The 56,912-nt window shown below is 73.4% G+C and carries 51 protein-coding genes (2 of these 51 running past the window's edge); 32 read left to right on the top strand and 19 right to left on the bottom strand.

All coding sequences use genetic code 11. The features are described 5' to 3' along the window. The 7 genes from HQQ78_RS12830 to HQQ78_RS12800 all read left to right on the top strand — a co-directional run. Nucleotides 1-2,623 carry the 3' portion of a DUF5107 domain-containing protein gene (locus HQQ78_RS12830; protein ID WP_173153765.1) on the top strand. It extends 821 nt beyond the left edge of the window, so only the last 2,623 of its 3,444 coding nucleotides appear in the window; the start codon falls outside the window, past its left edge; the stop codon is at nt 2,621-2,623. Nucleotides 2,624-2,639: 16 nt separating this feature from the next. After that, complete coding sequence (locus tag HQQ78_RS12825) at nt 2,640-3,647, top strand: substrate-binding domain-containing protein (protein WP_173153762.1); 1,008 nt, start codon at nt 2,640-2,642, stop codon at nt 3,645-3,647. A gap of 77 nt (nt 3,648-3,724) precedes the next feature. Beyond that, nucleotides 3,725-5,269, top strand: coding sequence for a sugar ABC transporter ATP-binding protein (locus tag HQQ78_RS12820; protein ID WP_216844338.1), 1,545 nt, complete (start codon nt 3,725-3,727; stop codon nt 5,267-5,269). 14 nt (nt 5,270-5,283) lie between these two features. Beyond that, nucleotides 5,284-6,333, top strand: coding sequence for an ABC transporter permease (locus HQQ78_RS12815; RefSeq protein ID WP_173153759.1), 1,050 nt, complete (start codon nt 5,284-5,286; stop codon nt 6,331-6,333). Between the two features lie 3 nt (nt 6,334-6,336). Then, nucleotides 6,337-7,518, top strand: a complete 1,182-nt coding sequence (locus HQQ78_RS12810; protein WP_216844337.1) for a zinc-binding dehydrogenase — start codon at nt 6,337-6,339, stop codon at nt 7,516-7,518. Then, nucleotides 7,515-8,483, top strand: a complete 969-nt coding sequence (locus HQQ78_RS12805) for a hypothetical protein (RefSeq protein ID WP_173153756.1) — start codon at nt 7,515-7,517, stop codon at nt 8,481-8,483. Before HQQ78_RS12810 ends, HQQ78_RS12805 begins: the two co-directional genes overlap by 4 nt. A 288-nt stretch (nt 8,484-8,771) precedes the next feature. Continuing rightward, entirely contained in the window at nt 8,772-9,695 is a 924-nt protein-coding gene (locus HQQ78_RS12800) for an EamA family transporter (protein ID WP_173153753.1), read from the top strand. 35 nt (nt 9,696-9,730) lie between these two features. Here HQQ78_RS12800 and HQQ78_RS12795 read toward each other — a convergent pair whose 3' ends face one another. Beyond that, a complete protein-coding gene (locus HQQ78_RS12795) occupies nt 9,731-10,069 on the bottom strand; it encodes a hypothetical protein (protein WP_173153750.1) in 339 nt (112 codons plus the stop codon). Between the two features lie 226 nt (nt 10,070-10,295). On the opposite strand from HQQ78_RS12795, the gene HQQ78_RS12790 reads away from it, so the two are divergent. From HQQ78_RS12790 to HQQ78_RS12765, 6 genes are all read left to right on the top strand, one after another. Continuing rightward, nucleotides 10,296-11,222: a phosphate/phosphite/phosphonate ABC transporter substrate-binding protein gene (locus tag HQQ78_RS12790; protein ID WP_173153747.1), complete on the top strand. Its 927-nt coding sequence runs from the start codon at nt 10,296-10,298 to the stop codon at nt 11,220-11,222. A gap of 109 nt (nt 11,223-11,331) precedes the next feature. Beyond that, nucleotides 11,332-12,156 carry a phosphonate ABC transporter ATP-binding protein gene (phnC, locus tag HQQ78_RS12785; protein WP_173153745.1) on the top strand — a complete coding sequence of 275 codons (825 nt, stop codon included), beginning with the start codon at nt 11,332-11,334 and terminating at the stop codon, nt 12,154-12,156. Beyond that, nucleotides 12,153-13,883: a phosphonate ABC transporter, permease protein PhnE gene (gene phnE / locus HQQ78_RS12780; protein ID WP_173153742.1), complete on the top strand. Its 1,731-nt coding sequence runs from the start codon at nt 12,153-12,155 to the stop codon at nt 13,881-13,883. Before phnC ends, phnE begins: the two co-directional genes overlap by 4 nt. After that, nucleotides 13,880-15,184, top strand: coding sequence for a TIGR03364 family FAD-dependent oxidoreductase (locus HQQ78_RS12775; RefSeq protein WP_173153739.1), 1,305 nt, complete (start codon nt 13,880-13,882; stop codon nt 15,182-15,184). Before phnE ends, HQQ78_RS12775 begins: the two co-directional genes overlap by 4 nt. After that, nucleotides 15,181-15,948 (top strand): phosphonatase-like hydrolase, encoded by a 768-nt coding sequence (locus tag HQQ78_RS12770; RefSeq protein WP_173153736.1) that lies wholly within the window; start codon nt 15,181-15,183, stop codon nt 15,946-15,948. The genes HQQ78_RS12775 and HQQ78_RS12770 overlap by 4 nt, the downstream gene beginning before the upstream one ends. After that, nucleotides 15,945-17,144: an alcohol dehydrogenase catalytic domain-containing protein gene (locus HQQ78_RS12765; protein ID WP_371740446.1), complete on the top strand. Its 1,200-nt coding sequence runs from the start codon at nt 15,945-15,947 to the stop codon at nt 17,142-17,144. The genes HQQ78_RS12770 and HQQ78_RS12765 overlap by 4 nt, the downstream gene beginning before the upstream one ends. A gap of 108 nt (nt 17,145-17,252) precedes the next feature. On the opposite strand, the gene HQQ78_RS16205 is transcribed toward HQQ78_RS12765, so the two are convergent. After that, complete coding sequence (locus HQQ78_RS16205) at nt 17,253-18,002, bottom strand: GntR family transcriptional regulator (RefSeq protein WP_173153733.1); 750 nt, start codon at nt 18,000-18,002, stop codon at nt 17,253-17,255. A gap of 191 nt (nt 18,003-18,193) precedes the next feature. On the opposite strand from HQQ78_RS16205, the gene HQQ78_RS12755 reads away from it, so the two are divergent. The 3 genes from HQQ78_RS12755 to HQQ78_RS12745 are packed head-to-tail and all read left to right on the top strand — an operon-like array spanning nt 18,194 to nt 20,315. After that, on the top strand, nt 18,194-19,123 hold the full coding sequence (locus HQQ78_RS12755; RefSeq protein ID WP_173153730.1) for a helix-turn-helix transcriptional regulator: 930 nt from the start codon (nt 18,194-18,196) through the stop codon (nt 19,121-19,123). Further along, nucleotides 19,120-19,350 carry a hypothetical protein gene (locus tag HQQ78_RS12750; protein ID WP_123571394.1) on the top strand — a complete coding sequence of 77 codons (231 nt, stop codon included), beginning with the start codon at nt 19,120-19,122 and terminating at the stop codon, nt 19,348-19,350. Before HQQ78_RS12755 ends, HQQ78_RS12750 begins: the two co-directional genes overlap by 4 nt. After that, nucleotides 19,347-20,315, top strand: coding sequence for an aldo/keto reductase (locus HQQ78_RS12745; protein ID WP_123571393.1), 969 nt, complete (start codon nt 19,347-19,349; stop codon nt 20,313-20,315). The genes HQQ78_RS12750 and HQQ78_RS12745 overlap by 4 nt, the downstream gene beginning before the upstream one ends. 10 nt (nt 20,316-20,325) lie before the next feature. Here the strand turns inward: HQQ78_RS12745 and HQQ78_RS12740 are convergent, their stop codons facing one another. The 4 genes from HQQ78_RS12740 to HQQ78_RS12725 are packed head-to-tail and all read right to left on the bottom strand — an operon-like array spanning nt 20,326 to nt 23,778. Continuing rightward, entirely contained in the window at nt 20,326-21,519 is a 1,194-nt protein-coding gene (locus tag HQQ78_RS12740; RefSeq protein WP_173153727.1) for an ABC transporter permease, read from the bottom strand. Further along, nucleotides 21,516-22,211, bottom strand: a complete 696-nt coding sequence (locus HQQ78_RS12735; RefSeq protein WP_056043927.1) for an ABC transporter ATP-binding protein — start codon at nt 22,209-22,211, stop codon at nt 21,516-21,518. The genes HQQ78_RS12740 and HQQ78_RS12735 overlap by 4 nt, the downstream gene beginning before the upstream one ends. Beyond that, nucleotides 22,208-23,272: a peptidoglycan-binding domain-containing protein gene (locus HQQ78_RS16450; protein ID WP_173153724.1), complete on the bottom strand. Its 1,065-nt coding sequence runs from the start codon at nt 23,270-23,272 to the stop codon at nt 22,208-22,210. Before HQQ78_RS16450 ends, HQQ78_RS12735 begins: the two co-directional genes overlap by 4 nt. Beyond that, entirely contained in the window at nt 23,269-23,778 is a 510-nt protein-coding gene (locus tag HQQ78_RS12725) for a hypothetical protein (protein ID WP_173153721.1), read from the bottom strand. Before HQQ78_RS12725 ends, HQQ78_RS16450 begins: the two co-directional genes overlap by 4 nt. A 199-nt stretch (nt 23,779-23,977) precedes the next feature. Between HQQ78_RS12725 and HQQ78_RS12720 the strand changes: the two genes are divergently transcribed. From HQQ78_RS12720 to HQQ78_RS12710, 3 genes are all read left to right on the top strand, one after another. Next, nucleotides 23,978-24,673, top strand: a complete 696-nt coding sequence (locus HQQ78_RS12720) for a response regulator transcription factor (RefSeq protein ID WP_173153718.1) — start codon at nt 23,978-23,980, stop codon at nt 24,671-24,673. Then, a complete protein-coding gene (locus HQQ78_RS12715) occupies nt 24,670-25,929 on the top strand; it encodes a HAMP domain-containing sensor histidine kinase (RefSeq protein ID WP_173153715.1) in 1,260 nt (419 codons plus the stop codon). Before HQQ78_RS12720 ends, HQQ78_RS12715 begins: the two co-directional genes overlap by 4 nt. Before the next feature lie 167 nt (nt 25,930-26,096). Next, complete coding sequence (locus tag HQQ78_RS12710; protein WP_173153712.1) at nt 26,097-26,990, top strand: helix-turn-helix transcriptional regulator; 894 nt, start codon at nt 26,097-26,099, stop codon at nt 26,988-26,990. Nucleotides 26,991-27,058: 68 nt separating this feature from the next. Here HQQ78_RS12710 and HQQ78_RS12705 read toward each other — a convergent pair whose 3' ends face one another. The 3 genes from HQQ78_RS12705 to HQQ78_RS12695 form a co-directional block, all read right to left on the bottom strand. Next, complete coding sequence (locus HQQ78_RS12705) at nt 27,059-27,562, bottom strand: hypothetical protein (protein ID WP_056043909.1); 504 nt, start codon at nt 27,560-27,562, stop codon at nt 27,059-27,061. A 328-nt stretch (nt 27,563-27,890) separates the two neighbouring features. Further along, on the bottom strand, nt 27,891-28,481 hold the full coding sequence (locus HQQ78_RS12700) for a TetR/AcrR family transcriptional regulator (RefSeq protein WP_173153709.1): 591 nt from the start codon (nt 28,479-28,481) through the stop codon (nt 27,891-27,893). A 40-nt stretch (nt 28,482-28,521) separates the two neighbouring features. Further along, entirely contained in the window at nt 28,522-29,547 is a 1,026-nt protein-coding gene (locus HQQ78_RS12695; protein ID WP_173153707.1) for an SDR family NAD(P)-dependent oxidoreductase, read from the bottom strand. 174 nt (nt 29,548-29,721) lie between these two features. Here HQQ78_RS12695 and HQQ78_RS12690 point away from each other — a divergent pair, with 174 nt between their 5' ends. The 8 genes from HQQ78_RS12690 to nhaA all read left to right on the top strand — a co-directional run bounded on the left by HQQ78_RS12690 (nt 29,722) and on the right by nhaA (nt 38,249). Next, nucleotides 29,722-30,597 carry an SDR family NAD(P)-dependent oxidoreductase gene (locus tag HQQ78_RS12690; protein ID WP_173153703.1) on the top strand — a complete coding sequence of 292 codons (876 nt, stop codon included), beginning with the start codon at nt 29,722-29,724 and terminating at the stop codon, nt 30,595-30,597. Between the two features lie 180 nt (nt 30,598-30,777). Beyond that, complete coding sequence (locus tag HQQ78_RS12685; RefSeq protein WP_123571383.1) at nt 30,778-31,233, top strand: chemotaxis protein CheY; 456 nt, start codon at nt 30,778-30,780, stop codon at nt 31,231-31,233. Next, on the top strand, nt 31,230-31,532 hold the full coding sequence (locus HQQ78_RS12680) for a transcriptional regulator (protein WP_173153700.1): 303 nt from the start codon (nt 31,230-31,232) through the stop codon (nt 31,530-31,532). The genes HQQ78_RS12685 and HQQ78_RS12680 overlap by 4 nt, the downstream gene beginning before the upstream one ends. 178 nt (nt 31,533-31,710) lie before the next feature. Further along, entirely contained in the window at nt 31,711-32,445 is a 735-nt protein-coding gene (locus HQQ78_RS12675) for a TetR/AcrR family transcriptional regulator (RefSeq protein ID WP_173153697.1), read from the top strand. Between the two features lie 111 nt (nt 32,446-32,556). After that, nucleotides 32,557-35,196, top strand: coding sequence for an MMPL family transporter (locus HQQ78_RS12670; protein ID WP_173153694.1), 2,640 nt, complete (start codon nt 32,557-32,559; stop codon nt 35,194-35,196). Nucleotides 35,197-35,765: 569 nt separating this feature from the next. Next, the gene (locus HQQ78_RS12665; RefSeq protein WP_173153692.1) at nt 35,766-36,278 is read left to right on the top strand and encodes an FBP domain-containing protein; all 513 of its coding nucleotides are present in this window, start codon (nt 35,766-35,768) and stop codon (nt 36,276-36,278) included. A 359-nt stretch (nt 36,279-36,637) separates the two neighbouring features. Continuing rightward, nucleotides 36,638-36,811, top strand: coding sequence for a hypothetical protein (locus tag HQQ78_RS12660; RefSeq protein ID WP_157485188.1), 174 nt, complete (start codon nt 36,638-36,640; stop codon nt 36,809-36,811). A 73-nt stretch (nt 36,812-36,884) separates the two neighbouring features. Next, nucleotides 36,885-38,249, top strand: a complete 1,365-nt coding sequence (gene nhaA / locus HQQ78_RS12655) for a Na+/H+ antiporter NhaA (RefSeq protein WP_173153690.1) — start codon at nt 36,885-36,887, stop codon at nt 38,247-38,249. A 65-nt stretch (nt 38,250-38,314) separates the two neighbouring features. Here the strand turns inward: nhaA and HQQ78_RS15620 are convergent, their stop codons facing one another. Both HQQ78_RS15620 and HQQ78_RS12645 read right to left on the bottom strand, forming a co-directional pair. Beyond that, nucleotides 38,315-39,568 (bottom strand): hypothetical protein, encoded by a 1,254-nt coding sequence (locus HQQ78_RS15620; RefSeq protein WP_216844447.1) that lies wholly within the window; start codon nt 39,566-39,568, stop codon nt 38,315-38,317. Beyond that, nucleotides 39,558-40,100, bottom strand: coding sequence for an RNA polymerase sigma factor (locus HQQ78_RS12645; RefSeq protein ID WP_082460151.1), 543 nt, complete (start codon nt 40,098-40,100; stop codon nt 39,558-39,560). The genes HQQ78_RS15620 and HQQ78_RS12645 overlap by 11 nt, the downstream gene beginning before the upstream one ends. 126 nt (nt 40,101-40,226) lie before the next feature. Between HQQ78_RS12645 and HQQ78_RS12640 the strand changes: the two genes are divergently transcribed. After that, nucleotides 40,227-40,634, top strand: coding sequence for a low molecular weight phosphatase family protein (locus tag HQQ78_RS12640; protein ID WP_173153688.1), 408 nt, complete (start codon nt 40,227-40,229; stop codon nt 40,632-40,634). Nucleotides 40,635-40,769: 135 nt separating this feature from the next. On the opposite strand, the gene HQQ78_RS12635 is transcribed toward HQQ78_RS12640, so the two are convergent. From HQQ78_RS12635 to HQQ78_RS12610, 6 genes are all read right to left on the bottom strand, one after another. After that, nucleotides 40,770-41,735, bottom strand: a complete 966-nt coding sequence (locus HQQ78_RS12635) for a carbohydrate ABC transporter permease (RefSeq protein WP_082460077.1) — start codon at nt 41,733-41,735, stop codon at nt 40,770-40,772. Beyond that, nucleotides 41,732-42,691, bottom strand: a complete 960-nt coding sequence (locus HQQ78_RS12630) for a carbohydrate ABC transporter permease (RefSeq protein WP_056043881.1) — start codon at nt 42,689-42,691, stop codon at nt 41,732-41,734. The genes HQQ78_RS12635 and HQQ78_RS12630 overlap by 4 nt, the downstream gene beginning before the upstream one ends. Nucleotides 42,692-42,749: 58 nt before the next feature. Then, complete coding sequence (locus HQQ78_RS12625; protein WP_056043877.1) at nt 42,750-44,105, bottom strand: ABC transporter substrate-binding protein; 1,356 nt, start codon at nt 44,103-44,105, stop codon at nt 42,750-42,752. 154 nt (nt 44,106-44,259) lie between these two features. Continuing rightward, nucleotides 44,260-46,458: a beta-galactosidase gene (locus HQQ78_RS12620; RefSeq protein ID WP_173153686.1), complete on the bottom strand. Its 2,199-nt coding sequence runs from the start codon at nt 46,456-46,458 to the stop codon at nt 44,260-44,262. A gap of 248 nt (nt 46,459-46,706) precedes the next feature. Beyond that, entirely contained in the window at nt 46,707-47,705 is a 999-nt protein-coding gene (locus HQQ78_RS12615; RefSeq protein WP_173153684.1) for a LacI family DNA-binding transcriptional regulator, read from the bottom strand. A 122-nt stretch (nt 47,706-47,827) separates the two neighbouring features. Next, entirely contained in the window at nt 47,828-48,307 is a 480-nt protein-coding gene (locus tag HQQ78_RS12610; protein ID WP_056043870.1) for an SRPBCC family protein, read from the bottom strand. Nucleotides 48,308-48,437: 130 nt separating this feature from the next. Here HQQ78_RS12610 and HQQ78_RS12605 point away from each other — a divergent pair, with 130 nt between their 5' ends. From HQQ78_RS12605 to HQQ78_RS12590, 4 genes are all read left to right on the top strand, one after another. Further along, complete coding sequence (locus HQQ78_RS12605) at nt 48,438-49,367, top strand: aldo/keto reductase (protein ID WP_173153682.1); 930 nt, start codon at nt 48,438-48,440, stop codon at nt 49,365-49,367. A 563-nt stretch (nt 49,368-49,930) separates the two neighbouring features. Continuing rightward, nucleotides 49,931-50,383: an S-ribosylhomocysteine lyase gene (locus HQQ78_RS12600; protein ID WP_173154905.1), complete on the top strand. Its 453-nt coding sequence runs from the start codon at nt 49,931-49,933 to the stop codon at nt 50,381-50,383. Next, on the top strand, nt 50,380-51,219 hold the full coding sequence (locus HQQ78_RS12595) for a 5'-methylthioadenosine/S-adenosylhomocysteine nucleosidase (protein WP_173153679.1): 840 nt from the start codon (nt 50,380-50,382) through the stop codon (nt 51,217-51,219). The genes HQQ78_RS12600 and HQQ78_RS12595 overlap by 4 nt, the downstream gene beginning before the upstream one ends. A gap of 406 nt (nt 51,220-51,625) precedes the next feature. Then, complete coding sequence (locus HQQ78_RS12590; RefSeq protein ID WP_173153676.1) at nt 51,626-53,080, top strand: nucleobase:cation symporter-2 family protein; 1,455 nt, start codon at nt 51,626-51,628, stop codon at nt 53,078-53,080. Nucleotides 53,081-53,349: 269 nt separating this feature from the next. Here the strand turns inward: HQQ78_RS12590 and HQQ78_RS12585 are convergent, their stop codons facing one another. Next, on the bottom strand, nt 53,350-56,121 hold the full coding sequence (locus HQQ78_RS12585) for a molybdopterin-dependent oxidoreductase (RefSeq protein ID WP_173153673.1): 2,772 nt from the start codon (nt 56,119-56,121) through the stop codon (nt 53,350-53,352). Then, nucleotides 56,118-56,912, bottom strand: partial view of an FAD binding domain-containing protein gene (locus HQQ78_RS12580; RefSeq protein WP_123571372.1) — the 3' portion only. It continues 138 nt past the right edge of the window; only the last 795 of its 933 coding nucleotides appear in the window; the start codon falls outside the window, past its right edge — the gene reads right to left on this strand; the stop codon is at nt 56,118-56,120. Before HQQ78_RS12580 ends, HQQ78_RS12585 begins: the two co-directional genes overlap by 4 nt.

The raw sequence follows: 56,912 nt of genomic DNA, 5'->3' as shown, positions 1-56,912 counted from the left end.
CGTGCCGACCTCGTACATGGTGACCCACACCGACGACGACTTCTTCGGCGGCTACGACCACGGGCGCCGCGCGGGCTTCGTGCACTGGGCCGACCGGGCCATCTCGCCCGGCAAGAAGCAGTGGACCTGGGGCGACGCCCCCTTCGGCCACGCCTGGGACGCGAACCTCACCGACGGCGACGGCCCCTACGTCGAACTGATGGCCGGCGTGTACACCGACAACCAGCCCGACTTCTCGTTCCTCACCCCGGGCGAGACGAAGACCTTCAGCCAGTTCTGGTACCCGATCACCGACATCGGTCCCGCCCACCAGGCGACCCGTGACGCGGCCCTGCGCGTCGAGCAGCTCGACGACACCGCCGGGGCCGGGAACGTCCTGCGCATCGGTCTCGCCGTCACGGCCGTCCACCCGCGGGCCGAGGTCGTCGTCCGCACGGTCGACGGCACCGTCCTCGACTCGGTCACGGTCGACGTCGAACCCGGCCTGCCGTCGGTGCTCGACCGGTCCCTGCCGGCGGGCGTCCTCCTCTCCGACGTCGTCGTGGAGGCGCGCTCCGCCGGACGCACGCTCGTCACGGTGCTCGGCGCCACGGTCCGGGCGAGCCTCGACGCGGTGGACGCGGCCGGCACCCCGGAGCCCGGCGCCCCCGAGATCGCCGCCCCCGAGGCCGCCGTCGCCCCGCCCGCCCCCGCCGACGTCGAGACCGTCGAGGAGCTCTTCCTCATCGGCCAGTACCTGCGGCAGTACCGTCACGCGACCCGCTCGCCCGAGCCCTACTGGCGTGAGGCGCTCCGCCGCGACCCGGGCGACGTGCGGAGCAACGTCGCCCTGGCGACCCTCCTCCACGCCGCGGCCCGCTACGACGAAGCCCTCGTGCTCCTCCGTGTCGCGGTGGGCCGTCAGTCGGCCTGGGCGCCGAACCCGGCCGACGGCGAGGCCCTCTACCGTCTCGGACTCACGCTCCTGCGCCTCGGGCGAACCCCCGAGGCGAAGGAGGCGCTGGAGAAGTCCGCCTGGAACGCCGCCTGGGTGGCTCCCGCGTCGCTGGCCCTGGCCCGGCTCGCCGGTCCGGCCGACCCCGTCCGGGCCGAGGCCCTGCTGCGCACGGCCCTGTCGCACGGCACCGACAACCTGCAGGTGCGCGACCTGCTCGCGCTGACCCTGCGCGGCCTCGGCCGACACGACGAGGCGGACCGGCTGCTCGCCGAGACCCTCGAGCTCGACCCGCTCGACCAGTGGGCGCGACACCTCGCGGGCCGACGCCTCACGGACGACGCCCCGACGCTGCTCGACGTCGCGCTCGAGTACGGCTCGTCCGGGCACGTCGACGAGGCGCTCCGCGTCCTCGACCTCGCCCAGGGGGCCGTCGCGTCCACCGCGCTCGGGCAGGTGGCCGTCGGTCCGCTGCTCGCCTACCACCGCGCCTCCTCGTTGGCGAGGACCGGCCGCGTCGACGAGGCGCGCCGGGCACTCGCCACGGTCCACGCCCTCGACGCGACCAACTGCCTGCCCTCGCGCCTCGACGACGTCGCCGCCCTGCTCGACGCGGTCGCCCTCGAGCCGGCCGACGGCCTCGCCTGGTCGCTGCTGGGCAGCTGGTGGTACGACCGGGGCCGCGGGCAGGACGCCGTCGACGCGTGGCGACGAGCCGCCGCGACCGACCTGGACGACGCGCAGGCCGCCGTCGTGCAGCGGAACCTCGGCGTGGCCGCCTACAACGTGCTGGCCGACCCCGACCTCGCGGCACGTCACTACGACGACGCGCTGCGCGTCCGTCCCGACGACTCCCGGCTGCTCTTCGAGTCCGACGAGTTGGCCGGGCGGCTGGGGGCGTCCGCCGACGACCGGCTGGCCGAGCTCGAGTCACGGATCGACCTCGTCGCCGAGCGGGACGACCTCTGCGTGGTGCGCGCCCGACTGCTCACCGAGGTGGGACGTCCGGACGACGCGCTCGCCGTGCTCACCTCGCGCAGCTTCCAGCCCTGGGAGGGCGGCGAGGGCCAGGTGCTCGGCGCCTGGGACGACGCGTGCCTCGCCGTGTCCCGTCGGGCGCTGGCCGAGGGCGACGCCGACCGGGCGCGGTCCGCCGTCGAGGCCGCCCTCACGCCACCCGCCACCCTCGGCGAGGCACGGCACCCGCTCGCCACCACGGCCGAGCTGCACCTGGCCCTCGGCGACGCGCTCGCCGCGGCGGGAGACGCCGACGCCGCCCGGACCGCCTGGTCCGAGGCCTCCCGGTCGACCGGCGACTTCGCGGGGATGGCCACGCAGGCCTTCACCGAGCGCAGCGCGGCCACCGTCCGTGCCCTCTCCCGTCTGGGCGAGGCCGACCGGGCGGCCGACCTGCTGGGGGACTTCGACTCGTACGTGGACGAGCTCTCGCGCACACCGGGCGAGGTCGACTACTTCGCCACCTCGCTACCGTCGATGCTGCTCTTCCACGACGACCCGCAGGACGTGCGCGACGCCGAGGTGGCGACCCTGCGCCGCGTCGTCGCCGCCCTCTCGGCCGAGCTCGGGGTCACGACCGACCCGACCCGCGCCTCCTCCGACCCGACCCGCGCCTCCTCCGACCCGACCGCACCCGTGGTCACGCCCGGCGACGACGCCGTGCGCTCCTAGAAAGGAACCCCGACCCATGTCACCCATCACCAGGACCCGACGGCGCGTCCTCGCCGTGGCCGCCGCGCTCGCCGCGTCGGTCGCGCTCGCGGGCTGCTCCATCCCCAGCGCCGACGGAGGCGACGGCGGCACCGAGCGCATCGGCGCCCTCTACCTCGACTCCCAGGGCTTCTACGGCGGCGTCAAGAAGGGCGTCCAGGACGCCGCGGACGCCGACTCGAAGAACGTCGACTTCCTCGAGTCCACCTCGGCGGGCGACGTGTCGAAGGAGAGCTCGTTCATGAACACGCTCACCTCGTCGGCCGTCAGCGCCATCATCCTGTCCGCGGTCTCGACCGACGGCAGCGTCCCCGCGGTCCGGCAGGCCAGCGAGGCCGGCATCCCGGTCATCTGCTACAACACCTGCGTCAGCGACGACGCCGTCGACCAGTACGTCACGGCGTGGGTGCTGGGCGACCCGCTGAAGTTCGGCGGCGACCTCGGGAAGCAGGCCGCGGCCTACTTCACCGAGGCCGGCATCACGGCGCCCAGGATGGGCGTCATCAACTGCGAGCAGTACGAGGTCTGCCAGCAGCGCTACAAGGGCTTCTCCGAGGCGCTGACCGCGGCCCTGCCCGGCACCGTGTTCGTCGCCAACCAGGAAGGCGCCGAGGTCGACACCGCCGTCTCGACCGCCGAGCAGATGCTCAGCGCGAACCCCGACCTCGACGGTCTCTACGGTGAGGCGGGCGGCGCGACCGTCGGCGCCTACAAGGCCGTGCAGACCCGAGGGCTCGTCGGTCAGGTCGCCGTCTTCGGTTCGGACATGACGAGCGACATCGCCGCCGAGCTGGCCGACGGTTCGGTGCTCAAGGCCGTCGTCGACATCAGCGGCATCGCGGCGGGCAAGCTCGCCTTCGCCGCGGCCCAGGACGCCATCGACGGCACGACGCCCGACGAGAAGGTCGTGGCCGCACCGATCGACCTGTACCTGCCGGCCGACGCCGCCGGGTGGACCGAGACCCACCCCGACGGCCTCCCCTGATCGGCGCCGGGGGCCCCGGCACGACGCCGGGCCCCCGCCGCCCCTCACCCCGTCCCCTCGATCCCAGGAGGATCCCCTTGTCAGAGTCGACAGCTCCCATCCCGGACGCGCCGCTCGATCCCGCCCGTGACCGCGGCGCCCCCATCGCCGAGGCCCGCGGCGTCAGCCAGGTCTACCCCGGCGTCACCGCGCTCGACGGAGTCGACTTCGCCGTGCACGCCGGCGAGGTGCGGGCGCTGCTCGGCCAGAACGGTGCCGGCAAGTCCACGCTGATCCGGCTGCTGAGCGGGGTCGAGACCCCCACGACCGGCGAGGTCCTGCTCGGTGGCGTGCCGCTCGGCGCCGGCGGCGTGACCGCGGCCGCCGCAGCCGGCGTCGCCACGTGCTACCAAGAGCTCAGCCTCGTGCCCGGCGTCACCGTGGCCGAGAACCTGGCCATGGGCCGGTGGCCGCGCGGCCGCTTCGGCATCGACACCCGGGCCATGGTCGAGCGGGCCCGTGCCACCTTCGACCGCCTCGGCGCCGACATCGACGTGCACGCCGAGGTCGCCGGGCTGACCCTCGCGCAACGGCAGATCGTCGAGATCGGCCGGGCGTTGCAGGACGACCCGCGCCTCCTCATCCTCGACGAGCCCACCAGCGCGCTCGCCGCCGCCGAGGTCGACCTCGTGCTCGACACGGTCAAGCGCCTCGCGGCGCAGGGCGTCGCCGTGCTCTACGTCAGCCACCGCATGGACGAGATCCGGCAGATCGCCGACACGGCCACGGTGATGCGCAACGGGAAGGTCGTCGAGACGGTGTCGATCGCCGGCAGCGACACCGCCCACATCATCGAGCTGATGATCGGCGCCGACCCCGGGGAGCGCGCCGTCGCCACGCGCCCCGTCACGAGCGGCGAGGTGCTGCTCGCCGTCACCGACCTCGAGGTCGCCCCGAAGCTCTCGGGCGTCACCTTCGAGGGTCGGGCCGGCGAGGTGCTCGGCATCGCCGGCCTGCTGGGTTCGGGACGCACCGAGCTGCTCCAGGCGATCGCGGGGTTCCGTCCGGCGACCGGGGGCACGATCGCGATCGCGGGCTCCGTCGTCGACCGGCCCAGCGCCTCCCGCATGCTCGCGCTCGGGGTCGGCATGACGCCCGAGGACCGCAAGGGCCGCGGCGTGATCCCCGGCCTCGGCATCGACGAGAACATCGTCATGAGCGACTTCGGCCGCGTGACCCGAGGAGGCGCGCTGTCGTCGGGTGCGATCGCGACGGCCACGAAGGCGCTCGCCGAGCGTCTGAACATCAAGGCGCACGACCTGGGCCGGCCGATCGGCACGCTCAGCGGCGGCAACCAGCAGAAGGCGGTCATCGCGCGGTGGCTGCACGCCGACAGCCGCGTGCTGCTGCTCGACGAGCCGACGCGGGGCGTGGACGTCGAGGCGAAGGCGCAGATCTACGAGATCATGCGCGCCGTCGCCGACACCGGCAAGCTCGTCGTCTTCGTCTCGAGCGAGATCGAAGAGCTGCCCCTCGCCTGCGACCGCGTGCTCGTGCTGCGCGACGGCGGCCTCCGCGAGGAGTTCCGCGCCCCCGACATCTCCCTGCCCGTGCTGCTCCAGGCCTCCATGGTCTCGAGCTGAAGAAGGACGACCCGATGACCACCACACTCGACCCCACGACCACCCCGACCGGCGGACCAGGAGGCGCGCCTCGCGACTCCGCGCTCGGTCGCGTCCGTGACGCCTTCCGTCGCAACACCACGCTCGTCAACATCGTCGGCCTGCTGGTCGCGATCGTGCTGCTGTACCTCTACCTGATGTTCAACGCGGTCGGCTTCTTCACCGTGGCGAACCAGAGCGGCCTGCTGCGCGACGCCGCGCTGATCGGCATCGCCGCCACCGGCATGACCCTGGTGATCATCGCCGGCGAGATCGACGTGAGCACCGGCCCCGCCGTCGCGCTCTCGTCGGTGATCGTCGCCGTCGCCATGACCCAGTGGGGGCTGCCCGCCCTGCTGGCGATCCTCATCACGCTCGTGGTCGGAGCCGGTTGGGGCGCCCTCGCCGGCGTGCTGCGGGCGAGGTTCCTCGTGCCGTCGTTCATCGCCACCCTCGGGCTCTGGAGCGTGCTGCGGGGTCTCGGCCAGTTCGGCACCGATGCCCTGCCCGTGCCGCTGCCGCTCGACGACCCGGTCATGCCGTTCCTCACCGGCACGGTGTTCGGCGTCCCGACGCCCGCCGTCGTGATGATCCTGGCCTTCCTCGTCTTCGCCTTCGTCGCCCGCAAGACCGCGTTCGGCCGCTCGGTCTTCGCGATCGGCGGCAACGCGGCGGCCGCCCGGCTGGCCGGCATCAAGGTGGCCCGGGTGCGCATCGTGCTGTTCGCGATCATGGGCACGCTCGGCGCCCTCAGCGGCGTGCTGCTCGCGGCCCGCCTCGGCTCGGGCAACGCCGGCGCCGCCAACGGCCTCGAGTTCGACGTCATCGCCGCGGTCGTCATCGGCGGCACCGCGATGTCGGGCGGCCGGGGCAGCCTGATCGGCACCTTCCTGGGCGTGATCTTCATCACCCTCATCGGCAACGGGCTCGTGCTGCTCGGCGTCGACTCCTTCCTGCAGAGCGTCGTCCGCGGTGTCATCATCGTGCTCGCCGTGCTGCTCAACGTCACCCTGTCCCGCAAGCGCGGGTCGATCGAAGAGAGCTAGGCCATGACCACCACCGCACCCTCCACCACCGCGTCCTCCGCCGGGGACGCGACCCGCGCCTCCTCGTCCCCCTCCGGCACCATGCAGGGCGTGTTCCTTCCCGGCGACGGCACCGCCGAGCTGCGGACGCACGACGTGCCGACGCCCGGCCCCGGGCAGGTGCTCGTGCAGGTCGGCGCGAGCGGCATCTGCGGCAGCGACATCGGCTTCATCTACCACGGCTACAAGACCCACAAGGGCCTCGACGGCGCCCCCGCCTACCAGGGCGTCGTCGCCGGCCACGAGCCGAGCGGCCGCATCGTCTCGGCGGGCCCCGGGGTCACGCGCTTCGGCGTCGGGGACGACGTCATCGTCTACCACATCCAGGGCTGCGGACGCTGCCGCAACTGCCGCTCGGGCTACTTCATCAGCTGCACCGACCAGCCGAACAAGGCGTCGTACGGCTGGCAGCGCGATGGCGGCCACGCCGAGTACGTCCTGGTCGACGAGTCGACCTGCGTGCCGTTGCCCGACGGGCTGTCGTTCGTCGACGGCGCCCTGATCGCCTGCGGATTCGGCACCGCCTACGAGGGCCTGCGCCGCACCGGCGTGCACGGCGGGGAGGACCTGCTCGTCGTCGGCCTCGGGCCGGTCGGCCTCGCCGCGGCGATGCTCGGCCGCATGCTCGGTGCCCGCCGGGTGATCGGCGTCGAGCGGTCGCCCGAGCGCATCGAGTTCGTCCGGGCGACCGGCCTGGTCGACGACGTCGTCCTCGCCGACGGCGACGCGGTCGCGAACGTGCTGGCCCTGACCGACGGCGTCGGCTGCCAGGTCACGGTCGACTGCTCGGGCAGCACGCCCGGCCGCCTGACCGCGGTCGAGGCCGCGGCCGAGTGGGGTCGCGTCGGCCTGCTCGGCGAGGGCGGGCGTCTCGAGACCGAGGTCTCGGACACCCTGCTGCACAAGCAGCTCACCCTCACGGCGTCGTGGGTCACCTCGGTGCAGGGCATGGAGGACGTCGCGCGCATGATCGCCGCGGACGGCCTCAGCCCCGAGGTCGTCGTCTCGCACCGGCTCCCGCTAACCGACGCCGACGAGGCGTACCGGATCGCCGCGGCCGGGGCCACGGGCAAGGTCGTGCTGATCCCGGCGGGTGCGCCCGTGCGCGAGGAGGCCGGCGCGCGCGAACCGGCTCCGCGCGCGTGACGTCCCGGCCGGTCGTCGTCGAGGCGGGCACGTCCGAGCTGCCGCTGCTGCGGGTGACGACGCCCGACCTCGAGCTCGTCTTCGCACCCACCCGGGGCGGTCGGTTGCTGTCGCTGGTGGCCCACGGCCGCGAGCGGCTCTGGCGCGACCCGGATCTGGTCGACGCCGACCTCGCACCGGTCGTCCCCGTGGCCGCGTGGCCGGCGGGCGACGACGACATGTCGACCTGGGCCAACGTCGGCGGCTCGAAGACCTGGCCGGCGCCGCAGGGCTGGTCGGGCCCCGACGAGTGGGCCGGCCCGCCCGACCCCGTGCTCGACTCGGGGCCGTGGGCGGTCGGGTGGCAGCTCGACGACGGGGCCGCGACCGTGGTGCTGACCAGCGCCGACGACGCCCGCTCGGGTCTCCGCGTCGAGCGCCGCTTCACGGTGCCCGCCGTCGGTGCCGGGTTCCGCCAGACGGCGACCTTCACCAACGTCTCGGACGTCCCGCGCACCTGGTCGATCTGGGAGGTCTGCCAGGTCGACACCCGAGGAGGCGCGGGTCGCCCCCTCGAGGACGCCGCGGTCGTCGTCGCCCACGCCGCGCCTCCCGTCGAGCTCGACCTCGGCGGCTGGGAGGGCGACGTCACGTCGTCGCGCCACGGGGACGACGTGCTGCTGCCGGTCGGGACCGGCGTGGCCAAGCGCGGCTACCCCGAGGCGTCGGGCTCCGCGGCCTACCGCGACCCCGACGGCACCACGCTCACGCTCGCCACCGAGCCCGCGGCCGGGGGCACCTGGCCCGACGGCGGGTCGAAGGTCGAGATCTGGCTGCAGCGCCCCACGGCGTCGGCGATCGGCGAGCTGGGCGACCTGCACCCCTCGGCGCACCTCGTCGAGCTCGAGGTGCTGGGGCCGCTCGTCACCCTCGCGCCGGGCGAGGCCACGAGCCTCGACGTCGCGTGGTCGGTGCAGCAAGGCTGAGCCGCTCCCGATCCCGTTCCGGCCATCGCCCTCGCACCCGATTTCGAACGATGCACCCCGAAGCTTCCGGGTGCATCGTTCGAAACCGGGTGCAGCGCGGCACGGTTCACCTCCCGGACACCCGCCGCCCCTACGCTGACCGCGACAGCGCCTAGGGTTCCGGGGTCCCACGATCCGACTGGTCCGAGCGGCGCCACGGTCGGGCGCCATCGCCGGGCCGTCATCTGAACGGACAAAAGCCTGGAGGACCCGTTCGGCGCGCCCCGCGCCGAGCCGATGGGTCCTCGCATGTCCACCACCGCCCTCCTGCTCGTCCTCGCCGCCGCCGTCTGCCACGCCGGCTGGAACGTCGTCGCCCACGGGGTGAGCCGCCTCGGCACCCCCTTCCTCTGGTGGGGAGCCGTCGCCAGCACCGTGCTCTGGCTGCCGGTCGTCCCCTTCACGGGCGGTCTCGGGGCGAGCGTCGGCGGCCTCGCGGTCGGGGCGGGCGTCTCGGCCGTGCTGCACGTCGTCTACATGACGGTGCTGCAGCGCGGCTACGCGGTCGGCACCCTGTCGACCGTCTACGCCACGGCACGCGGCAGCGGCCCGGCGGTCAGCGCGGGTCTCGCCGTCCTGCTGCTCGGCGAGCAGCTCTCGGCGACGGCCGTGGTGGGCATCGCCGTGGTGGTCGCGGGGGTGGTGGCGACCGGACTGATCGACCGGCGGCCGACCGGCTCTCCGGCGCCGCGCCTCCTGCACGGGCCGTCGACCGCGTCGACACCGGCCGCCCCCGGCCCGGCGCGCCGTCGCCTCGACCCGGGCATCGCCTGGGGCCTGCTCACCGGCCTCGCCATCGCGAGCTACACGATCTGGGACGCCCACGCCCTGCGCACCTGGGGCCTCTCGCCCGTGTCGTTCATGGTCGGCGTGACGCTCGTCGAGGTCCTCTTCTACAGCGCGACGCTCGGTCGGCGTCGGGGCGAGCTCGTCGCCGTCGCGCGTGCCCACTGGCCGCGCGTGCTGGCCTTCGGGGTGCTGTCGCCGCTGTCGTACATCCTCGTGCTGACGGCGATCCGGACGGCGCCGGTCGCCCTCGTCGCCCCGGCCCGCGAGACGAGCGTGGTGATGGTGGCCGTGTTCGGGGCGCTCGTCCTGCGTGAGGGCTCGCTCGTGAAGCGGCTCGCGACCTCGGGCGTCGTGCTCGGGGGCATCGCCCTGCTCGCCCTCTGACGGGCGTCGCGCAGGCCGAGGAGGCGCGGGTCGGCCTAGAGGAACCCGGTCACCGCGACGGCGACCGCGGCCAGCAGCGCGACGGCGGCGAGCACCTTCGACGACCCCATGACGAGTCGGCGCCTCGGCCCACCGTCGTACGGCTCGTCGTCGGCGTCGCGCAGTTCGGGCGGGAGCTCGGCCTCACGGCGTCGGCGCTCCTGCTCGAGGCGGGCGGCCCGTTCGGCCCGCGCGACGCGCTCGGCCTCGTGTTGCCGAGCCTGCTCGGCCTCGCGGTCACGGGCGACGAGCAGCTCGAGTTCGCGGTGGGCCTCGTCCGACCAGGTCGCGAGGTCGTCGCCGGGGGAGTCGGGGGTGCCGTCGTCGTGTCGCATGCGGAGGCCTTCGTCGCGGGAGCAGGGCGGGGTGGTGGTCCGAGGGTAGACCGCCGCACCTGGACCCGCCATGGCCGGGACGGCACCCCGTCCCGCCCCGCGGGCGGCTCGCCCAGGTTAGGCAGACAAGAGGTGAACTCTCGTTGAACGGGCCTAAAGATAGGTTCCTATGTCGGTCGGGCGCGTGCCACCATCGTCACGTCCTGCTCCCACCCGAAAGGCCGTCATGACCCTCCGCCGTCCCCGCGCCGCGACCGCCCTCGTCGGCGCCGCCCTGCTCGCCGTCACGCTGTCCGCCTGCTCGACCCCCGCCTCCTCGGCCACCGGCTCGTCCGACGCGGCCGGTGGCTACGCGGTCGACGACGGCACCCTCGTCTTCGGCGTCGTGCCCGACTCGGTCGACACCGAGACGAACTACCAGCCGCTGATGGACTACATCGCGAAGGAGACCGGCAAGACGGTCGAGTACCACGAGTCGACGGACTACGCGGCCCTGATCGAGGCGAGCATCGCCGGCCAGGTCGACGTCGCCTCGTTCTCGGGCTTCACCTACGTCACCGCCACGAACAACGGTGCCGAGCTCACCCCGATCTCGTCGATCACCACGGCCGAGGGCCAGGAGCCCGGCTACTACTCGCAGGCCATCGTGCCGAAGGGCAGCGACATCACGTCGATCGCCGACATGAAGGGCAAGAAGATCTGCTTCGTCGACCCGTCGTCGACGTCGGGCTACCTCTTCCCGAGCTACGCGCTGCTCGAGGCCGGCATCGACCCCGAGAAGGACATCACCCCGGTCTTCGCGGGCAAGCACGACGTCAGCGTGCAGAAGGTCGGCGAGGGCACCGAGTGCGACGCCGGCTTCGCCGAGGACAGCGAGGTCGAGAAGAGCGACGCCGTCGAGATGATCGACGAGCAGATGGTGCCCGGCGCGCCCATCGTCGAGTCGGACTCGCTGCCCGACGACGTCAAGGCCCAGCTCAAGGACATCCTCTCGAACGTCACCGCCGACGACATGGTCGCCGCGGGCATCGAGGGTGCCGACAGCGAGGGCTTCCGCAGCGTCTTCTTCCAGACGACGCCGGTCGACGACGCGTACTACGACCAGATCCGCGACATCTGCGAGAAGACGAACGCGTCGCAGTGCAAGGCCTGACCCGCACGACGTAGCACCTCCCCACCCCGGGAACCCGCCGGGACCCTCGCGCGCGCGTGGGGGTCCCGGCGACGTCCCGGGGCCCGAGCACGACGAACCGGAGACGAACATGAACCCGCACACCGCCCCCGCCGAGACCGTCGTCCGGCTCGAGGGCATCACCAAGCGCTTCGGTGAGACCCTCGCGCTCGACGACGCCTCGGTCAGCGTCCGACGCGGCGAGGTCGTCGTGCTGCTGGGCCTCTCGGGCTCGGGCAAGTCCACCCTGCTGCGTCACGTCGACGGCCTCGAACGGCCGACCGACGGCCGCGTCACGGTGCTCGGCAGCGAGGTCACCGAGCTCACCGGGCGGGCCCTGCGGCGGCTGCGCAGCGAGGTGGGGTTCATCTTCCAGCAGTTCGAACTCGTGCCGTCGCTGACCGTGCTCGAGAACGTCCTGACCGGCTCGCTCGCCACCGTGCGCGGGCCCCGCCTCGGGCTCTGGTCGTACGGCCGGGCCGCGAAGGCCGAGGCGCTCGCCCGGCTCGAGCGCGTCGGCCTGCTCGACCGGGCCTACCAGCGCGCCGACACCCTCTCGGGCGGCCAGCAGCAGCGCGTCGCCATCGCCCGGGCCCTCATGCAGCGCCCCCAGGTGCTGCTCGCGGACGAGCCCGTCGCCTCGCTCGACCCCGAGTCGAGCGACCAGGTGATGGCGTTGATCCGCGAGATCGCGGCCGACGAGGGCCTCACCGTCATCTGCAGCCTGCACCAGGTCGACCTCGCCCTCTCGTGGGCCGACCGCATCGTCGGGCTGCGCCACGGTCGGGTCGTGCTCGACACCGGGACCGAGGGCCTGTCGAAGGCCCAGGTGATGGAGATCTACGGCCGCGTCGCCACGAGCACCGACCAGATGGCAGCCATCGAGCTCGAGCTCACCGGGGACGCCGTCCGATGACCGCCGTCACCGAGCGCCCGCGCACGACCGGGGCGGCCCCCGCTCCCGTCACCGCGCCTCCTCGTCGCCGGGTCCCGCCCGAGCGCGTCGCGGCGGGCCTCACCCTCGTCGCCCTGCTGGTCGCGAGCCTCGTGGCCCTGCGCAGCGTCGACATCGACCCCGCGCGGATGCTGCAGAGCTGGGCCAACGCCGAGCGGTTCTTCGGCCGCGTCGGGGCGATCGAGTTCCCCCCGCTCGGCGAGTTGTTGCAGCTCACCGCCCTCACGCTCGGCCTCGTGATCTGCGGCACCCTGCTCGCCGCCGTCCTGTCGGTGCCGGTCGCCGTGCTCGCGGCCTCGAACACCACCCCCGGCCCCGCGTGGCGTGCGGCCGCCCGCTTCGTGACGGTGCTCGCCCGGGCCGTGCCCGACGTCGTGCTCGCCATGGTGTTCGTGCTGCTCTTCTCGCTCGGCACGCTGCCCGGCATCCTGGCCATCGGCCTGCACTCGGTCGGCATGATCTCGAAGCTCTTCGCCGACGCGATCGAGCAGATCGACGAGGGTCCGCGCACCGCCGTCCGTGCCGCCGGGGGCAGCCGCCTCCAGCAGTTCACCGCCGGCGTGCTGCCCCAGGTGCTGCCGTCGTGGGTGGCGACCGTGCTGCACCGCAACGACATCAACCTCCGCGGCAGCGTGATCCTCGGCTACGTCGGGGTCGTCGGCCTCGGCATGGAGATGTCGTTCGCCTTCAAGTCGCTCGACTACGGACTCGGCCTCGGCTACGCCCTCGTCATCTTCGTGCTCTGCGTCGTGATGGAGATCGTCTCGAGCAGCGTCCGCGCCACCATGCTCGGCATCGCGCCGACCGGCCGCGGTCTCGGCGACCGCGTCGTCCGACGGGCCACCAGGAGGCGCGGTGCCGGTCACCCCGTCCCGTCGCGTCCCGTGCCCGCCACCGTCGAGTCCGCGCTCCGCCGACCGTGGGACCGCGGCCGTCGGCGCACCGTCGCGTGGGGGTGGCTCGCGGTCGCCGTGGTCGTCGCGAGCATCGCCGTCTGCGACATCGCCTGGTCCGACCTCGTCACCGTCTGGGCGAAGGTGCCCGCCGTCGCGACGCAGTTCTGGCCGCCGTCGTTCGGCAGCTACGAGGCGTCGACGATGGTCGCCGCCATGGGCGAGACGATCGCCATCGCGCTGGCCGCGACCGTGCTGACCCTCGTCGCCTCGATCGTGGTCGGGTCGCTCGCGGCCCGCAACGTCGCCCCGAGCCGAGGGGTGCGCAGCGGCATGCGCCTGCTGCTCGTCGGCATCCGCGGGGTGCCCGAGGTGATCCTCGCCATCGTGCTGATCGTCGTCACCGGGCTCGGCACGCAGGCCGGCACCCTCGCCCTGGCGCTCGGCGGCGTCGGGTTGCTCGGCAAGCTGCTCGCCGACTCGTTCGAGGAGGTCTCGCCCGGCCCCGAGCGCGCCCTCTCGGCCACCGGGGCGAGTCGCGTGCAGGTCTACGCCGGGGCGACCCTGCCGCAGGGCACCCGCGCCCTGATCGGGCACACCTTCTACATGCTCGACACCAACCTGCGGGCCGCGACGCTGCTCGGCATCGTCGGTGCCGGGGGAGTCGGCTACTACCTGCTCAACGCCAGCCAGGGCTCGAACTACGGGACGGTCACGGCGATCGTGCTGATGATCCTCGTCACGGTCCTGGTCGTCGAGGGGCTCGCCATCTGGATGCGGAGGGTCTTCCGATGACCGCGACACACGACACGGCCCGCGGCACGGCCCGTCACACCGCTGCCCCGACCGCGGCGGCAGGGCACGCGGCGGCACCGCACGACGTGGTCGTCGTCGGCTCGGGCATCGTCGGCCTCGGTGCCGCCCTCGCCGCCGTCGACCGGGGGCACTCGGTGCTGGTCGTCGACCGCTCCCCGGTGATCGGCGGTTCCACCGTGCGGAACTTCGGCCACCTCTGCCTCACCCCGCAGAGCGGCGAGGCCCGCCGCCACGCCCTCGCCGCCCGCGAGCTCTGGCTGCGGCTGGCCCGCGACGCCGGCTTCTGGCTGTCCCGGCGCGGCACCCTCGTCGCCGCCCGACACGTCGACGAGCTCGACCTGCTCGACGAGCTGGCCCTCGCCCGCACCGACCGCGTGCTGGGCGACCGGCCCGAGATCGAGCGGCTCGACGCGGCCGAGCTGTCGTCGCTGGCCCCGGTCGCTCCCGGTGCGGTCGTCGGCGGCGCCCTGCTCCCGTACGACCTGCAGGTCGACCCGAGGGAGGCGGCCGACGCGATCCGCCGGCACCTCGAGACGCGAGGGGTGCGCTTCCTGACCCGCACCTCCGTGGGGTCGGTCACGTCGGGACGGGTCGAGACGAGCCGCGGTCCGATCGACGCCGGAACGGTCGTCGTCGCGACCAACCACGACCTCGACCAGCTGCTGCCCGACCTCGCCGACCGACACGCCCTCGAGCGCTGCGGCCTCGACATGCTGCGGGTGCGGGCCGACCTCGTCCGTCCGCTCGTCGCCCCGCTGCTGACCGGCTGGTCGCTGATCCGCTACAGCGCGTTCGCCGGCACCGGAGCGGCCGACGCGGTGCGGTCCCGACTGCACGCCGAGCGCCCGGACCTGGCCGCGATGGACCTCAACCAGATGTACACGCAGCTGCCCGACGGGTCGGTGATCGTCGGGGACAGCCACCGGAAGGGCGCCGCGATCGCGCCGTTCCAGGACGAACGGATCGCCGACGCCTTCCTCGACGAGTTCCGCGTGCTGTTCGGCGCCGAGCCGGTGGTCACCGAGCGGTGGCAGGGCGTCTACGCCTCGGGCCGCGACGAGTTCGTCGTCGACGAGGTCGCCCCGGGCGTGCTCGTCACGGTCGTCTCGACCGGCATCGGCATGACCACGGGGCTCGGTCTCGCCGAGCACGTCGTCGGGGCGCACCTCGACGGCGGGCGCGACCGGGCGCTCGACCGCCCCGCCCCGACCTCGACCGCCCTGACCTCGACCGTCTCCTCGCCCCTCACCTCGCCCCTCACAGAGAGCCTCACCGCATGAGCACCACGACCGCCACCACCCCCGCCTCGTCCGGCACCCCCGCCGCCGAGGCCGCGACCCCGATCGAGCTCGTCGTGCTCGACATGGCCGGCACGACCGTCGTCGACGACGGCGTGGTCGAGCAGGCCTTCGCCCGCGTCGCCGACCGGGTCGACCTCGGCCCGACGCTGAGCCGCGACGAGGCCCTGCAGTACGTCCGCGACACGATGGGCCGCTCGAAGATCGAGGTCTTCCGGCACCTCACCGGGGGTGACGAGGCGCTCGCGCAGCGCGCGAACGACGAGTTCGAGGTGGCCTACGGCGAGCTCGTCGACGAGTCGGGAGTCGAGCCGATCGAGGGCGCGGACGATCTCGTCGACGCCCTCCGCGCCTCCGGGGTCTCGGTCGTCCTGACCACGGGCTTCTCGCCCGTCACGCGCGACCGCCTGCTCGACGCGCTCGGCTGGACGGTCGACGCCGCCCTCTCGCCCGTCGACGCCGGCCGCGGCCGCCCCGCACCCGACCTCGTGCTGACCGCGCTGCTGCGCACCCGTGCCTCGTCGGTCGCCGCCGTCGCGGTCGTCGGCGACACCGTCAGCGACGTCCTCTCGGGGCGCTCCGCCGGTGCGGGCCTCGTCGTCGGCGTGACGACCGGCGCGCACACCCGCGAGCAGCTGCTCGCCGCGGGGGCCGACGTCGTGCTCGAGAGCGTCCGCGACCTCGTCGGGCTGCCGGCGTTCGCCGGGGTCGCGGCCGCCGGCGCGTCGACGACCGCGGTCGCGTGACCACCGCCCTGCCGCGGACGGGGGTGCCGCCGCGGACGACGGACCAGGAGGCGCGGGTCGCGTCCGTGACGGACCCCACCTCCCCGGCCGCGCTGCCCCTCGACCCGGCCCCGACCGCCATGGTGTGGCTCGAACCCGGCCGTCCGCACGAGGCCGTCGCGGTGCCCTCGGTCGTCCTCGCGCCCGGCGACGCCCTCGTCGAGGTCGAGCTGGCGACGATCTGCGGCTCGGACGTGCACACCACCCGGGGCGACCGGAGCGCGCCCGCCCCGCTCGTCCTCGGACACGAGCAGGTCGGTCGCGTGGTCGCCCTCGGGCCGGGGGCGGTCGCCGTGGACGGGACGCCGCTCGCCGTCGGGCAACGCGTCGTCTGGTCGCTGACCGTCTCGTGCGGTCGGTGCGCCACCTGCCGGCGCGACCTGCCGCAGAAGTGCGAGTCGGTGCGGAAGTACGGGCACGAGCGGCTCGTCACGGGCTGGGAGCTCAGCGGCGGCTTCGCCACGCACGTGCACGTACGGTCGGGCACGGCGATCGTCCCGGTCGAGGCCGACCTGCCCGCCGAGCTGGTGGCCCCCGTGTCGTGCGGCACGGCGACGGCCGTGGCGGCCCTCGACGCCGCCTCGGCGATCGTGCCCCTGGACGGTGCCGTGGTGCTCGTCACGGGGGCCGGGCTGATCGGCCTCACGGCGACCGCGCTGGCCACCGACGCCGGGGCCCGGGTGGTCGTCGTCGACCCCGATCCCGCCCGCCGTCGACTCGCCGTCCGCTTCGGCGCGGTCGCGACGGTCGACCCGTCGGCTGCCCCCGACGCGGACGACGGCCTCAGCACCGCGTTCTCGGTCGCGGGCGGTGCCCCGCTCGTCGCCGTGGAGGCCTCGGGGTCGCCGCACGCCGTGGCCTCGGCGCTCGCCGCGCTGGGCGTCGGCGGCGTGGCCGTGCTGGTCGGCAGCGTCTTCCCCGCCCCGGCGGTGCCGCTCGACGCCGAGAGCGTCGTCCGGCGTCTCGTGACCCTCCGCGGCGTGCACAACTACGCCCCGCGGCACCTCGTCGAGGCCGCCCGCTTCGTCGAACGGAGGCACGCGGCCTGGCCGCTCGACGCCCTCGTGGGCGAGGTCGTCGCCCTGCGCGACCTCGACGCCGGGATCGCGGCGGCCGCCGCCGGCGGGTCGGTGCGGGTGGGCGTCCGACCGGAGTGAGCGGGGGTGGTGGCGGCCTGCGGTGGCTGCCCCGCGCCTCCTGCGTCCTGCCTCCTGCGTCCTGCCTCCTGCGTCCGCGGACGCGGGAGGGGGGCGGGTCGGTGGCGCTCAGGGGCCGATCGCGCGGATGAAGTGGTCGCCCTCGCGGGCCCGGCCCGACGCCGAGACGGTGAAGCGGACGATGTCGCTGCGGTACCGGTCGTCCGAGGCCTCGAAGGTGCGGCCGTCGGGGCCGCGCGTGATGCGGTGCAGCCGCAGGATCGGCGTGCCGGGCTCGACCCCGAGCAGCTCGGCGTCGAGCTCGTCGGCGGCGACCGCGTCGATCTCGTGGTCGATGTCGGCGTAGCCGAAGCCCCGCGAGTCGAGGTACTCGGTGATCGACACCGTGTCGAGGTCGACGTCGAACAGCACGCGGCCGACCTCCTCGATGAAGGTCAGGCGCTCGAGCATGGTCGGGCGGCCGTCGACGAGTCGCAGCCGGACGACGTCGACCACGAGGGCGCCCGGCTCGATGCCGAGCGACCGTGCCTTGTCGTCGTCGGCGCGGCGCAGCGACACCTCCTGCGTGCGGGCGCCGGGCTTGCCGCCGACGTCGCGCACCCACTTGGTGAAGGGGATCGACACGTCGACCGGGTGGTGCGCCTTGCGCGCGACGACCCGCGCCGGGCGGCCGCGCCGGGTCTCGACCAGGCCCTCGGAGCGCAGGGCGGCGAGGGCGTTGCGGATCGGCCCGCGGGAGGTGCGCCACTGCTCGGCCAGCTCGCCCTCGCTCGGCACGTCGTCGCCGACCGCGAGGTCGCCGCTCAGGATGCGCCGCCGCAGGTCGTCGGCGATCTGCTCGTAGAGGGTCGAAGGCACGTGCGGATCTTACCGAGCGGTGCGGTCGGGCTCGTCATGGGCCCCGTCCGCGACGACGAACCCCGTTCGCGAAGGAGAACCCCGTTTCATCGGGGTTCTCCTTCGCAAACGGGGTTCGTCCCGTCGTCGCGCCGAGGGGGTCACCACCAGGGCTTCCCACCGCGACGCGCCCCTGTCGTAGCGTCGTGGGCATGGACACCGAGAGCGAGATCCGCGACTTCCTGACCAGCCGACGGGCGCGGGTGCGGCCCGAGCAGGTCGAGCTGCCGGGCGGCCCCGGACGCCGCGTGCCCGGACTGCGGCGGAGCGAGGTGGCGCTGCTCGCGGGCGTCAGCGTCGAGTACTACACGCGGCTCGAACGCGGGCGCCTCGGCGGGGTGTCCGAGGTCGTGCTCGACTCGCTCGCGACCGCCCTGCTGCTCGACGACGCCGAACGCGAGCACCTGTCCGACCTCGCCCGCGCCGCGAACGAGTCGCCCGTGCGCGCCCGGCGTCGACGCCGTCCGCCCGAGACCGTCTCGCGCAGCATGCAGCTCGTGCTCGACGCCGTGACGGCCGGGCCCGCGTTCGTCCGCAACGGCCGCATGGACGTCCTGGCCGAGAACGCGCTCTTCCGCGCGCTCTACTCCGACCTCTACGCCCTCGACGAGCGGCCGGTCAACCTCGCCCGCTTCGTCTTCCTGCACCGCGAGCAGGCCGAGGCCTTCTACCCGTCGTGGTCGGTGGCCGCCGACATCAACGTCGCGATCCTGCGCACCGAGGCCGGCCGCGATCCCCACGACCGCGCCCTCCACGACCTGATCGGCGAACTGTCCACCCGCAGCGACGAGTTCCGCGTGCGCTGGGGCGCCCACGAGGTGCGCCACCACACGTCCGGCCAGAAGCGCTTCCACCACCCGGTCGTCGGTCAGCTCGACATGGTCTACGAGGCCATGGAGCCGATGGGCCGCCCGGGCCTGAACTTCCTCGTCTACAGCGCCGAGCCCGGCTCGCCCACCGAGGAGCGCCTCCGCCTCCTCGCCAGCTGGGCGGCGCCGCAGGCCGACCCGGCGGTCGTCCGCGCCGACGCCCCGGACCGACCCGACGTCGCGAGCGGACCGCGCGAGGCGGCCGGATCGTGAGTCGCCTCGCGATGTGGTGGCGCGCCTCCTGCGAGATCTCCGACCTCACGCGCGACCGAGAGCAGGAGGCGCGGGTGCTGGACGAGATGGCGGTGCGTCTCCAGCCGGGCCCCTGGGCGATCGCCGCGCTCTTCCACCGCCGCGCGCCCGGCGCGACCGACGCCGCAGAGGCCTCCGCCACCATGGAGAACCAACCACCCCCGAACGCCGAGGAGGCGCGACCGTGAAGTACACCCGTCTGGGCACCACAGGGCTGAAGGTCAGCCGCATCGGCCTCGGCTGCATGAGCTACGGCGACCCCACCCGGGGCCTGCACTCGTGGACGCTCGACGAGGCGGCCTCGGCACCGTTCTTCCGCCAGGCCGTCGAGCTCGGGGTCACCTTCTGGGACACCGCGAACGTCTACCAGCAGGGCACCGGCGAGGAGTTCGTCGGCCGCGCGATGCGCGAGTACTCCCGCCGCGAGGACGTCGTGCTGGCGACGAAGGTCAGCGGTCGCATGCACGACGGTCCGGGGGGAGCGGGGCTGTCACGCGGGGCGATCCTCGAGCAGGTCGACGCGTCGCTCACGCGACTCGGCACCGACCACGTCGACCTGTACCAGATCCACCGCTTCGACCCCGAGACCCCGGTGGAGGAGACGATGGAGGCGCTCCACGACCTGGTCCGGGCAGGCAAGGTCCGGTACACGGGCGCCTCGAGCATGTTCGCCTGGCAGTTCGCGAAGATGCAGACCGCCGCCGTGGTCAACGGCTGGACGCCGTTCTCGACCATGCAGGACCAGTACAACCTGCTGAAGCGCGAGGAGGAACGCGAGATGATCCCGCTCTGCGCCGACCTCGGCGTCGGACTCGTGCCCTACTCGCCGCAGGGCAAGGGACGGCTGACGCGACCGCGTGGCGCGACCACCGAGCGGTCCGCCGTCGACGAGGTCGCGAAGGCCTTCGACGCCGACGAGGACGGCCCGATCATCGACGCCGTCGAGCAGGTCGCCGCCGAGCACGGGGTGTCGATGGCCCAGGTCGCCGTGGCGTGGGTGCTGCGGAACCCCGTCGTCTCGGCCCCCATCGTCGGCGCGACGAAGCCGCACCACCTCGCCGACGCCGTCGCCGCCCTGGACGTCGAGCTGACCGACGACGACGTCCGCCGCCTCGAGGAGCCCTACCGGCCGCAGTCACCGTTCTGGTGGTGAGGCGCCCCCCTCACGACTGCAGCGCCTCCGTCGGCGGGATGCGCGCCGCCCGCACGGCCGGCCAGAGCCCGGCCAGAGCCCCGATCACGAGCGTCGCGACGAGCCCGGCGACCAGCACCGCGGGCGGCATCGCCGTCGGCCACCCCCGCAGCGCGGCGAACGCCGCGGTCACCGCCGCCCCGAGCAGCACCCCGGCGACCCCGCCGAGCAGCGACAGGACGAGCGCCTCGGCCAGGAACTGCCGACGGATGTGCGACCTCGTCGCCCCGAGCGCCCGCCGCAGCCCGATCTCGCGTCGACGTTCGAGCACCGAGATCACCATCGTGTTCGCCACCCCGATGCCGCCGACCAGCAACGCCACCCCGCCGAGGCCGACCAGCAACCCGGTGAACGCCTGGTCCGCGGCCTGCTGTGCGGCCAGCGCGTCGGACGGCCGCGTCACCTCGACGTCGGACGGGCTCCGCGGCTGGATGGACCGGGCGAGCAGGTCGCGCACCTCCTGCACGTGGGCGGGGTCGGCCCGGACGTGGACCGCCGTCGGGTGGACGGGCGCACCGGCCAGCGCCTCCGCGGCCCGTTCACCGACGAGCGCCGCCGAGTCGATCTCGGCCGCCAACGGCACCGGTTCGAGGATGCCCGCCACCACGTACTCGGTGCTGCCGACGATCACGTGGCGCCCCGGCACGGTGATGCCCAACCGGGCCGCCGCCTCGGCCCCGAGCACGGTCACGGGGTACCGCGCCATGCCGTCGGTGAGCCAGACGCCCGACGCCACGCGGGCCTCGAGCACCTCCAGCAGCGTCGGCGACGCCGACCGCACCGTGATGCCGTTCGTGTTGCCCGCGGGCACCGCGCTGCTGCGGTAGACGCCGACGTCGGCCACCGTGCCGGTCGTGGCGGCCGACCGGACCCCCTGGGTGTGCCCGGCCGACGCCCCCGCGGTCAGTGGCAGGTCGACGGCCTCGCCGAAGAAGTCCTTCCCCTGGGACGCCGAGAGAAGGTTCGTGCCGAGCTCGTCCAGGGTCGCCGCGAGCTTCGCCTGGCTCGACGTCGAGATGCCGACCACGGCGATCATGGCCGCGATGCCGATCGCGATGCCGAGCGCCGACAGCACGGCCCTGGTGGGTCGCGACGCCAGCCCGGACACCCCCAGTCGCACGACGTCCGACCCGAGGAGGCGCGAGGGCGTCTCCGAGGCGTTCATGCGGTCACCCCCGCCCGCGTCGCGCTGTCGTGTTCGAGGTGCCCGTCGCGGATGGTCACCCGCCGCGGCAGCCGCCGGGCGAGCTCGACGTCGTGGGTGATGACGACGATCGAGGTGCCCTCGGAGTGCAGCTCGCCGAGGAGCGACACGATGCCCTCGCCGGCCTTCGTGTCGAGGTTGCCGGTGGGCTCGTCGGCGAGCAGCAGCGGCGGGCGGTGCACGACCGCCCGGGCGATGGCGACCCGCTGCCGTTCGCCACCCGAGAGCTGGTTCGGCCGGTGCGTCAGTCGGTGGCCCAGCCCGACGCGCTCGAGCGCCTCGCGCGCCCGCGCCCGTCGCTGCCGGATCGGCACCCCCGCGTAGAGCAGGCCGTTCGCGACGTTGTCGGTCGCGCTCACGCCCTCGCTGAGGTGGAACTGCTGGAAGACGAAGCCGATGCGGTGCGCCCGCAGGGCCGACAGCTCGCGGTCGTTCCGGTCCGCCACGTCGACGCCGTCGACGAGCACGGTGCCCGAGGTGGGCCGGTCGAGCGTGCCGAGGACGTTCAACAGAGTCGACTTGCCCGATCCCGACGGGCCGACGATCGCGACGAACTCGCCGCGCTCGACCCGGAGCGACACCGACGACAACGCGGTCGTCGGGGGTCGGCCGTACTCGCGCGTCACGTCACGCAGCTCGATCACGGCGTTCATGCGGGCACCACGACCTCGTCGCCGGCCTCGAGGGCTCCGGACACCTCGACCCGGTCGCCGGCGAACAGGCCGGCCTCCACCGGCACGGCCGTGGTCGTGCCGTCCGGCTGCAGCACCTCGACGACGAACCCGTCGCCGACGGCCGCACCCAGGGCGAGCACCGGCACGTGCAGCACGTCCTCCTCCACCTCGGAGACGAAGTCGACCTGCACGGACGCCTCGGTCAGGTCGCCGGCCGCCGCCGGGTCGTCGAGCGACACCGTGACGGGGACCGTCGTCGTGCCCGTGGTCTCGTCGGCCACGGCCGCGCCCACGTCGGACACGCGCCCGGGAACGCTGCCGTGGCCGGGCAGGTCGACCGACACGACCCCGTCGACGGCGGCGAGCGGCGACCCGACCGGCAGGTCGACCGACACGACCGCGTCGTCGCGCGCCGTGTCGTAGAGGTCGCCTCCCGAGGCGTCGCCGACGGCCGCCGTCAGGGTGCGGACCGTGAACGATCCCGTCACGAACTGCAGGGCGCCCTGGTCGATCGACCCGGTGCGCTCCTGGCCGGTGTCCTTCTGCCAGGCCGAGACGGCGGTCGCGGTGCGCCGGTCGAACCGGTCGTCCGGCGTGCCCGTGAAGTACCCCCAGGCTCTGAGGTTCTCCTCGACCTGCCGGACGTCCGGGCCCTCGGCCATGCCTTGTCCGAAGGCCCGCCACTGCGGCAGGGCGCCCTCGAACGCGGTGACCGGTTCGTCGTCGACGCGGAAGAGCTCGCTGCGTGCCGCGAGGACGTCGCCGACCTCCGGCAGCGACGTGATCGTGCCGGGTGCGGACCCCGTGATCGTCGGGCCGTCGAGGCGGCTGAGCGTGCCCGCCCTGGTCGTCGTGCCGGTCAGCGTGCCCTGCTCGACGACGGCCGTGGTCGGCCTCGGCGTCGTGCCCGCCGCGGCCTCCGCGTCGTCGTCACCAGACGCTCCGGGGGGCCCGACCATCAACACGGCGGTGACGGCCGTCCCGACGACGGCCACACCGGCGACGGACCACCAGGCGACGGCTCGGCGCGACGGCCTCACCGGGTCACCGTCGTGGGCATGCTGCCGAAGGCGCCGCACTCCTCGAGCACGCCCGCGGGCACGTCGTCCATCGTGTCCGTGCCGCCGGCGCCGTCGAGCTGGTCGGTCACGTCGTGTCCCGCCTCACGGACGCACTCGGCCGACTCGCGCAGCCTCGCGTCGAACTCGTCCTGGCTCTTCTTCTCGGACGCGGTCACGGGGCGCTCGCCGAGTTCGTCGGTCGTCGCCTCCGTGCACCGCTCCGACGCGGCGAGCAGGGCGTCCATGTCCACGGCGTCGCCGCGGGAGATCGACACGCCGCCGCCGTCGCCCGAGGGGTCGCCGATGTCGACGCCCTCCTCGCGGAGGCAGTTCGCGTTCGCGAGGTCCCACGCCTGGGCGTCGGCGGCGATCTGCGACTCGGACTTCGTCTCGGCGGTGTCGTCGTCGGCGGCGGTCGAGCAGCCGGCGAGGGCGACGACGAGCAGGGGGAGGGCGGCGAAGAGGGTGCCACGGGTTCTGGGCATGAGGGGACTCCTGGTCTTCCACGATCACGGGCCGCGACCGGCGGTCGCGGCGTCGCCCTCGTCGGGCGACGGGGTCCAGACCACCGCTCGGCTCGTTGCCGGCCCGTAAACGGCGGGCTTTACGTTTCGGTGACATCCGACATGTCACGCTGGAGAAGGGCGTCCGCGTCCGTCCGTCCCGACCCGAACAGGAGCCACCATGCGCGTACTCGTCGCCGAGGACGAGGTCTACCTCGCCGAGGCCGTCCAGAGCGTCCTCGAACGTCACGCGATGGCCGTCGACGTCGTGCACGACGGCGACGCCGCCCTCGAGGCGATCGCGCTGAACGACTACGACGTCGTGCTGCTCGACCGCGACCTGCCGGGCACGCACGGCGACGACGTCTGCGCCGCGGTGGCGGCGGCCGGCGACGGTCCGGGCATCGTGATGCTGACCGCTGCCGGGCGCACCCGTGACAAGGTCGACGGCTTCGAGCTCGGTGCCGACGACTACCTCGTCAAGCCGTTCGAGTTCCCCGAGCTGATCGCCCGGATGCGCTCGCTCGCCCGGCGCCCGCGTCGGTCGCGCCCGCCGGTCACGGTCCGCGGCGACCTGCGGTATGACGCGTTCCGCCGCGAGGTCTACCGTGACGGCCGGTACGTGAAGCTCACCCGGAAGGAGTTCGCGGTGCTCGGCGTGCTGCTCGAGGCCGACGGGGGCGTGGTCAGTGCCGAGCGCCTGCTCGAGAAGGCCTGGGACGAGAACGCCGACCCGTTCACCAACTCGGTGCGGGTCACGATCTCGAACCTCCGGCGACGCCTCGGCGAGCCCTGGGTGATCCACACCGTCCCCGGCAGCGGCTACCGCATCGCCGCCGAGGACGCCGAGGCCGTCGCCGACGGGGGCGACCGGTGACCGTCGAGACCGGCTCCTCGGCCGCAGAGCCCAGGAGGCGCGGGCTGCGTCACCGGGGCAGCGCCCGTCTCCGGCTCACCGCCACCGTCAGCGCGGTGCTGACGGTCGTGGGCCTGTCGATCGTGGCGTCCGTGTTCCTGGTGATGCGCTTCGTCCCGGACTACCGGATCACCGCCCTGCACGCGCCGGGCCCCGGCGCGGGCGACTCCGCGTCGCCGACGGCGACGTGGGCGCCGGCGGGCGACGGCGGCGTCGCCACCGCCGGGTCGTCGCCCGTCGCCGAGACCGCCGAGCTGCGCGCGGCGGTCACGATCTCGGGCGAGAGCGACCTCCTGCGCGTCCTGCTCACGACGTCGTCGATCGTGTTCGTCGTCGTGCTGGTCGTCGGCGTCTGGTTGAGCTGGGTCGTCGCCGGGCGCCTCCTCCGCCCGGTCGAGCACCTCGCGAGCGCGGCGCGCGAGGCCGAGCACGGCGCCGCGGGGTCGTTCCGGCAGCGGCTCGCCGCGCTCGCACCCGGGCGCCCCGACGACGAGTTCGGCCGTCTCGCGACGACGTTCGACGACATGCTCGACCGGCTCGACCGCTCGTACGAGGCCCAACGTCGCTTCGCCGCCAACGCCTCGCACGAGCTCCGCACGCCCCTCGCGACGACGCAGGCGATGCTCGACGCGGCCCTCGCGGCCGGCTCGCCGCCGTCCGTGACGATCCGACGCCTGCGCGAGATGAACACCCGCAGCATCGAGACGGTCGAGGCCCTGCTGACGCTGTCCGACGTGCAGTCCGGTGACGGCGTCGCCGCCGACGCGGTCGACCTCGTCGCCGTGGTCGACGAGGTGGTGGCCGCCTCGGCGTCCGCCGCCGCCCGGGCGCGGGTCGAGGTGCACTGCGTCGCCCGCCCAGCGCAGGTCACGGGCGACCGGGCCCTGCTCTCGGTGCTCGTCGGCAACCTCGTCCGCAACGGCATCGGCCACAACGAACCCGGCGGCCGGCTCGACGTGACGGTCGGCACCGACGGCTCGGGGGCGCCGACCCTGATCGTGTCCAACGGCGGGGCCGTGCTCGACCCGGCCGAGGTCGGGCGACTGACCGAGCCGTTCCACCGGCCGGCGGGTCGGGTCGCCGGCTCCCACGGCCTCGGCCTGGCCCTGGTCGCGGCCGTCGCCGAGACGCACGGGGCGACGCTGACCCTCGACGCGCCTCCTTCGGGCGGTCTCGTCGTGCGCGTGGTGTTCGCCGCGCCCGCGACCGGCCGGTGAACCGGCCCGGCGGGCACGCCGTCGCGTCGGTCCGGCCCCTGCGGGGGACACCACGGTCGGCCAGCCAGCCGACTGTGCGACCGGCCCGTCGCTCCTAGGCTCGGAACGTGCCCGCGAGGCGGGCCGACCGGCCAGGGGCGCCGGCGCCGCGACCGGGGGGTGGGACGTTGACCGAGCAGGGTGGCGTCCCCGCGGACCGCCCGACGACGGGCGGCGCCGTGACGGGCCGCCCGACCACGATCATGCGTCCGGGTCAGCCCCTCGGGCTGCGGCTCGACGCCCGGCACGACGAGTTCAGCGACCTGCTGCTCGACTGCTCGCTCGAGGACGTCGGGGCGACCGGCCGGTCGTGGCTGCGCGACCGGTACGCCGAGATCGTGCCGATCGTGCTCGGTCCGGCCCTCGCCGCGGTCGAGCACGGTCGTCCGGTGTCGGCCTCGTGCCTCGACGAGTTGCGTGCCGTCGCCCGCCGCAGTGCGACCTGCCCCGACGTCGACCTGGCCGTCGTCCTGCGGGGTGCCCTGCCCGCGCTGCGCATCTTCTCGCTCGTCATGCACTCGGCGTCGGGCGGGCAGGCCGGGGCGCTCGTCCTCGCGATGGCGCGCGCCTCGCAGGTCGCCCACGAGCTCGGGACCTGCTGGGCCGAGGAGTGGGCGCGGCACCGGCCCCGTCTCGTCGCCGCCCCGGCGGGCGGGGGACCAGGAGGCGCGGGCGGCTCCCAGCCATCCCCTGCGGCCCCGGGGCCCGACGTCGTGCTCGACCTCGTGGCCGACGCCCCCGACCTCGACGACGTCGAGCGGCAGATGCTCACGCTCACCGCCTACGGCCTCTCGAACGCCGAGATCGCCCGCGAGACGGCCTACAGCCGCCAGGCCGTGGCCTGGCACCTGGCCCGTCTCATGCGGACGTGGAGTGCCCCGAACCGGACGGCGCTCGTCTCGGTCGCGTTCGTCAAGGGCGTCATCCGGTCGCGCATCGTGCGGCGGGGGCGCCGTCGGGACGGCCAGGCGGCGGTCGAGGCGCCGAACCGACCCGCGCCTCCTGCCCTGCCGCCGGCCTGACGGCGCACGCGGAACCGCCCCGGCGTCCGGTGAGGACGTCGGGGCGGTTCCGCGGTGCCGTGGCGGGGTCAGCCGCCGTTGATGCTGATGACGTTGTCGGTCTTGACGTTGTTGCCGAGCACGCCCCAGTTCAGGTAGCCGCCGTCACCGTTGTTGGTGACCTTGCCGGGGCCGTCGAACCAGTAGATGACGTAGCTGCCGCCCTTGATGTCGATCGGCTGGGCGTCGGCGATCGAGCCCTCGACGGTGATGTCCTGGTTCTTGTTCACGACCGCGACCGTGAGCCGGTCGGGGTTGCCGGCGTTGTAGTAGCCGACGTCCAGGGCGGCCAGCACGGCGCCCGACCGGTCGCCCTGGTCGTTGACGGCGGCGCTGATCGCGCTGACGATCGCCAGCGGGTCGAGGGTGACGCTGCCCGTGATCGGGCTGCCGGTGCTGGACTCCGGCGAGGCGGGGGCGGTGGTCGCCGCCTGTGCGGGAGCGGCGGCGAATCCGCTCAGCCCCGTGACGGCGACGCCGCTCACGGCGACGGCGGCGATGATCGTGGCGGTCTTCGACTTCAGCTTGCTCATGGTTCGTCCTCTTTCGTTGTCGTAGGAGTTCGAGTTGCGGTGCTTCGTGTTGTCGAGTGGAACTGCCTTGCGAGAACGATCCTGTGGCCACCGGCGGCGCGATGCACGCGTTCACGGTCGACGTTGGTCGGGTGACCAACGATGGGCCCCGGTGGCGCGTCACCGGAGTACGACGCCGGCTCGTCGGGCCCGCGCGACCTGCTCAGAGGCTGCCCTCGGCCACCACCCACTGCTACTGGAGGCGATGGAGGCGTCCCTCCACGGGCGGACGCCTTCGGGCACGCTCGGCGCCCCTCTGTGGAGGAGGCGATGGGCGGGCGGTGACGCGTCAGTCCGACCGCGCCGCGACGCCGTCGAACAGCAGGTCCACCGTCGCGTGGAGCGCGGCCGGCCCGGGATCGCGGCGCGTCACGACGTGCAGCAGCACGGTGCCGATCAGCGACTCGACGAGGGCCTCGAGAGGGGCGCCGTCCCGGATCTGCCGCGCGCGCCTCCCGGACTCGAGGCGGGCGAGCAGTGCCGCCCGCGTGACCGAGGTGACACGCTCCTCGTAGTGCTCGGCGACGGCGGCGTCCTCGGCGGTCGCCGCGATGGACGCGCGGATCAGCCCGCCCGCCGCGGGCGAGGCGAAGGTCGAGAAGGAGGCGCGGAGCCAGTCGAGCACGTCCCGACGGACGTCGCCCGTGTCGGCCACCTCGAGGTGGGGCAGCAGGTGTCCCGTGAGCATCCCCTCGGCCACCAGTGCCGCCTTCGCCGGGTACCAGCGGTAGATCGTCGCCTTGCCGACCCCCGCCGCCGCCGCGATGCGGTCGAGCGAGAGCTTGTCGTAGCCACGTTCGGCCAGCTCGTCACGGGTCGCGTCGAGGATCGCGAGGCGGGCGGCCTCGCTGCGGGCGCGGCCGGGGCGTGCGGTGGTCACCGGTCCATCCTCCCGCACGCCCGCCGCGGACCCACCCCTTCTACTGGACCGACCAGCCGCCGTCGCTCGCCAGGATCGCGCCGTTGACGTTCACCGCGTCGTCGCTCAGCAGGAACGTGATCGACGCCGCGAGCTCCTCGGCCGTCGCGATCGTCGGGATCGCCGCCTGGAACGGACGGAGCCGCGCCGACCCCGCCTCGGACACGTTCGCCGGGAACGGGATGCCGGTCGCCACGCCGCCGGGTGCCACCGCGTTGACCCGGATGCCCTGCTTCGCGTACATGAAGGCCGCCGACTTGGTCAGGCCGACGACGCCGTGCTTCGACACCGTGTACGCGTTGCCCGACGCGTTGCCGCGCAGTCCCGCCTCCGAGGCCACGTTGACGACCGAGCCGCGCCCGGCCCCGAGCATCACGGGGATCACGGCGCGCGACAGCTTGAACCCGCCGGTGAGGTTGATGCCGATCACGCGGTCCCACATGGCGTCGCTCGTCTCGTGCAGGGGGGAGAAGTCGTCGTTGATGCCGGCGATGTTGGCCAGGGCGTCGATGCGGTCGCCGGCCGCCGCGACGATCGCGTCGATGTCGTCCTGCTTCGTGATGTCGCCGGCCACGGTGACCACGTCGGCGTCGGGCAGGGAGGCGACCAGTGCCTCCAGCTTGTCGGCGAAGAGGTCGACGGCGACGACTCGACCGCCCTCGCGCGCCACCCGCGACGCCGTCGCCCGGCCGATGCCGGACGCCGCACCCGTGACGATCACGGTCTTGCCGGCGAAGCGACCGGGGGTGACGGTCTCGCGCCACGGACCGTCGGCCTCGGCCGCCTCGTCGGGCACGACGCCGCCGTTGACGTGCAGCACCAGGCCGTCGACCAGCTCCTGCGGCACCTGCCCCTGGCTCATCGCGACCAGCTGCTGCAGCGGCAGGCCGCGGACAGGGGCCAGCGCGCCCTCGTCGAACGCGCCTCCCTGCCCGAGGGCGGCACGGAGCGCCGGCCCGCCCTCGGGGTGGTCGAGCCACGTGCCGATGGTGCGGGAGCCGGTCAGGGGGGCGGTGGCGTCGGACATGTCGTCTCTTCTCTGAGGAGGGTCGGGTCGAGGCGCGGAGACCACGCCCTGAATCGAGACACTTCGTCTCGTAATGCGACGCTACCGCGGGCGGAGGCCCGCGCGGCTGTACGCCTGCCGAGAGAACGCCGACCGCCGACCCGGCCCCGGCGCATCCCGCCTAGCGTCCCCTGCATGACCGTCACCCTGCCTCCCGCCGCCCGCCTCGACGACCGGACCGTGGTCGTCACCGGAGCCAGCTCGGGCATCGGCCGCGCCGCCGCCCGCGAGCTCGCCCGCCTCGGGGCCACCGTCGCCGTCGTCGGCCGCAACCCCGACCGCACCCGCACCGTCGCGCACGAGATCGGCGGCACCGCCTACCTCGCCGACTTCTCCGACCTGTCGACCGTCCGCGACCTGGCCGAGCAGCTGCTCGCCGAGCTGCCCCGCATCCACGTCCTGGCGAACAACGCCGGCGCGACGATCCCCGAGCGCTCGCTGACCGTCGACGGCCACGAGACGACGTTCCAGGGCAACCACCTCGCTCCCTTCCTCCTGACCGCGTTGCTGACGCCGCGCCTCCTCGAGACGGCGAAGGAGGCGCCGGCCGGGTCGGTCCGCATCGTCCAGACCTCGAGTGCCGGCAACCTCTTCGGCAAGGTCGACCTGGACGACCTCGACAACGCACGGGGTGCGTGGGCCGGCGGCTTCCGCGCCTACGGCACCTCGAAGCTGCTCAACGTGCTGTTCACCCGTGAGCTGGCCCGACGCCTGCCCCGTGCCGGCGGCGGGGTCGACGCGTTCGCGTTCCACCCCGGGTTCGTCGCCTCGGGCTTCGGTGGCGACGGCGCGTTCATGACCGCGGCCAAGCGCCTGGCCGTCTCGACCGAGGACGGAGCCGAGCCGCTGATCCGCCTCGCGGGGGCGGCGACCGTGCCGGCGCCGAGCGGCAACTACTTCGACCGCCTCAAGGCCCCCGGTCGCGTGGCCCGTCAGGCGGCCGACGCCGACCTCGCCCGGCGCCTGTGGGACGAGAGCGCCCGTCTGCTCGACCTCGACGAGACGATCTAGCCCGGCCCGGTCGGGCCCGACCGGGCGCCCCGACCTCGACGGGCCCGTCGAGTGGGCAGAAGACGTCCTTCCGCCGCGGGGGACGAGCATCTTCTGCCCACTCGATGAGATCGACGAGAAAGTACTTGCTTGTTGAGAAAGTACTTTCTAGAGTGGGAGTCCTACGAGAGGACGACCACCATGACCGCTGACCTCACCGGCACGACCGGCACCCCCGACTCCGCCGAGGCCCGGCGCCTGCTCGACCGGGCGGACGCCGTCGGCCGCAGCGCGACGTCGGCGGCGAGCTGGCCCGCCGTCGCCTTCCTGCTCGGCCTGGGTGCCGCGGCGTCGATGGGCACCCTCGCCATGGGGCTCACGACGGGCACCGCCTACTTCGTCGCGATGGGTGGCCTGCTCGTCTGGATCGCCGTCCTGGTCGTGGCGTTCGTCCTGCTGAGGAGGTCGGCCCGCGTTGGCTTCGGCCGACGCTGGATGGCCTACCTGGCCGCGTTCTTCGCCTGCTACGTCGGAGCCATGCTCGTCGTCGGCTTCTCGCAGGGCCAGGACGTCGTCGGCAGTGCCGTCATGGCGGCGGTCCTGCTCGCGGTGTCGGTCGCCTGCGCGGCCGTCGAGGTGCGCGAGGCGCGACGATGACCACCCGACCGCACCCGCGCCTCCGGCTGTCCGAGTTGCTGCACCAGCCCGTCCGCTTCTCGATGATGGCGGCGCTCGCCGCGGCCGAGGGTCTCGACTTCCGCGACCTGCGCGACGCCGTGCAGGTGACCGACTCGACGCTGAGCAAGCAGGTCAGCGCCCTCGAGGCGGCGGGCTACGTCGCCGTGACGAAGGGGTTCGTCGGCAAGCGGCCCCGGACGAGCCTCAAGGCGACGCCGGCCGGGCGCGAGGCCTGGGCCGCGCATCTCGCCACCCTCCGCGAGATCGCCGCCGACTAGCCGCCGGGGCAGGGGCGTCCCGTGGCCGTGCGCCGGGGGCGCCCCTCTTCGTCCGGTCGGCAGGACGAGGAGGCGCGGGGCGGCGGGGTACGGAGGCCGCGTACCGGCCGCGCAAATCCCAGCGACTCCCCAGCCGCTTTGGGTGCACCGAGTGCGTCGCTGCACTTAGTGTAGGCAGGTGACCGTCAAGACCCTGGTGCCCGACCGCCGTGCCGCCCTCAAGGCGAAGCACCGCCAGGCGATCCTCGACGCCGCCGACGCGCTCATCGCCGAGCGCGGGGCGCCCCGCTTCAGCGTCGACGAGCTCGCCGAGCGTGCCGACGTCTCGCGCCGCACGGTCTTCAACCACTTCTCGTCGCTCGACGAGGTCGTCATGACGGCCTGCACCCGCGTGCTCACCGGTGCCGTCGACGAGTTCCGGGCCGCGACCGCCGCGACGCCCGTCGGCGACGGCAGCCGCGCCTCCTTGTTCGCCGAGATCATCCAGGCCATGCAGGGCATCGACCTGCCGGCCGTCGTCTCGTACCTCTGGGGCGTCCTCGGCGACGACGGCGGCGATCCGCGGTCGCACAGCCTGATCCAGGACGTCTTCACCCGCGTCACCGAGCAGCTCTCGATCGAGATGGCCGAGCGCAGCCCGGCCACCGACCCGCTCGAGGCCGAGGTGCTCGTCAGCTCGCTGATGAACGGCATCGCCGTCGTCGCGCGCCACTGGATCACGCGGACCGGCGCCGTGGTCGACGCGGACAGCCGCGACGTCTGGGCCGATCTGCTCGACCGGGTGACGACGAGCATCCGCGCCGGCTACGGGCCGCCGCCGACGGGTGCCCGGACGCCCGCGGTCGATGCGGCGCCCGCGGCCGCCGAGACCCCCGCGGCCGGCCCGACGGAGCCCGACCCGACCACCCCCTGACCCGTCGGCCGGCACGCCCGGCCGACCCGCACCTCCTTCTCGACGACGCGACGTGAGGCCCACCCCCGCAACCCGCATCACCCCGCACCACCCCTGGAGGAACAGACACCCATGGCATCCCTGCTCTATCGACTCGGCCGGTTCTCGGCCCGGCGGGCCTGGCTCGTCATCGTGGCCTGGCTGGTCGTGCTCGGCCTCGCCGGCGGCGCCTTCGCGCTGTTCGGCGGCACGCTGACCACCGCCGTCAGCATCCCCGGCACGGCGACCCAGAAGGTCAGCGACGAACTCGCCGAGAAGTTCCCCCAGGCGAGCGGAGGCACCGGAACGGTCGTCTTCACGACCGCCGACGACGCGGCCTTCACCGACCAGCAGAAGTCCGACATCGCGGCCCTGCTGACCGACGCGAAGGAGCTGGACGACGTCAAGGGCACGACCGATCCCTTCGCGACCCAGCAGCAGATCGACGACCAGGGGCAGAAGATCACCGACGGTCGGGCCCAGATCGCCGCCGGCGAGGCCCAGATCACCTCGGGCCAGGCGCAGATCGACGCCGCGAAGGCCCAGATCACCGCCGGCCAGCAGCAGCTCGACGCCGCGAAGGCCCAGGCGCAGGCCGCCGGCGGGGCCGCACTCGCCGCCGCCACGCCGCAGCTCGAGGCCCAGCAGGCGCAGCTCGACGCGGGGACGCAGCAGATCGCCACGCAGCAGTCCACCCTCGACGCGGGCAAGGCCGAACTCGAGACGCAGAGCACCACGCTCGAGCAGGGTGCGTCGTTGCTCGAACTGACCGACGGCATCCGTCAGGTGTCGACCGACGGCACCACGGCCGTGGCCAGCATCCAGTTCGACAAGGCGCTCAACCTCGTCACCAGCGAGAACAAGGAGGCCGTCGTCGAGGCGATGAACGACGCCGACATCGACGGCGTCCAGGTCGAGGTGTCGAACGACATCGCGGCCAGCATCCCCGAGATCCTCGGCCCGGGCGAGGTGGCCGGCGTGGTCATCGCGGCCATCGTGCTGTTCGTCATGCTGGGCACGCTCATCGGTGCCGGCCTGCCCCTCGTCAACGCCCTGATCGGCGTCGGGGTCGGCGTGCTCGCCTCGCTGTCGCTCTCGGGCGCCGTCGAGATGCTGTCGGTCACGCCCGTGCTGGGCGTGATGCTCGGCCTCGCGGTCGGCATCGACTACTCGCTGTTCATCCTCAACCGGCACCGCACCCAGCTGAAAGAAGGGGTGCCGCTGCACGAGTCGATCGGCCTGGCCAACGGCACGTCCGGCAACGCCGTCGTCTTCGCCGGCTCGACCGTGCTGATCGCCCTGCTCGCGCTCAACCTGACCGGCATCCCCTTCCTCGGTCTGATGGGCACCGTCGGCGCCGTCTGCGTGTTCGTGGCGATCCTGATCGCCATCACGCTCACCCCGGCGCTGCTGCGCCTCGTCGGCCTGCGCATCCTCACCAAGAAGGCCCGGAAGAACGTCGGCAACACGGGTGCCGTCCGCGTGCCGACCAAGCCGATGAGCACCACCCGCGCCGTGCTGACCCTCGTGGCCGGCGTCGCCGTGCTGCTGATCGTCGCCATCCCCGCGCTCTCGATGCGCCTCGGCCTGCCCGCCGGGTCGTCCGAGCCGGTCGACTCGAGCGCCTACAAGGCCTACAAGCTGATCGACGAGAAGTTCGGCGCCGGCGTCAACGGCCCGTTGGTCGTCGTGGCCGACCTGCCGACCGCGATCTCGGACGACGACCTCGTCTCCGAGCAGGTGCGCATCGGCACGATCCTCAAGGACCAGGACGACGTCGCCGCGGTCGCCCCCATCGGCGCCTCGGACGACGACACCCTGCTGGCGTTCCAGGTCGTACCGAAGGGCGGTCCGACCGCCGAGTCGACCGAGCAGCTCGTCCGCGACCTGCGCGGCCTCGACATCGACGACGTCTCGTCGCTCGGCGTGGCCGGCAACGCCTCGGGCAACATCGACGTCAGCGAGAAGCTGGCCGGTGCCCTGCCCCTCTACCTGCTCGTCGTGGTCGGGCTGTCGTTGATCATCCTGATCTTCGTGTTCCGCTCGATCCTCGTGCCGATCACCGCCACCATCGGTTTCGTGCTGTCGCTGTTCGCCGCGTTCGGCGGCGTCACCGCGGTGTTCCAGTGGGGCTGGCTCGGCCCGGTCTTCGGCGTGCACGACCCGGGGCCGATCCTGAGCTTCCTGCCGATCCTGATGGTCGGCGTGCTGTTCGGGCTCGCGATGGACTACCAGCTCTTCCTGGTCAGCGGCATGCGCGAGGCGTACGCCCACGGCTCGCCGGCCCGCCTGGCCGTGCAGCGCGGCGTCCACGCCGGTCGCACGGTGGTCACGGCCGCGGCGCTGATCATGACGGCGGTCTTCTCGGGCTTCGTGTTCTCGAACTCGGTGATGATCCAGTCGATCGGCCTGGGCCTCGCCCTCGGCGTGCTGGTCGACGCGTTCGTCGTGCGCCTGCTGCTGATCCCGGCCGTGATGCACCTGCTCGGCGACGCCGCGTGGTGGCTGCCGAAGTGGCTCGACCGCATCCTGCCCGACGTCGACGTCGAGGGCGCCTCCCTCGAGCGGTCGAGGCCGCACGCCTCGGCCGGCGACGCGTCGGGCTCGGGCTCGGCCGCGGGCTCGGGCTCGGGTTCCGGTGACGGGCACGTCTCGCACGTCGACCCGACCGCCCCCGTGGACGCCGTCCCCGACGGCAGCGACCCCGACCACCACGGGCGCCACGCGGGCTGACCCCGCACGTCGCACCGCCGACTGGACGTCGCACCGCCGAACTCGGCGGTGCGACGTCCATTTCGTGGTGCGCTGTGGCCGTGGCCGTGGCCGTGGCCGTGGCTGTGGCTGTGGCTGTGGCCGTGGCCGTCGCCGGCCTCGGGGACGCGACCCGCGCCTCCTGGTCGGGTCGCACCATCGTCGCGTCGTCGAACCACCCTCGAGCGTGGTTCGACGACGCGGGCGTGGTGCGACCCGGCCAGGACGAGGAGGCGCGGGCGTCGTTGCCGAGGAGCGCTCACGGTCATAGGGTGGCCGGGTGATCATCCCGTCCGCACCTGCGACGCCCACCGGGCGTGAGGGGGTCGTCGGCGCCGCGTGCGCCGGCTGCAGGTAGTCGCGTCTCCGCCGCGGATCGACCGTCGAGGTCCGACCGCGCACCCGTGCCGCGTGGGCTGCAGCCCCGGCACGATCCCACGAGAACACCCGGGTCGGCCGACGCGTCGACGGCGGGCACCCGCGCGGTCGCCGATCGCGCGGGTGTGCGCGTCGACGTCACCGTGCCCCGGGCCCGACGACCGGAGAACCACATGATCCCCCTGACCGAGAAGACCGTCCGCGCCTCGTTCGTCAACGCGAGCCGCCGAGAAGCAGCCGACCTGACCCTGCCGCCCGACTTCGCCGCCCTCGACTGGACCGACCTGGAGTACCTCGGTTGGCGAGACCCCAGGCTCGCCCGCCGGGCCTACGTCGTCGTGCCGACGCTCGACGCGGACGGCGAGCCGGGCCCCGCGGTCGCCGGCGTCGTGCTGCGGCAGGCCGAGGCCTCGCCCCGGCAGCGTGCGCAGTGCACCTGGTGCCAGGACGTCCGCCTGCCGGCCGACGTGCTGTTCTACGGCGCCAAGCGTGCCGGCGCGGCCGGACGCAACGGCGACACCGTGGGCACGCTCGTCTGCGGCGGGTTCGAGTGCTCGGCCAACGTGCACGTGCTGCCGCCCGAGGCCTACCTCGGCTTCGACGCCGAGGCGGCCCGACTCGAGCGCATCGCGAGCCTGCGCGTGCGGGCCGCGGGCTTCGTCGAGAACGTGCGCCGCGCCTCCTGACGTGCGCCGCGCCTCTCGACCGTCGCCGCGCCTCCTGGTCCGACGAGAACCGGGTGGCACCACGCCCGCGTCGTCGAACCACCCTCGTGCGTGGTTGGACGACGCGGGCGTGGTGCGACCTCGACCGGGCGGGCGCGGCGGCGGCCCGGTCGCCTGACCGCAGGAGGCGCGGGTCGCACCGCCGACTGAACGCCGCACCGCCGAAACACGCGGTGCGACGCTCGGTCGGCGGTGCGTCCCGCCCCGAGAGTGCAGGCGTCCCGCCCGGAGAGCGCAGGAGGCGCGGGTCGGCACCGTGGGACCCACGGGTGGGCGGCGTCCCGGCCCGCTCCCCGGGGCCCGGCGGTACCCTGGTGGGCATGTCGTCACCCGCCTGCCCGTCCCGCGCCCCGCGCCGGGCGCGCACGGCGCAGCAGGCATTCCCGAAGCGGCTCGTGCTGACGAAGCGCACCTGCGGCACGAACGGCTGGATGAGCCTGTGGGGCAGCAACGCCCACGGTGAGATCGCCGGGTGCCCGCCGCCCGTGGCGTAGCACCGCTCCTCGTCGTCGACGGGTCGAGCGGACGCCCCGCCCTGCCCGCCGACGCTCCCGAAGGACGACGACCATGACCGACCGCACGCCCGCCGACCCCACGCCCGCCGACCGCACGCCGGCCGCCCCCGCTCCCGCCACCGACCCGACCCCCGCCCCCGCCATCGACCCGACCGCCGCCCCTCCTGCCCCCGCCCACGCGCCCCGTGCCGAGGGCCGGGGCGCACGGCTCTCGCGGTTCCTCAGCCGTGACACGACCGGCGGACTGCTGCTGCTCGCGGCGACCGTGCTCGCGCTCGTCTTGGCGAACAGCCCGGCCGGCTCGTTCTACTCGGCCGTGCGCGACGTGTCGTTCGGCCCCGAGGCGCTGCACCTGGACCTCAGCATGGGCAGCTGGGCGGCCGACGGGCTCCTCGCGATCTTCTTCTTCGTGGTCGGCCTCGAGCTGAAGCAGGAGTTCGTCGCCGGCTCGCTGCGCGACCCCCGGGTCGCCGTGCTGCCCATCGCCGCGGCGGTCGGCGGGGTCGCCCTGCCGGCGCTGCTCTTCACGTTGATCAACCTCGGAGCCGGCCCCGACGCGCTCCAGGGGTGGGCGATCCCCGCCGCGACCGACATCGCGTTCGCCGTCGCCGTGATCGCCGTCGTCGGCAAGCGGCTGCCCCCGGCCCTGCGCACCTTCCTGTTGACCCTCGCCGTGGTCGACGACCTGATCGCCATCACGATCATCGCGGTGTTCTACACGGCGGGCATCGCCTTCGTCCCCCTGCTGCTGGCGCTGCTGCCGCTCGCCGCGTTCGCCGTGCTCGTCCGGCGTGGCGTGCGGGCGTGGTGGCTGCTGATCCCGCTGGGCGTCCTCGCCTGGGCCCTCGTGCACGCCTCGGGGGTGCACGCCACGATCGCCGGCGTGCTGCTCGGCCTGCTCGTGCCCGCGGTGGCGACGGCCCGGGCCGGCGTCACGCACGTCGGACCCGACGGCCACGAGGTGCGGCACCCGCTGACCCACCACTTCGCCGAGCGCTGGAGCCCGGTCTCGTCGGGCGTGGCGGTGCCCGTCTTCGCGTTCTTCTCGGCCGGGGTGACGGTCGGCGGCTTCGGCGGGCTGGTCGAGTCGCTGAGCGACAGCGTCGCGATCGGCATCGTCGTGGCGCTCGTGCTCGGCAAGTCGATCGGCATCACCGGGGCGTCCCTGCTCGTGACGCGACTGCCCGGCATCCGGCTCGATCCGAGCCTGCGCTGGGGCGACGTGCTCGGGCTGTCGTTCGTGGCCGGCATCGGGTTCACCGTGTCGCTCCTGGTCGGCGAACTCGCCTACGGGGCCGGCAGCGAGCAGGACGACGTGGTCAAGGTCGGCGTCCTCGTCGGCTCGCTCCTCTCGGCCCTGGTCGGCGGGGCGATCCTGGCCGTGCGCGGCCGGGCCCGCGGCCGCCTCGACGCCTGACGGGTCCGCCGACCCGCGCCTCCTGCGGTTACGTGCCTCGGTCACGGCAGCGCAGGAGGCGCGGGTCAGCTCGCGGGACGCGTCGCGACGATCGCCTCCGCGGCCGCGACCAGCTGGGCTTGCAAGCCCGCCTGGTCGAAATTGCCCGCACCGACCTGCAACCACGAGTTGTCGGTGAGGACGTTGACGTAGCAGCTGCTGCCCTCGCCGTACACGCAGACGTACTCGGCCTTCTCGGCACCCGCCACGGTGACCGGTGACCGGTCGACCTGGGGGGCCATCGAGTCGACCCGGTCCACCGCCCAGCCGCTGCCCGACGACACCATCACGGTCACGCTGTTGATCGGCGGGTCGGCGTCACCGTCCGATGGCGGTGCGTACCAGTCGCACTTCACGGTCCGATCGGCGGCCTGGGTGATGGCGCCCGGGAACTCGAACTGCAGTTCTCGCGGACCCTCGAGGCCGGGGGACCCGAGAACGTCGGCCAGGGGGACGTCCGGGGCCAGGGCCGAGCAGGCATCGACGCTGCTCCACGAGGACGTCGGCCGGGTCCAACCGCGTGCCGGTGACGCTCCGTCGAGCTGCGCGGCCATGCTCGTCAGCGCCGCGGACGCGTTCGCGGCTCGCGTCTCGATCGACACCGTCTCGTCCGTGGCGTCGACGTCCGAGGTGAAGAACTCGAGCCACCAGGTGCCCGACACGACGGTCGCCTCACACCCCTGCGCGGTGCAGGACACCGCCGAGGCCTCACCTGCCCCTCCCTGCCGGGCCCCGCTGGCGAGCATGTCGCCTACCGCTCTCAGCCCTCTCTCGCGATCGGGCGACACCGAGACGGTGCTGATCGAGTACGGCTGCTCGGTCGAGCCCCACTCGCACCTGAGCACCCCGGCCTCGACGAGGGAGGCGTCGAACGGGTGGAGCAGGTCGGCCCGTCCCTGCAGGGACGACGGGATGAACAGGTCCATCCGCACGCCGCTCGCGAGCGTCGCGCAGTCAATGGGCAGGGCGGGCACCGGTGCCACCACCGGCGCCACCGTCGGCGTCGGCCGCGGCGTCGCCGTCGGCCGGACCGTCGGCGTCGGGGTGGGCGTGCTCGTCGGCGTGGCCGGTGCCGACGCCTGGAACGGCGAGGGCAGCATGCCGAGCGCCAGCGCTCCCGAGCCGCCGCCGATCGCCAGCAGGGCGGCCAGGCCGAGGCCGAGGCCGAGGTTCCGGTTGCGCTTTCGGCGCGGGGACTCCGTGGTGCGTTCGAGGACGTTCTGTTTCATCGTGACGAGCATGCGGTTCAGCTCGTCTCCGGTGGGGGGCTCAGAGTTCATCGTTCATCACCGCCTTCTTCTTCAGTCGCGATCGGGTGCGCGACACGCGTTGGGTGACGGCGCCGATGCTCAGGCCGACCTGGGCGGCGGCCTCGCCGTAGGGGCGCCCCTCGATGAGGCAGAGCTCGACGATCTGCCGGTCGACCGGGCCGAGGGCGTCGATCTCGTCGCGGACCCAGCGCAGCCGGTCGCGCGCCTCCTCGCCGTGGTCCGGGGCGACGAGGTCGTCGGGCAGTTCGTCGGTGGCGGCGCGGGCCTGCTTGCGGCGCAGATTGGCGGCGTGGTTGCGGCAGACGACCAGCAACCAGGGCAGCAGCGAGTCCTCGGGAAGGTCGATCTGGTCGACCTTCTTCCAGAGGGTCACGAACGTGTCCTGCACGATCTCCTCGACGTCCATCCGGGTGGCGGCCAGCGCCCACGCGTAGCGGGTCACCGTCGCGGCGTGCCGGTCGAACAAGGCCGACAGTGCCCGTTGGTCACCCCCGACCGTGCGTCTGACGAGCTCGTCGTCGCCTTCCGTGTCGTGATCCACGTCCACCCCCTTCACTAGAGGAGTGTCGCGGAACCGGCGAACCTGACACGGGACCCCCGACGGATCGGCGGGCGGCGCGTCCCGACGGCACGGGACCCGGCCACCCGGGGTCGGTACGGTGTCCGCATGACCCCGACCCGCGCCTCCGTCCTGTTCGTCTGCCAGAAGAACGGGGGCAAGTCGCAGATGGCCGCCGGGCTGATGCGTGAGCTCGCCGGCGACGAGGTCACGGTCGCGTCGGCCGGCACGACGCCCGGCACCGACCTCAACGCGCAGTCGGTCGAGTCGCTCGCCGAGCTCGGTATCGACCTCGGCGACGAGCACCCCAAGGCCCTCACCGAGCAGATGGTGCGCGACGCCGACGTGGTCGTCGTCCTCGGCCGGGAGGCGCGGGTCGACGAGGTCCCCGGCACCCGCTTCGAGACCTGGATCACCGACGAACCGTCCGAGCGGGGCGTCGAGGGCATGGAGCGCATGCGCCTCGTCCGCGACGACATCCGCGCCCGCGTCGCCGACCTGCACGCCCGCCTCTGACGCCGGGACGAAAGAACGGAGGCGGTGGTGACCTCTCAACGTCACCACCGCCTCCCGGGCCGCCGCTGCCACGGCCACGGCCCACCCGCTCCGACCTCCACCGTGAACCGGGGGCCGGGGCGGGAGTCGGACCGGCTACCCCTTGACGCCGCCGGCGCTCAGGCCGGACTGCCAGAAGCGCTGGAGGAACAGGAACGCCACGACCAGCGGCAGGATCGACACGAACGACCCGGTCAGCACGGTCGAGAACAGCACCTGGGCGCCGCCGCCGCCGGTGGCCGCCTGCTGCCACTGCGCCAGGCCGACCGTCGCCGGGAACAGCGACGGGTCGTTCAGCATGATCAGCGGCAGGAAGTAGTTGTTCCAGGTCGAGACCAGGGCGAACAGCAGCACCGTGACGATGCCCGGCGCGAGCAGCCGGGACGCGATCGTCAGGAAGATCCGCAGTTCGCCGGCCCCGTCGATGCGGGCGGCCTCGAGCAGGCTGTCGTCGACCGCCTCGCTCGCGTAGACGCGCATCAGGTAGACGCCGAACGGGCTGACCAGCGACGGCAGGATGATCGCCCACGGGGTGTCGACGAGGTTCGCCGCGCTGAACAGCAGGTAGGTCGGGATCGCCAGCGCCGTCAGCGGCACCATGACCGCCCCGAGGATCAGCCCGAAGACGAACGACCTGCCCTTGAAGACGTACTTGGCCAGCGAGTAGCCGCACATCGTGGCGAGCACCGCCGCGCCGACCGAGCTGACCACGGCGTAGAGCACCGTGTTGCCCATCCACTGCACGAAGATGCCGTCCTGGAACGTGAACAGCTGCGCCAGGTTGTCGCCCAGGGCGAAGGTGCGGCCGAAGGCCAGGCCGAACGTCGAGAAGATGTCGCCGTTGGTCTTGGTCGCCTGGATCGCCAGCCAGACCAGCGGCAGCAGGAAGTACGCCAGCGTGATCCAGAGGATCACGGTGAGGATCGGCGTCTTGCGCTTGGACCGCTCGACGCGACGTCGCGGGCGGCGATTGCCCGCGCCTCCGGAGCCCTCGAGGCGGCGGACGGGACGGTCGACGGACGTGGCCCCGGCGGTGTCGACGGGGGCGGGTGCGATCGTCACGACAGTCGCTCCTTGCGTGAGGTGGCGAGCTGCACCACGTAGCTGATGATCATGATGAGGAACCCGAGCAGGAACGCGATGGCCGCGGCGTAGTTGACGTCCTGGTTCTTGAACGCGACGTTGTACGCGTAGAGGTTCGGGGTGAAGTCCGACCCGATCGCGTTGGGCGCGATGCTGTAGAGCAGGTTGGGCTCGTTGAAGAGCTGGAACGACCCGATCACCGAGAAGATCACGGTCAGCAGGATCGCCGAGCGGATCGCCGGGATCTTGATGCTCCACGCCACCCGCCAGGGCCCGGCGCCGTCGATCTCGGCGGCCTCGTACATCTCGGTCGGCACGCTGCGCAGGGCGGCGTACAGCACGATCATGTTGTAGCCGATGAACTCCCAGCTGACGATGTTCATCGTGCTGCCGAGCACGTTCTGCGGCGACAGCAGGTCGGGCGGGGTGAGGCCGACACCGCTGATCACCTGGGCGATCAGGCCGGACTCGCGGCCGTAGAGGTAGCCCCACATCAGCGTCGCGACGACGCCGGGCACGGCGTACGGCACGAAGATCGCGAGGCGGACGAACTTGCTGCCGGCCACCCGGCCGGTGTCGAGGGCGAGGGCGACGAACAGGGCGATCACGAGCATGATCGGCACCTGCACGAAGAGGAACAGCGCGACCCGCCCGAGGCCGGCCCAGAAGCTCGGGTCGTTCAGTGCGCGGCTGTAGTTGGCGAGGCCCGAGAAGACCTGCCCGCCGACGAGCTGCGAGGTGAAGGTGCTCAGGTAGCCCGCGTAGCCGAGCGGCACGAGGAACATCGCCGCGAAGACGAGCAGGAACGGGATCGCCAGGGCCCAGGCCGCGACGAGCTGCGGTCGGTGCAGCGAGCTCGTGCGCCTCGGGGTGGCGGGCTGACGGGATGAGGAGGCGCGGGTCGCGTCTCGACGAGGGGTGACGGAGGTGGACATGGGGCTCCTTGCCGGGCCGAGGGGGTGCCGCCCGAGGGCGGGCGGCACCCCGTGAGCGCTACTTGACGGTGAAGCCCTGCTGCTTCGCGTAGGCGGTGACGTCGTCCTGCCACGCCGTGAGGGCGGCGGAGAGGTCGGAGTGGTCGGCGATCGCCTTGCCGAGCGTGTCGTTGAAGCTCGAGTAGACGTAGTCCATGAACGGCAGCCACTGGAAGTCGGTGCTGACCGTGTCCGAGACGCCGGCGAAGAGCTCGTTGACCTTCTGGCCGCCGTAGAAGTCCGAGGCGGTGTCGGTGAAGTCGCTGCTCGAGAGGGTGTCGGTCGTCGTCGGGAACAGGAACTGCTCGTTCGCGAAGGCGAGGGTCGACTCGGGGTCGCTGTTCAGGAACTTGCTGAACTCGGCCGCGGCGATCGGGTTCTGCGTGCCCGTGATGACGGCGTCGCTCGATCCGCCCCAGTTGCCCGAGACGTCCTCGCCGGCCTTCCACTGCGGGATCTTCGCGGCGGTCCACTTGCCGCTGGTGTTCGCGGCCGTGCCCTGCAGGAAGACGGGGCCCCAGGCGGCGGTCTGCCAGCTGGCGTACTTGCCCGACGAGAAGCCCTGGTACCAGGCGTCGTTGAAGTCGGCGTCGGTCGAGACGAGGTCCTTGTCGATCAGGTCCTGCCAGAACGTGACGACCTTCTGCGTCTCGGTCGAGTCGAGGTCGATGCCGACGGTCTTGTCGCCGTCGTACGAGAACGGCTTGGCGCCGGCCTGCCAGAACAGCCCGACGATCTGGCCGGGGTCGTTGCCGGGCAGGTTCGAGATGTACGAGTCGGTCTTGTCCTTGATCGTCTGCGCGTCGGTCGCGAAGTCGGCCCAGGTCTCGGGCGCCTCCGTCAGCCCCGCCTGCTCGTAGATGTCCGAGCGGTAGAGGTTGCCGAGCGGGCCGGAGTCCTGCGGCACCGACCAGACGCCGGTGTCGTCCGCGACCTGGTTCCAGACCCACGGGACGTACTTCGACTCGAGGTCCGCGCCTCCGTAGGGGGTCAGGTCGACGAGGCTGCCGGTCTGGCGGAAGGACGGGATGTACTGGTACTCGATCTGGGCGACGTCGGGTGCGCCCTTGCCGGCCTTCAGGGCCGTCCGCAGCTTCGGGTACTGCGCGGTGCCGGTGCCCACGTTGACGACGTCGACCTTGATCTTCGGGTACTTGGCCTCGAACAGGTCGACCTCCTTCTGGACGTCGGGCACCCAGGTCCAGAAGGTGAGGGTCGTGTCGGTGTCCATGGCCTTGTCGATGTCGGCCTGCGAGACGGGCGCGGTGTCGCCACCACCACCCGCGCCTCCGCCGGACGGGGCGCAGCCGGTCAGCACGAACGCCGACACGACGGCGAGTGACACGAGCGCCTTTGCTGTGGTCTTTCTCTTCATGGTGGTTCTTCCTCGAGGGGGTGGGGGAGTGGTGCGGGGGATCGGGTGGTGCAGGGGGGACGTGGTGCGGGTCGGTGGGGTGGTGCGGGCCGGGTGCTGCGGGGGACGTCGTGTGGGTCGGGCGGCCGGGGTCGGGGAGGCCGGGTCGGGCCGCCTACGAGGCGTCGGCGTCGACGAGCTCGTACACGTGGGCCGCGCGCGGGGCGAGGGTCAGGGTGGTGCCGGCGGCGACGACCTCCCGGGTCTCGAGGTCGCGCACCGCGGAGGGCGTGGTGACCGTTCCCTCGTGGGCCGACCAGTTCGACACGAACGCGAGCCCGGGGGCTCCGGCCCGTGAACCGGTGGTGACCGTGACCGTCTCGGTCGCCGCCCACGTGCCCGCCGCCGTGGCGGGCACGAGCCACCGGGCGATCGAGCGCGAGAGCTCGGGGTTGGGCACGGTCGCGACGTAGCTGACGCGGCCGGCTCCGGAGGCGCGGGTCGTCAGCATCGCGTCGGCCCCGATCTCGGTCGGCGCGGCCCGCAGCACGACGGTGGCGTCCTCGACGTGCAGGACGTCGGCCCAGCGGGTGCCGGCGGAGCCCGGCTCGAGGACGAAGGCTGCGTCGGCGGGGGAGGCCGGGGCGGTGACGTCCTCGGTGGCCGCGCCCGCGCCTCCTGCGGTCGTGCCGTCGGTGCGCTCGGCGGTGCCGGCGTCCGCGACGTGGACGGCGAGGGGGCGGTCGAGGTTGGTGTACTCCTCGTACCAGACCCCCGCGGGGCCCGAGAGCCGGGCGGGTGCCGGGTCGCGGCGGGCGCGGGCGAGCTCGTCGCCGTAGGCCGTGCGGATGCCGACCACCAGGTGGCCGCCCGCCTCGGCGTACGCGGTGAGCGCGGTGAGCGTGGCGTCGTCGACGACGTACAGCGCCGGCACGACGAGCACGGGGTGCGCCGCGGCCAGCTCGGCCGGGTCGGCGGCGAGGAACTGCGTCACGTGCTGGATGCGCACCTGCACGCCCGCCTCGGCGAGCCCGCGGTAGTGCGCGTCGAACAGGTGGAGGTACGACTCCGGGTCGGGGGTGCCGTCGGGCAGGGCCAGCGGCGGGTACGTCTCGAACGACCACTTGGTCTCGGTCGACCAGAGCATCAGCACGTCGGCGTCGGGCTCGAGGCCGTCGACCGCGCCGCCGACCGCCTTGAGCGTGGCGCCCAGGGCCGAGACCTCGCGGTGGATGCGACCGGGACGCTGGCTGTGCGGCAGCACGCCGCCCCAGTACGTCTCGACGCCGAAGTGCAGCGTGTGCCAGTGCCAGTACTCGACCATGCGGGCACCGCGGGAGACGAGCGCGAGCGCGGCCTGCTTGATCTGCCCGTCGAACGGCGGGTGGTTCTGCCAGGGGCCGCCGATCGACTGCGCGTTGGTCTCGGTGACGAGGAAGGGGGCCTGCGCGGACGAGAACGCCCGGTCGCCCCACTGCTGCAGGGCCCAGACGCCGGTGTGCCACCAGCCGGCCTCGCGGGGCACCTCGACGCCGAGCGTCAGGCCGTCCTGCATCTTGTAGTACGGGTTCCCGGCGGTGACGTCGAGGCTCTCGACGAGCCGCTCGTCGGCGACCTGCGGGCGCGAGTACGAGATGCAGGTGGTGACGAACTGGTCGTCGCGGGCGTACTCGCGGACGACGTCGGCCTGCCAGGCGATCAGCTCGTCGGCCAGCTCGCCCTGGAAGCGCCGCCACTCGAGGTCGTACTGCGGCTGCACGTTGCCGTCGGGACGCCAGAGCTGCGACCACTCGGTCAGCCGGTGCGACCAGTAGACCAGGCCCCACTCCTCGTTCAGGCGCTCGACGGTGACGTACTTGCGCTGCAGCCAGGCCACGAAGCGGTCGAAGACCTGGTCGTTGCGCGGGCGCTCGTTGCCGGGCTCGTTGTCGACCTGCCAACCGATCACGGCGGGGTGCTGCGCGTATCGCTCGACGACCTTGCGCACGACGCGCTCGGCGTAGAAGCGGTAGGCGGGGTGGCTCTGGTCCATCTCCTGGCGGGCGCCCCAGCCGGCGCGGACGCCGGTCGTCCGCTCGGCGGCGATCTCGGGGTGGCGCACCTGCAGCCACGGCGGCACCGCGTAGGTCGGCGTGCCGAGCACCACCGCGATGCCGCGGGCGTGGGCGCCGTCGAGCACGGGCTGGAGCCAGTCGAGGTCGAACTCGCCCTCGCGCGGCTCCCACGTCGACCAGACCGACTCGCCCACGCGGATCACCGTGAAGCCCGCCTCGACCATCAGGTCGAGGTCGCGGTCGAGGGTGCCCGCCTGCTGGTACTCGGCGTAGTAGGCGGCTCCGAAGAGGACCCCGGAGTGGCGTGGAGCAGAAGTCATCGTTGACCCGTTCGTGTGTGTCGGCTGCGGTGGCGACCGCCGACGTCGTCCCGCGCGTGCTCGGGACGTCGATCGATGTTCGGTGGATGTTGTCGATAACATCGGCGTCTGCGGAGAACGTAACCCACGAGCCGCCACCCGCGCAAGACCCCGTCGTCGACGGGTCCCCGATGGGGGAGGCGCGGGTCGGCCCGCGCGGCTCGGCCTGCGCCGGTGGGCCTGCGCCGATGGGCCCGCGCCCGGGGGCGTCAGCCGCGCGCGGGTGCGGTCGAGGCGCGCGCGACGAGGGACGGCACCGGCAGGCGGCTGGCCGTGTCGGGGCTGCGTCCCTCGATGTGGGCGATCAGCGACGTCATCACGTGTGCCCCCTCGAAGCCGAAGTCGAGTGCCACGGTGGACAGCGACGGCACCATGAACCGCGCCTCGGGAGTGTCGTCGTTGCCGACCACACTGACCTCGTGCGGCACCGAGACGCCCTCGGCGGCGAGGGCGGCGAGCAGCCCCATCGCCATGGCGTCGTTCGCGACGGCGATGGCGGTGAAGTCGTCCGTCCGGGCGGCCAGTCGCAGCCCGATGTCGTAGCCGGCCGCCGCGGACCAGTCGCCGACGTCGGTGACCGTCACCGCGCCTCCGGACCCGGTCACCGCCTGGCGGAACCCGTCGGCGCGCTCGCGGGCGGCCAGCCACTGGTCCGGCCCGGCGACGTAGGCCACGCGGCGGTGGCCGAGGCCCACGAGGTGCTCGGCCGCGACCCGGCCGGCGTGCTCGTTGATCGACTCGGTGGTGCCCTCGACCATCAGCCCGAAGTCACGCGCCACGGGCACCGAGATCGCCCGGCGTTCGAGCGCCGACCGGGCGACGGCGGTCTGCGCGGTCACGACGATGCCGGCGATCTGCTGCCCGAGCATCAGGTCGAGGGCGTCGTCGACCGAGCGCTCGTCGCCGCCGTCCATCGACACGATGTCGGTGACGTAGCCGAGCGAACGCGCGGCCTCCGTGGCCCCGGCGATCGTGCGGGCGGGCCCCGACTGGTGCATGTTGTCGGCGAGCAGCCCGATGCGGTTCGTCCGCTGCAGGCGCAGGTAGCGGGCCGCCGAGTTCGGGCGGTACTCGAGCTCGGCGAGGGCCTGCTCGACCTTCTCGCGGGTGGTGGGACGGATGCCCTCGAACCCCCGCAGGAACCTGCTGACGGTCTGGTGCGAGACGCCCGCGCGCTTCGCCACGTCGTAGATCGTGGCGTCCTTCATGCCCCGAGGGTAGCGGTGCCCGGAGGCCCGTGCCCCGCCGGGGGCGAGCCCGGGACGTGGACGAGCCCGGGGTGTGGACGCGTCCGGGACGTGGACGAGCCCCGGGGTGTGGACGCGCCCGGCTAAGCGGTGCGCTCGATCTCGCGGGTGATGCCGACGAGCACGCGGCGCATGTACGGCGCCCAGGCGAAGCGCACAATGCCGCGCACGATCGCCCCGCGGCCCGGTCGGGCGAAGAACGAGTAGGTCCAGTCGACCCGCGTGCGCCCGCTCGGGGTCGCCCGGTAGCTCCAGTCGGCGCGGCCGCCCGTCACCAGCCGCCCGAGCAGCCCGGTGAACTCGCTGAGCTCGTAGACGAAGACCCCGTCGGGCTCCACGCGCACGAGGCTCTCGACGACGCTGCTGCCGTCCGACAGCTCGAGCCGGCGGGTGCGCCCCACGGCGTCCCACGGGCCGGTCTGGTCGTGGACGGCCACGACGGCCGGGATCACCCCCGCCCTCGGATAGAACCCGACGGGGGTCAGCGGCGTCGCGATGCTCCACGCCCGGTCGAGCGGAGCGGCGGCGACGCGCGCGGTGCTCGCGCTCGCGGTGACGGTCATGCCGGGGGGTTCGGAACGGAGGGCGCGAACGACGGGACGGGTCCTCCCCAGGCGCCCCGCGCCTCCTGACCGTCCCCCGAGGAGGCGCGGGTCGGCTCCCGGGGACGCCGGACGAGAGCAGACTGGCCGCGTGAAGACGACGACGTTACCCACCACAGACCGCCCCGCCTCGACCATCGTCCTCGGGCTCATGCGCATCTCGGGCATGACCGACGACGCGATCCGTGAACTCGTGGCCGAGGCCCGAGACCTCGGCATCGACTTCTTCGACCACGCCGACGTGTACGGCGACCACCCCCACCACTGCGAGCAGCGCTTCGGCGACGCCGTCACCATGACCTCGTCCGAGCGCGACGCGATCCAGCTGCAGAGCAAGGTCGGCATCCGTGACGGCTTCTGGGACTTCTCGACCGAGCACATCCTCGAGTCGGTCGACGCCTCGCTCGCCGCCCTGCAGACCGACCGCCTCGACGTGCTGCTGCTGCACCGCCCCGACGCCCTGGTCGAGCCCGACGAGGTGGCCGCCGCCTTCGACCAGCTGCACGCCGCCGGCAAGGTGCGCCACTTCGGCGTCTCGAACCACACGCCCGGCCAGGTCGAGTTGCTGAAGCGCAGCGTGACGCAGCCGCTGATCGTCAACCAGGTGCAGCTCAGCATCACCCACGCGCCGCTGATCGCCGCCGGCGTCGCGGCCAACATGGCGGGGCTCGACCAGTCCGTCGACCGTGACAACGGCATCCTCGACTACAGCCGCCTGAACGACATGACCTTGCAGGCCTGGTCGCCGTTCCAGAAGGGCTTCTTCGACGGCGTGTTCCTCGGCGACCGCGACGGCTACCCCGAGCTCAACGACGTCATCGACGAGCTCGCTGCCAAGTACGACGTCCCGCCGTCGGCGATCCCCGTGGCCTGGATCACCCGGCACCCGGCCCGGATGCAGGTCGTGCTCGGCACCACGAGCGTCGCGCACCTCCGCGACAGCGCCGCGGGGTCGGACGTGCCCCTGACCCGGCCCGAGTGGTACCGGCTCTTCACGGCCGCCGGGCACACGCTGCCGTAGCGCGCTGCGCTGCGCTGCGCTGCGCCGGGCTGCGCTGGGCTGCGCTGGGCTGCGCTGCGCTGCGCTGCGCTGCGCTGCGCCGGGCTGGGCTGCCCTGCGCTGGGCTGGGCTGCCCTGCGCTGGGCTGGGCTGCCCTGCGCTGGCCTGGGTTGCGCTGCGCCCGCCGGTCCGCCCCCCCATCCCTTTCCCCCCGCTCGCCGCCACGAAGTAAACACGCCGCCATCTTTTTGCGTGGCGGGTTGTTTACTCCGTGGCGGGATGGCGGGATGGCGGGATGGCGGGATGGCGGGATGGCGGGATGGCGGGATGGCGGGAGGGCGGGATGGCGGGATGGCGGGGTGGCGGGGTGGCGGGACGAACGGGATGAGCGGCGGGATGGCGGGCCGAGCGGCGGAGCGGCCGAGCGGCCGAGCGGCGGGCCGCATGCGGGGTCACACTCCGACCGGCGCGGAGGGAATGTCCTAGGGTCGACAGGGCGTTGGGACGCACAGATCGGTGCAGAGACCGAGGTGCCTCCCGCGCCCCGTCCGCACCCCGAAGGGACCATCGTGACCCAGCCCAAGATGAACGTCGAGTCGTTCAACCTCGACCACCGCACCGTCGCCGCGCCCTACGTGCGCGTCGCCGACCAGAAGACGTTGCCGCACGGCGACGTCATCACCAAGTTCGACGTCCGGTTCACGCAGCCGAACGAGGCTCACCTCGACATGGCGTCGGTCCACTCGCTCGAGCACCTCTTCGCCGAGCACTCCCGCAACCGCTCCGGCGACGTCATCGACTTCTCGCCGATGGGCTGCCAGACCGGTTTCTACCTGATCCTGCAGGGCGACCCCGCGATGGACGACGTCCTGTCGCTGATCGAGGGCACCCTCACCGACATCACCACCGCGACCGAGGTCCCCGCGGCCAACGAGGTCCAGTGCGGCTGGGGTGCCAACCACACGCTCGAGGGTGCCCAGGGCGTCGCCCGCGACTTCCTCGCCGCCCGCGACGAGTGGTCGACCGTCGCCCGATGAGCGGAACGCACGCCGCGCCTCCTGCCGACGGGGTCGCGGCGGTCGCCGTCCCCCCGATCATCGTCGTCGTGGCGATGGCCGACGAGGCGGCGCCGTTCGTCTCCCGGGCGTCGCGCGTCGACGAGCCGGTCGCCGTCGGCGGGTCGCTGCAGCGGGTCGTCGAGATCGACGGGGTCGAGCTGCTGCTCGTGCAGAGCGGCATCGGGTTCGTCAACGCGGCCGGAGCGGCCACGTCGGCCATCGTGCGGGCCGGCTCGCTCGAGGGTGTCGTGCCGACCGTGATCAGCGCCGGCACCGCTGCGGGCATGGGCGCCGGCATCGAGATCGGCGACGTCGTCGCGGGCTCTGAGTACGTCAACCTCGACGCCGACGCGCGCGTGTTCGGCTACCGGCTGGGGCAGGTCCCCGGGATGCCGGCCAGCTTCCACGCCGACGAGGCCCTGATGGAGGCGGCGGTCGCGTACGACACGTCCGTCCCGTCCGACGCGTCGGCCGGCTCGGGCGAGCCGTCGGCCGGGTCGGACGGCACGTCGGGTGGTCCGTGGGCCGTGCGCCCGGGGTTGATCGCGTCGAGCGACGCGTTCATGACCGCCGAGCGCGTGATCGGCGTGCGCAGCGCCTTCGCCGACGTCGTCGACGTGGACGCCGTCGACATGGAGTCGATGGCGATCGCGCAGACCTGCCACGTCCACCACGTGCCGTTCGTCTCGGTGCGCGGCATCAGCGACCTCGCCGGTCCGGACGCCCACGACGTGCACGACGAGAACCTCGCCCTGACGGCGGGGCGATCGGCGGACGTCACGATGCACCTCGTGCGGGCGATCACCGCGCGCTGAGCGACGGGCTGCGCTGGCCGCGCTGCGCCGGCTGCGCTGCGCCGGCTGCGCTGCGCCGGCCGCGCTGCGCTGGCCGCGCTGCGCTGGCTGCGCTGCGCTGGCCGCGGTGCGGTGCGGTGCGGCGCCGCGCCGGGCCGGGCCGGGCCGCGTCGCCTGGTGACGGCGACGGCTGCCGCCGCGCTCCTCGGCCGCCAGCCCGCGCCTCCTTCTCGATGCACCCGGTGTCGAACGATGCACCCGCTTGCTCGTGGGTGCATCGTTCGAAAGCGGGTGCATCGGCACGAGCGGCACCGAGCGCATCCACCCCGCTGACGACACGAGCCTGAAACACGCGTGCCGCCGCGACGAAACGCGCGTTTCGTACGCTGGCGGCGACCACCCGACATCCCCACGATCAGGAGTCCCGATGTCACAGTCCCCGCCCGAGTCACCCGAGCCGCCCGCTTCCCCGGTCGCGACCGCCGGGCCGCCCGAGACGACACACCCCGTCGACCGCGTCCCCCCGCTGCGGAGGCTCTTCCCGCTCGGCCTGCAGCACGTGCTCGCGATGTACGCCGGGGCGGTCGCCGTGCCCCTCATCGTCGGCGGAGCGCTGGTCGGCATGGGCCAGCTCGAGCCCGGCGACATCGCCTACCTGATCAGCGCCGACCTCTTCGTGGCCGGCATCGCGACGATCGTGCAGTCCGTCGGGTTCTGGCGTTTCGGGGTGCGGCTGCCCCTGATGCAGGGCTGCACCTTCGCCGCCGTCGGACCGATGATCGTGATCGGTGGCGAGTACGGCATCACGGCCATCTACGGCTCGGTCATCGCGAGCGGCGTCTTCATGATGCTGCTCGCCCCGTTCTTCTCGAAGCTGGTGCGGTTCTTCCCGCCGATCGTCACGGGCACGGTCATCCTGATCATCGGCGTCTCGCTGATGGACGTCGCCGCCGGCTGGGTCGGAGGAGGCGCGGGTTCCGACGACTTCGGACGCCCGCTCGACGTCGCCTTCGCCGCGGGCACCCTGCTGCTGATCATCCTGATCGAGCGGTTCGCGCCTCCTGTGCTCCGCCGCCTGTCGATCCTGCTGGGGCTCGTCGTCGGCACCCTCGTCGCCTGGCCGTTCGGGCTGACCGACTGGAGCGGAGTGGGCGAGAGCGCCTGGTTCGGGCTCGCCCTGCCGTTCCACTTCGGGCTGCCGACCTTCCCGGTGAGCGCGATCGTGTCGATGTGCATCGTCGGCCTGGTGATCATGACCGAGACCACCGGCGACATCATCGCGGTGGGCGAGATCGTCGACCGCCCGGTGACGCCGCGACGACTGGCCGACGGGCTGCGGGCCGACGGCCTGTCGACCGTCATCGGCGGCGTCTTCAACACGTTCCCGTACACCGCGTTCGCGCAGAACGTCGGCCTGGTCAGCATCACCGGCGTGAAGTCGCGGTACGTGGCGACGCTGGCGGGGGGCATCCTCGTGGTGCTCGGGTTGGTGCCCGCCCTCGGGGCCGTCGTCGAGGGCGTGCCCGTGGCGGTGCTCGGCGGGGCGGGCGTCGCGCTGTTCGGCATGGTCGCGGCGAGCGGCATCCGGACGCTGTCGAAGGTGCGGTTCACGAACTCGAACATCCTGATCGTGGCGGTCGCGCTGGGCGTGAGCCTGCTGCCGACGGTCAGCCCCGAGATCTACGCGCAGTTCCCGACCTGGTTCACGATCGTCTTCGACTCGGGCATCAGCGCCGGCGCGATCGTGGCCGTGCTGCTGAACCTGCTGCTCAACTCGCCGCGGATGCAGGCGCGCGACGAGGGTGCGGACCGTGACGTGTCGGCGCACGACGCCGTGCGCGGGCCCGCGGCACCGGCCGGAGCGAGCGAGCGCGAGGGCTGAGCCCGGGCCCCGGGCCCCGGGCCGGGCCGACGCCGGGCTGGCCGGCCCGGGGGCTGGACCTGGCCCCCGGGCTGGGCCCGGCCTCCGGGCTGGACCCGGCCCCCGGGTTGGGCCCGACCGCGGGCTGGCCCGGGCCCAGCCCGCGCTCGCGTCGCACCGTCGACTGGACGTCGCACCGCGCATGTCGGCGGTGCGACGTCCATTCCGTGGTGCGACTCGTGGTCCGGTCGCGGCCCCGGCCGGCCCCGTCTCGCCCCGCTCTGCCCGGCTCAGCGACCGCCGGCGAGGCGCCAGAGGCGGTCGCGCGACATCGGCAGTTCGTGCGGCCGCACGCCGAGGGCGTCGCGGATCGCGTTGGCCAGGGCGGGTGCCACCGGGTTGTACGGCGCCTCGCTCATCGACTTGGCGCCGAGTGGACCGAGGTCGTCGTGCGTGGTCGCGAAGTGCACCTCGGTCTGGGGCACGTCGCCGAACTTGGGCATCCGGTAGTTGCGGAACGCCGTCGTCAGCACGCGACCCTCGTCGTCGAGCATCATCTCTTCGTAGAGGGCCGTGCCGATCGCCTGCGCCGTGCCGCCCTCGACCTGCCCCCGCAACTGCTCGGGGTTGAGTACGACCCCGGCGTCCGCCGCCTGCACCGAGCGCAGCAGGCGCACCTCGCCGCTCGCCCGGTCGACGGCGACCTCGAAGCCGTGCACGTTGAACGCCACCGAGCGTGGGGTGCCGTCGTGGGAACCGTCGGCGGTGAGCGGACCGTCGGCCAGCAGCCGTTCGCCGGACACCAGGACGGTCGCGTCGACACCGGGGCCGACCCGCACCACGACGCCGCCCGCGACCACCTCGGGGGCGGTGCCGGTGTCGACGGCGTGACCCGCGCCTCCGGCGATCGCCAGCGCGCGGTCGACCATCGCCGCGCGCAGCTTGTGGGCGGCGGCGAGCAGGGCCTTGCCGGCGACGACGACGCCGGCCGACCCGTACGCGCCCGTGTCGTACCGGGCCACGTCGGTGTCGGACTGCCGGACGACGACCCGGTCGGGCGTGGTGCCGAGCGCCGAGGCGACGAGCTGGGTGTGCACCGTCGTCGTCCCGTTGCCGAACTCGGCCGTGCCGACGCCGATGTCGTAGCGGCCGTCGGGCAGCAGCTCGATCGAGGTGTCGGCGAAGTGACCGCGTGGCGGGATCGTCGCGATCATGGCGAGCGCCATGCCGCGGCCGGTGACCCAGGTCGGGCCGACGGGAGCAGGAGGCGCGCCCTCGGGGGCAGGGGACTCCAGCGCCTGCTCGACCAGGTCGAGGCACTGGTCGAGTCCGTAGCTGCCGATCAGCAGATCGCTCTCTTCGTCGGGGTCGGTGACCACCATCGGGTCGCCGGGGACGATCACGTTGCGGCGGCGCAGCTCGAACGGGTCGATGCCGAGCTCGCGGGCCAGTTCGTCCATCGCGGACTCGACGGCGAAGACGACCTGCCCCAGCCCGTACCCGCGGAACGCCCCCGAGGGCAGGTTGTTCGTGTAGACCGACTCGGCGTCCACGCGCTTGTTCGGACAGCGGTAGACGCTCGTGGACTCGTGCACCGAGTGGTACATCACGCCGACGCCGTGGTTGCCGTAGGCGCCCGTGTCCATCAGCTGGTCGACGTGCAGCGCGGTCAGCGCCCCGTCGCTCGTCGCGCCGACGCGCACGCGGACGCGCATCGGGTGGCGGGTCGGCGCGATCGTGAACTCGTCCTCGCGGGTGAACTCGTACTGCACGGGTCGACCGGTGCGCAGCACGGCGAGGGCGACGAGGTCTTCGGTGATGAGCTCTTGCTTGCCCCCGAAACCGCCGCCCACGCGGGCGGCGAAGACCCGGACCTGTTCCTGCGGCAGTCCGAAGACGTGGGCCAGCTCGTCGCGCACGAGGAACGGCACCTGGCTCGCCGTACGGACGACGAGGCGCCCGTCGTCGTCGAGCCAGCCGCGCGAGGCGTGCGTCTCGAGCGCGCCGTGCGAGACGCGCTGCGTGCGCCAGGTGCCCTCGACGACGGCGTCGGCCAGCGCCAGGCCGGCCTCGACGTCGCCCGTCTCGTCGTGCATCGCGGCCACGGTGTTGCGCTCGGGGAACGCGATGCGCGACGCCTCGACGGTCTTCTCGCCGTGCAGCAGCGGGGCCCCGGGGGAACGCGCCGTCTCGGGGTCGAACACGGCGGGCAACGGTTCGTACTCGACCACGATCGCGGCCAGGGCGTTCGTCGCCGTGCGGACGTCGTCCGCGACGACCGCGGCGACGCGCTGACCACGGAAGCGCAGCACGGGGTCGAGGACCAGGCCGTCGTCCGGGTCGTCCTCGCGGTCCTCGTGGCGACCGGTCGAGAACAACGTCGCGGGGGAGTCGCGGTGGGTCAACACCAGGTGCACGCCGGGCAGCGCCTCGGCGGCACTCGTGTCGATCGAGGTGATGCGGGCGTGGGGGTGCGGGCTGCCGAGCACGGCGAGGTGCAGCAGCTTCGTCGTGCCGCGGAAGTCGAGCGTGTACGGCTCGCTGCCGGACGCCACGCGCAGGGCCGCCGGGGCCTTCACCGACCGACCGGCCGCCTCGCCGTCGACCGGGGCCACCGTGTTCGAGACGCCGCAGATCGCGTCGCCGATCGCCCGGTACCCCGTGCACCGGCACAGGTTGCCCTTCAGGAGGCGCGGGAGGTCGTCCGCGTCGGCCTCGGTGAACGTCGAGGCCGTCACCACCATGCCGGCTGTGCAGAAGCCGCACTGGAACCCGGCCGCGTCGGCGAACGCCTGCTGCACGGGGTGGGGGTGCTCGGGGGTGCCGAGACCGGCCGCCGTCGTCACCGCCCGGCCCTCGAGCCGGTGGGCGGGATAGATGCACGAGTGCACGGGTTCGCCGTCGACCAGCACCGAGCACGCGCCGCAGTCGCCCGCGTCGCAGCCCTTCTTGACCGAGTGGACGCCGTGCTCGCGCAGCACCGTCCGCAGCACCTGGCCGGGGTCGACGTCGGCGTCGAGCGGGAGGCCGTCGACCTCGAACGTGACGTGTCTCGGGGTCATCGCGCGCCTCCGGGGGTCGTGGTGGTGGGCGGCGTCCGCCTCGCGCGGGCGGCCGCGCTGCGCGGGTCGTGGGTCGACTCGCGCACGGGTCGCACCGGTGCGTCGGTGGCGGGCCGTCCGAGCTCGACCCGCAGCTCGTCGGCGAAGCGGGCGCTCATCGCGCGGCGCCAGTCGGGGTCGCCGTGGGGGTCGGAGTACCAGCAGTCGATGCGGCCGAGAGCGTCCGCGAGGGCCCGCTCGCCGGGCACCTCGTCGAAGCGCAGCTGGACGGGACGGGTCGTCCCCGCCGTGATCGTGACCACGAACTCGCCGTCGAGGCCGAGCCGGGCCGTGACCAGCGCGCCGGAGCGGCCCAGGGGGCTCAGCGAGATGCGCCGGAACCCGGTGCGGGAGCGCAGGGACCCGAGTGGCACCTCGAGGGCGCGCAGCACCTCACCCGGCTCGAGGGTGTTCTGCACCACTCCGGTGACGAAGGTGGACACGGGCTGGCGGCGCTCGCCGCCGTCGGTCGTCCAGACGACGGCCGTGGCGTCGAGCGTGGCCATGAGCGACGTCATGGCCCCGGCAGGCAGCCCGAGGGCGACGTTGCCGCCGACCGTCGCGACGTTCCAGATCTTGAACGAGGCGAGCAGCGAGTTCGCGCACTGGTCGACGAGCGGGTGGGCGACCCAGTCGGCGTCGGCGGGCAGCCGCAGCAGCTCGGCGATGGTGCAGGTGGCGGCGACGCTGACGACGTCGCGGCCGTCGGCGGCGATGCCGCGCTCGACCGGCGTCCACCCGAGCGAGGTCAG

The organism is Frigoribacterium sp. VKM Ac-2859, assembly GCF_013204925.1.
Classification (GTDB): Bacteria; Actinomycetota; Actinomycetes; order Actinomycetales; family Microbacteriaceae; genus Frigoribacterium.
Note: the sequence above shows the minus strand (reverse complement) of the source record. Positions and strands in the feature narration are given on the sequence as shown.

Coding starts and splice junctions, on each gene's coding strand:
- HQQ78_RS12825 (WP_173153762.1), top strand. CDS start 2,640: ATGTCACCCATCACCAGGACCCGACGGCGCGTCCTCGCCGTGGCCGCC.
- HQQ78_RS12815 (WP_173153759.1), top strand. CDS start 5,284: ATGACCACCACACTCGACCCCACGACCACCCCGACCGGCGGACCAGGA.
- HQQ78_RS12810 (WP_216844337.1), top strand. CDS start 6,337: ATGACCACCACCGCACCCTCCACCACCGCGTCCTCCGCCGGGGACGCG.
- HQQ78_RS12800 (WP_173153753.1), top strand. CDS start 8,772: ATGTCCACCACCGCCCTCCTGCTCGTCCTCGCCGCCGCCGTCTGCCAC.
- HQQ78_RS12795 (WP_173153750.1), bottom strand. CDS start 10,069: ATGCGACACGACGACGGCACCCCCGACTCCCCCGGCGACGACCTCGCG.
- HQQ78_RS12790 (WP_173153747.1), top strand. CDS start 10,296: ATGACCCTCCGCCGTCCCCGCGCCGCGACCGCCCTCGTCGGCGCCGCC.
- phnC (WP_173153745.1), top strand. CDS start 11,332: ATGAACCCGCACACCGCCCCCGCCGAGACCGTCGTCCGGCTCGAGGGC.
- phnE (WP_173153742.1), top strand. CDS start 12,153: ATGACCGCCGTCACCGAGCGCCCGCGCACGACCGGGGCGGCCCCCGCT.
- HQQ78_RS12775 (WP_173153739.1), top strand. CDS start 13,880: ATGACCGCGACACACGACACGGCCCGCGGCACGGCCCGTCACACCGCT.
- HQQ78_RS12770 (WP_173153736.1), top strand. CDS start 15,181: ATGAGCACCACGACCGCCACCACCCCCGCCTCGTCCGGCACCCCCGCC.
- HQQ78_RS12755 (WP_173153730.1), top strand. CDS start 18,194: ATGGACACCGAGAGCGAGATCCGCGACTTCCTGACCAGCCGACGGGCG.
- HQQ78_RS12740 (WP_173153727.1), bottom strand. CDS start 21,519: ATGAACGCCTCGGAGACGCCCTCGCGCCTCCTCGGGTCGGACGTCGTG.
- HQQ78_RS12735 (WP_056043927.1), bottom strand. CDS start 22,211: ATGAACGCCGTGATCGAGCTGCGTGACGTGACGCGCGAGTACGGCCGA.
- HQQ78_RS12725 (WP_173153721.1), bottom strand. CDS start 23,778: ATGCCCAGAACCCGTGGCACCCTCTTCGCCGCCCTCCCCCTGCTCGTC.
- HQQ78_RS12720 (WP_173153718.1), top strand. CDS start 23,978: ATGCGCGTACTCGTCGCCGAGGACGAGGTCTACCTCGCCGAGGCCGTC.
- HQQ78_RS12705 (WP_056043909.1), bottom strand. CDS start 27,562: ATGAGCAAGCTGAAGTCGAAGACCGCCACGATCATCGCCGCCGTCGCC.
- HQQ78_RS12695 (WP_173153707.1), bottom strand. CDS start 29,547: ATGTCCGACGCCACCGCCCCCCTGACCGGCTCCCGCACCATCGGCACG.
- HQQ78_RS12690 (WP_173153703.1), top strand. CDS start 29,722: ATGACCGTCACCCTGCCTCCCGCCGCCCGCCTCGACGACCGGACCGTG.
- HQQ78_RS12685 (WP_123571383.1), top strand. CDS start 30,778: ATGACCGCTGACCTCACCGGCACGACCGGCACCCCCGACTCCGCCGAG.
- HQQ78_RS12680 (WP_173153700.1), top strand. CDS start 31,230: ATGACCACCCGACCGCACCCGCGCCTCCGGCTGTCCGAGTTGCTGCAC.
- HQQ78_RS12670 (WP_173153694.1), top strand. CDS start 32,557: ATGGCATCCCTGCTCTATCGACTCGGCCGGTTCTCGGCCCGGCGGGCC.
- HQQ78_RS12665 (WP_173153692.1), top strand. CDS start 35,766: ATGATCCCCCTGACCGAGAAGACCGTCCGCGCCTCGTTCGTCAACGCG.
- HQQ78_RS12660 (WP_157485188.1), top strand. CDS start 36,638: ATGTCGTCACCCGCCTGCCCGTCCCGCGCCCCGCGCCGGGCGCGCACG.
- nhaA (WP_173153690.1), top strand. CDS start 36,885: ATGACCGACCGCACGCCCGCCGACCCCACGCCCGCCGACCGCACGCCG.
- HQQ78_RS15620 (WP_216844447.1), bottom strand. CDS start 39,568: ATGAACTCTGAGCCCCCCACCGGAGACGAGCTGAACCGCATGCTCGTC.
- HQQ78_RS12640 (WP_173153688.1), top strand. CDS start 40,227: ATGACCCCGACCCGCGCCTCCGTCCTGTTCGTCTGCCAGAAGAACGGG.
- HQQ78_RS12630 (WP_056043881.1), bottom strand. CDS start 42,691: ATGTCCACCTCCGTCACCCCTCGTCGAGACGCGACCCGCGCCTCCTCA.
- HQQ78_RS12625 (WP_056043877.1), bottom strand. CDS start 44,105: ATGAAGAGAAAGACCACAGCAAAGGCGCTCGTGTCACTCGCCGTCGTG.
- HQQ78_RS12620 (WP_173153686.1), bottom strand. CDS start 46,458: ATGACTTCTGCTCCACGCCACTCCGGGGTCCTCTTCGGAGCCGCCTAC.
- HQQ78_RS12615 (WP_173153684.1), bottom strand. CDS start 47,705: ATGAAGGACGCCACGATCTACGACGTGGCGAAGCGCGCGGGCGTCTCG.
- HQQ78_RS12610 (WP_056043870.1), bottom strand. CDS start 48,307: ATGACCGTCACCGCGAGCGCGAGCACCGCGCGCGTCGCCGCCGCTCCG.
- HQQ78_RS12600 (WP_173154905.1), top strand. CDS start 49,931: ATGAACGTCGAGTCGTTCAACCTCGACCACCGCACCGTCGCCGCGCCC.
- HQQ78_RS12595 (WP_173153679.1), top strand. CDS start 50,380: ATGAGCGGAACGCACGCCGCGCCTCCTGCCGACGGGGTCGCGGCGGTC.
- HQQ78_RS12590 (WP_173153676.1), top strand. CDS start 51,626: ATGTCACAGTCCCCGCCCGAGTCACCCGAGCCGCCCGCTTCCCCGGTC.
- HQQ78_RS12585 (WP_173153673.1), bottom strand. CDS start 56,121: ATGACCCCGAGACACGTCACGTTCGAGGTCGACGGCCTCCCGCTCGAC.